50 protein-coding genes and 2 tRNA genes (2 of these 52 only partly in view) are annotated in these 56,183 nt (G+C 66.3%); 30 read left to right on the forward strand and 22 right to left on the reverse strand.

Annotation, left to right across the window (positions count from 1 at the left end; all coding sequences use genetic code 11):
- The 3 genes from fabF to AC1GI4_RS00850 form a co-directional block, all read left to right on the forward strand.
- Positions 1-1,196 carry the 3' portion of a beta-ketoacyl-ACP synthase II gene (gene fabF / locus AC1GI4_RS00840; protein ID WP_219020125.1) on the forward strand. Its footprint begins 61 nt before the window's first position, so the window shows 1,196 of its 1,257 coding nt (coding positions 62-1,257); its start codon lies beyond the left edge, outside the window; the stop codon is at positions 1,194-1,196.
- A gap of 514 nt (positions 1,197-1,710) precedes the next feature.
- A complete protein-coding gene (gene mltG / locus AC1GI4_RS00845; RefSeq protein WP_479628193.1) occupies positions 1,711-2,679 on the forward strand; it encodes an endolytic transglycosylase MltG in 969 nt (322 codons plus the stop codon).
- A 69-nt stretch (positions 2,680-2,748) separates the two neighbouring features.
- Positions 2,749-3,162 (forward strand): hypothetical protein, encoded by a 414-nt coding sequence (locus AC1GI4_RS00850; RefSeq protein WP_294275051.1) that lies wholly within the window; start codon positions 2,749-2,751, stop codon positions 3,160-3,162.
- Between the two features lie 18 nt (positions 3,163-3,180).
- On the opposite strand, the gene bla is transcribed toward AC1GI4_RS00850, so the two are convergent.
- Positions 3,181-4,044 carry a subclass B3 metallo-beta-lactamase gene (bla, locus tag AC1GI4_RS00855; protein ID WP_479628194.1) on the reverse strand — a complete coding sequence of 288 codons (864 nt, stop codon included), beginning with the start codon at positions 4,042-4,044 and terminating at the stop codon, positions 3,181-3,183.
- A gap of 94 nt (positions 4,045-4,138) precedes the next feature.
- On the opposite strand from bla, the gene AC1GI4_RS00860 reads away from it, so the two are divergent.
- Entirely contained in the window at positions 4,139-5,008 is an 870-nt protein-coding gene (locus AC1GI4_RS00860; protein WP_479628195.1) for a LysR family transcriptional regulator, read from the forward strand.
- A gap of 150 nt (positions 5,009-5,158) precedes the next feature.
- Here AC1GI4_RS00860 and eda read toward each other — a convergent pair whose 3' ends face one another.
- The 8 genes from eda to AC1GI4_RS00900 form a co-directional block, all read right to left on the reverse strand.
- Positions 5,159-5,764: a bifunctional 4-hydroxy-2-oxoglutarate aldolase/2-dehydro-3-deoxy-phosphogluconate aldolase gene (eda, locus tag AC1GI4_RS00865; protein WP_058752815.1), complete on the reverse strand. Its 606-nt coding sequence runs from the start codon at positions 5,762-5,764 to the stop codon at positions 5,159-5,161.
- A complete protein-coding gene (gene glk, locus AC1GI4_RS00870; protein ID WP_479628196.1) occupies positions 5,761-6,726 on the reverse strand; it encodes a glucokinase in 966 nt (321 codons plus the stop codon). The genes eda and glk overlap by 4 nt, the downstream gene beginning before the upstream one ends.
- Before the next feature lie 21 nt (positions 6,727-6,747).
- The gene (edd, locus tag AC1GI4_RS00875) at positions 6,748-8,565 is read right to left on the reverse strand and encodes a phosphogluconate dehydratase (RefSeq protein WP_479628197.1); all 1,818 of its coding nucleotides are present in this window, start codon (positions 8,563-8,565) and stop codon (positions 6,748-6,750) included.
- Positions 8,562-9,272, reverse strand: a complete 711-nt coding sequence (gene pgl, locus AC1GI4_RS00880) for a 6-phosphogluconolactonase (protein ID WP_058716759.1) — start codon at positions 9,270-9,272, stop codon at positions 8,562-8,564. Before pgl ends, edd begins: the two co-directional genes overlap by 4 nt.
- Positions 9,273-9,375: 103 nt before the next feature.
- Positions 9,376-10,839: a glucose-6-phosphate dehydrogenase gene (gene zwf / locus AC1GI4_RS00885; protein WP_479628198.1), complete on the reverse strand. Its 1,464-nt coding sequence runs from the start codon at positions 10,837-10,839 to the stop codon at positions 9,376-9,378.
- Positions 10,840-10,848: 9 nt separating this feature from the next.
- The gene (gene argC / locus AC1GI4_RS00890; RefSeq protein WP_479628199.1) at positions 10,849-11,775 is read right to left on the reverse strand and encodes an N-acetyl-gamma-glutamyl-phosphate reductase; all 927 of its coding nucleotides are present in this window, start codon (positions 11,773-11,775) and stop codon (positions 10,849-10,851) included.
- The gene (locus AC1GI4_RS00895; RefSeq protein ID WP_433910449.1) at positions 11,772-12,146 is read right to left on the reverse strand and encodes an SH3 domain-containing protein; all 375 of its coding nucleotides are present in this window, start codon (positions 12,144-12,146) and stop codon (positions 11,772-11,774) included. Before AC1GI4_RS00895 ends, argC begins: the two co-directional genes overlap by 4 nt.
- The gene (locus AC1GI4_RS00900) at positions 12,082-12,402 is read right to left on the reverse strand and encodes a MarR family transcriptional regulator (protein WP_479630320.1); all 321 of its coding nucleotides are present in this window, start codon (positions 12,400-12,402) and stop codon (positions 12,082-12,084) included. Before AC1GI4_RS00900 ends, AC1GI4_RS00895 begins: the two co-directional genes overlap by 65 nt.
- 288 nt (positions 12,403-12,690) lie before the next feature.
- On the opposite strand from AC1GI4_RS00900, the gene secG reads away from it, so the two are divergent.
- Positions 12,691-13,059 carry a preprotein translocase subunit SecG gene (gene secG, locus AC1GI4_RS00905; RefSeq protein ID WP_479628200.1) on the forward strand — a complete coding sequence of 123 codons (369 nt, stop codon included), beginning with the start codon at positions 12,691-12,693 and terminating at the stop codon, positions 13,057-13,059.
- Positions 13,060-13,165: 106 nt separating this feature from the next.
- Positions 13,166-14,815, forward strand: a complete 1,650-nt coding sequence (locus AC1GI4_RS00910) for a CTP synthase (protein WP_433910451.1) — start codon at positions 13,166-13,168, stop codon at positions 14,813-14,815.
- A 329-nt stretch (positions 14,816-15,144) separates the two neighbouring features.
- On the opposite strand, the gene AC1GI4_RS00915 is transcribed toward AC1GI4_RS00910, so the two are convergent.
- Positions 15,145-15,621, reverse strand: coding sequence for an Hsp20 family protein (locus tag AC1GI4_RS00915; protein WP_294274527.1), 477 nt, complete (start codon positions 15,619-15,621; stop codon positions 15,145-15,147).
- Between the two features lie 247 nt (positions 15,622-15,868).
- Here AC1GI4_RS00915 and AC1GI4_RS00920 point away from each other — a divergent pair, with 247 nt between their 5' ends.
- From AC1GI4_RS00920 to AC1GI4_RS00940, 5 genes are all read left to right on the forward strand, one after another.
- Positions 15,869-18,310 carry a TonB-dependent receptor gene (locus AC1GI4_RS00920; RefSeq protein WP_479628201.1) on the forward strand — a complete coding sequence of 814 codons (2,442 nt, stop codon included), beginning with the start codon at positions 15,869-15,871 and terminating at the stop codon, positions 18,308-18,310.
- 545 nt (positions 18,311-18,855) lie between these two features.
- Entirely contained in the window at positions 18,856-20,106 is a 1,251-nt protein-coding gene (locus tag AC1GI4_RS00925; protein WP_479628202.1) for a lipoprotein-releasing ABC transporter permease subunit, read from the forward strand.
- Complete coding sequence (locus tag AC1GI4_RS00930; RefSeq protein WP_479628203.1) at positions 20,099-20,818, forward strand: ABC transporter ATP-binding protein; 720 nt, start codon at positions 20,099-20,101, stop codon at positions 20,816-20,818. The genes AC1GI4_RS00925 and AC1GI4_RS00930 overlap by 8 nt, the downstream gene beginning before the upstream one ends.
- Positions 20,815-21,408 carry a GNAT family N-acetyltransferase gene (locus AC1GI4_RS00935; protein WP_479628204.1) on the forward strand — a complete coding sequence of 198 codons (594 nt, stop codon included), beginning with the start codon at positions 20,815-20,817 and terminating at the stop codon, positions 21,406-21,408. Before AC1GI4_RS00930 ends, AC1GI4_RS00935 begins: the two co-directional genes overlap by 4 nt.
- On the forward strand, positions 21,405-21,884 hold the full coding sequence (locus tag AC1GI4_RS00940; RefSeq protein WP_294274535.1) for a glutathione peroxidase: 480 nt from the start codon (positions 21,405-21,407) through the stop codon (positions 21,882-21,884). Before AC1GI4_RS00935 ends, AC1GI4_RS00940 begins: the two co-directional genes overlap by 4 nt.
- 168 nt (positions 21,885-22,052) lie before the next feature.
- On the opposite strand, the gene AC1GI4_RS00945 is transcribed toward AC1GI4_RS00940, so the two are convergent.
- Entirely contained in the window at positions 22,053-22,616 is a 564-nt protein-coding gene (locus AC1GI4_RS00945; protein WP_479628205.1) for an HdeD family acid-resistance protein, read from the reverse strand.
- A gap of 104 nt (positions 22,617-22,720) precedes the next feature.
- Here AC1GI4_RS00945 and dnaE point away from each other — a divergent pair, with 104 nt between their 5' ends.
- A complete protein-coding gene (gene dnaE / locus AC1GI4_RS00950; protein ID WP_479628206.1) occupies positions 22,721-26,209 on the forward strand; it encodes a DNA polymerase III subunit alpha in 3,489 nt (1,162 codons plus the stop codon).
- Positions 26,210-26,269: 60 nt separating this feature from the next.
- On the opposite strand, the gene AC1GI4_RS00955 is transcribed toward dnaE, so the two are convergent.
- On the reverse strand, positions 26,270-26,404 hold the full coding sequence (locus AC1GI4_RS00955; protein WP_294275518.1) for a hypothetical protein: 135 nt from the start codon (positions 26,402-26,404) through the stop codon (positions 26,270-26,272).
- A 48-nt stretch (positions 26,405-26,452) separates the two neighbouring features.
- Positions 26,453-27,535 carry a PA0069 family radical SAM protein gene (locus AC1GI4_RS00960; protein WP_479628207.1) on the reverse strand — a complete coding sequence of 361 codons (1,083 nt, stop codon included), beginning with the start codon at positions 27,533-27,535 and terminating at the stop codon, positions 26,453-26,455.
- 52 nt (positions 27,536-27,587) lie between these two features.
- On the opposite strand from AC1GI4_RS00960, the gene AC1GI4_RS00965 reads away from it, so the two are divergent.
- Complete coding sequence (locus AC1GI4_RS00965) at positions 27,588-27,920, forward strand: VOC family protein (RefSeq protein ID WP_479628208.1); 333 nt, start codon at positions 27,588-27,590, stop codon at positions 27,918-27,920.
- Here AC1GI4_RS00965 and moaB read toward each other — a convergent pair whose 3' ends face one another.
- From moaB to AC1GI4_RS00980, 3 genes are all read right to left on the reverse strand, one after another.
- A complete protein-coding gene (gene moaB / locus AC1GI4_RS00970) occupies positions 27,921-28,448 on the reverse strand; it encodes a molybdenum cofactor biosynthesis protein B (RefSeq protein WP_479628209.1) in 528 nt (175 codons plus the stop codon). It lies immediately after the preceding gene.
- Between the two features lie 228 nt (positions 28,449-28,676).
- Positions 28,677-30,536, reverse strand: coding sequence for a lytic transglycosylase domain-containing protein (locus tag AC1GI4_RS00975; RefSeq protein ID WP_479628210.1), 1,860 nt, complete (start codon positions 30,534-30,536; stop codon positions 28,677-28,679).
- Positions 30,533-31,291, reverse strand: a complete 759-nt coding sequence (locus AC1GI4_RS00980; protein ID WP_479628211.1) for a uracil-DNA glycosylase — start codon at positions 31,289-31,291, stop codon at positions 30,533-30,535. Before AC1GI4_RS00980 ends, AC1GI4_RS00975 begins: the two co-directional genes overlap by 4 nt.
- A 143-nt stretch (positions 31,292-31,434) precedes the next feature.
- Here AC1GI4_RS00980 and AC1GI4_RS00985 point away from each other — a divergent pair, with 143 nt between their 5' ends.
- The 6 genes from AC1GI4_RS00985 (at position 31,435) to AC1GI4_RS01010 (ending at position 38,825) form a co-directional block, all read left to right on the forward strand.
- A complete protein-coding gene (locus AC1GI4_RS00985) occupies positions 31,435-33,090 on the forward strand; it encodes an electron transfer flavoprotein-ubiquinone oxidoreductase (protein ID WP_479628212.1) in 1,656 nt (551 codons plus the stop codon).
- Between the two features lie 73 nt (positions 33,091-33,163).
- The gene (locus AC1GI4_RS00990; protein WP_479628213.1) at positions 33,164-34,672 is read left to right on the forward strand and encodes a tetratricopeptide repeat protein; all 1,509 of its coding nucleotides are present in this window, start codon (positions 33,164-33,166) and stop codon (positions 34,670-34,672) included.
- 41 nt (positions 34,673-34,713) lie between these two features.
- A complete protein-coding gene (locus AC1GI4_RS00995; protein WP_479628214.1) occupies positions 34,714-35,550 on the forward strand; it encodes a 4-(cytidine 5'-diphospho)-2-C-methyl-D-erythritol kinase in 837 nt (278 codons plus the stop codon).
- A gap of 93 nt (positions 35,551-35,643) precedes the next feature.
- Positions 35,644-36,717 (forward strand): recombinase RecA, encoded by a 1,074-nt coding sequence (recA, locus tag AC1GI4_RS01000; RefSeq protein WP_479628215.1) that lies wholly within the window; start codon positions 35,644-35,646, stop codon positions 36,715-36,717.
- A 67-nt stretch (positions 36,718-36,784) separates the two neighbouring features.
- On the forward strand, positions 36,785-37,615 hold the full coding sequence (locus AC1GI4_RS01005; RefSeq protein WP_479628216.1) for a class I SAM-dependent methyltransferase: 831 nt from the start codon (positions 36,785-36,787) through the stop codon (positions 37,613-37,615).
- Between the two features lie 583 nt (positions 37,616-38,198).
- The gene (locus AC1GI4_RS01010) at positions 38,199-38,825 is read left to right on the forward strand and encodes a glutathione S-transferase family protein (protein WP_219020101.1); all 627 of its coding nucleotides are present in this window, start codon (positions 38,199-38,201) and stop codon (positions 38,823-38,825) included.
- A gap of 17 nt (positions 38,826-38,842) precedes the next feature.
- Here the strand turns inward: AC1GI4_RS01010 and AC1GI4_RS01015 are convergent, their stop codons facing one another.
- Positions 38,843-40,174, reverse strand: coding sequence for a dicarboxylate/amino acid:cation symporter (locus AC1GI4_RS01015; RefSeq protein ID WP_479628217.1), 1,332 nt, complete (start codon positions 40,172-40,174; stop codon positions 38,843-38,845).
- Positions 40,175-40,250: 76 nt separating this feature from the next.
- Between AC1GI4_RS01015 and AC1GI4_RS01020 the strand changes: the two genes are divergently transcribed.
- The 5 genes from AC1GI4_RS01020 (at position 40,251) to AC1GI4_RS01040 (ending at position 47,221) form a co-directional block, all read left to right on the forward strand.
- Complete coding sequence (locus tag AC1GI4_RS01020; protein ID WP_479628218.1) at positions 40,251-41,507, forward strand: M24 family metallopeptidase; 1,257 nt, start codon at positions 40,251-40,253, stop codon at positions 41,505-41,507.
- Positions 41,504-42,190, forward strand: coding sequence for a phytanoyl-CoA dioxygenase family protein (locus AC1GI4_RS01025; protein ID WP_479628219.1), 687 nt, complete (start codon positions 41,504-41,506; stop codon positions 42,188-42,190). Before AC1GI4_RS01020 ends, AC1GI4_RS01025 begins: the two co-directional genes overlap by 4 nt.
- A gap of 33 nt (positions 42,191-42,223) precedes the next feature.
- The gene (gene alaS, locus AC1GI4_RS01030; protein WP_479628220.1) at positions 42,224-44,872 is read left to right on the forward strand and encodes an alanine--tRNA ligase; all 2,649 of its coding nucleotides are present in this window, start codon (positions 42,224-42,226) and stop codon (positions 44,870-44,872) included.
- A 223-nt stretch (positions 44,873-45,095) separates the two neighbouring features.
- Positions 45,096-45,776, forward strand: a complete 681-nt coding sequence (locus AC1GI4_RS01035) for a hypothetical protein (protein WP_479628221.1) — start codon at positions 45,096-45,098, stop codon at positions 45,774-45,776.
- On the forward strand, positions 45,773-47,221 hold the full coding sequence (locus AC1GI4_RS01040; protein WP_479628222.1) for an MATE family efflux transporter: 1,449 nt from the start codon (positions 45,773-45,775) through the stop codon (positions 47,219-47,221). The genes AC1GI4_RS01035 and AC1GI4_RS01040 overlap by 4 nt, the downstream gene beginning before the upstream one ends.
- 69 nt (positions 47,222-47,290) lie before the next feature.
- Here the strand turns inward: AC1GI4_RS01040 and AC1GI4_RS01045 are convergent, their stop codons facing one another.
- Positions 47,291-48,148 carry a diacylglycerol/lipid kinase family protein gene (locus AC1GI4_RS01045; protein ID WP_479630321.1) on the reverse strand — a complete coding sequence of 286 codons (858 nt, stop codon included), beginning with the start codon at positions 48,146-48,148 and terminating at the stop codon, positions 47,291-47,293.
- Positions 48,149-48,251: 103 nt separating this feature from the next.
- Between AC1GI4_RS01045 and hemB the strand changes: the two genes are divergently transcribed.
- Together hemB and AC1GI4_RS01055 are read left to right on the forward strand one after the other, a co-directional pair.
- Complete coding sequence (gene hemB, locus AC1GI4_RS01050; protein ID WP_294275502.1) at positions 48,252-49,244, forward strand: porphobilinogen synthase; 993 nt, start codon at positions 48,252-48,254, stop codon at positions 49,242-49,244.
- An 11-nt stretch (positions 49,245-49,255) separates the two neighbouring features.
- A complete protein-coding gene (locus tag AC1GI4_RS01055) occupies positions 49,256-51,460 on the forward strand; it encodes a spermidine synthase (RefSeq protein WP_479628223.1) in 2,205 nt (734 codons plus the stop codon).
- A gap of 5 nt (positions 51,461-51,465) precedes the next feature.
- On the opposite strand, the gene AC1GI4_RS01060 is transcribed toward AC1GI4_RS01055, so the two are convergent.
- Positions 51,466-52,008, reverse strand: coding sequence for a hypothetical protein (locus AC1GI4_RS01060; protein WP_479628224.1), 543 nt, complete (start codon positions 52,006-52,008; stop codon positions 51,466-51,468).
- A 142-nt stretch (positions 52,009-52,150) separates the two neighbouring features.
- On the opposite strand from AC1GI4_RS01060, the gene AC1GI4_RS01065 reads away from it, so the two are divergent.
- Positions 52,151-52,227, forward strand: a tRNA-Arg gene (locus tag AC1GI4_RS01065).
- 34 nt (positions 52,228-52,261) lie between these two features.
- Positions 52,262-52,338 (forward strand) — tRNA-Arg (locus AC1GI4_RS01070).
- A gap of 65 nt (positions 52,339-52,403) precedes the next feature.
- On the opposite strand, the gene AC1GI4_RS01075 is transcribed toward AC1GI4_RS01070, so the two are convergent.
- The 3 genes from AC1GI4_RS01075 to AC1GI4_RS01085 form a co-directional block, all read right to left on the reverse strand.
- Positions 52,404-53,420 carry an LLM class flavin-dependent oxidoreductase gene (locus AC1GI4_RS01075; protein ID WP_479628225.1) on the reverse strand — a complete coding sequence of 339 codons (1,017 nt, stop codon included), beginning with the start codon at positions 53,418-53,420 and terminating at the stop codon, positions 52,404-52,406.
- 75 nt (positions 53,421-53,495) lie between these two features.
- Positions 53,496-54,194, reverse strand: a complete 699-nt coding sequence (locus AC1GI4_RS01080) for an anti-sigma factor family protein (protein ID WP_479628226.1) — start codon at positions 54,192-54,194, stop codon at positions 53,496-53,498.
- The gene (locus AC1GI4_RS01085) at positions 54,191-54,718 is read right to left on the reverse strand and encodes an RNA polymerase sigma factor (RefSeq protein ID WP_479628227.1); all 528 of its coding nucleotides are present in this window, start codon (positions 54,716-54,718) and stop codon (positions 54,191-54,193) included. The genes AC1GI4_RS01080 and AC1GI4_RS01085 overlap by 4 nt, the downstream gene beginning before the upstream one ends.
- Before the next feature lie 45 nt (positions 54,719-54,763).
- Between AC1GI4_RS01085 and AC1GI4_RS01090 the strand changes: the two genes are divergently transcribed.
- Both AC1GI4_RS01090 and AC1GI4_RS01095 read left to right on the forward strand, forming a co-directional pair.
- The gene (locus AC1GI4_RS01090) at positions 54,764-56,044 is read left to right on the forward strand and encodes a S8 family serine peptidase (protein WP_479628228.1); all 1,281 of its coding nucleotides are present in this window, start codon (positions 54,764-54,766) and stop codon (positions 56,042-56,044) included.
- Between the two features lie 70 nt (positions 56,045-56,114).
- On the forward strand, positions 56,115-56,183 hold the start of the coding sequence (locus tag AC1GI4_RS01095; RefSeq protein WP_479628229.1) for a hypothetical protein. 795 nt of this gene lie beyond the right edge of the window; the window shows 69 of its 864 coding nt (coding positions 1-69); the start codon lies at positions 56,115-56,117; its stop codon lies beyond the right edge, outside the window.

A 56,183-nucleotide genomic window follows, 5' to 3' on the forward strand; every position in this document is an offset into this window, starting at 1 on the left:
CTGCCTGGGCCAATCTGATCGCCGGCAAGTCCGGTGCGGGGACGATCACCCGCTTCGATACCACGGGGCAGAAATGCACCATCGCGTGCGAAGTGAAGCCCAAGGATCATGAATATGGCTTCGATCCCGACAAGCGCGTCGATCATAAGGTCCAGCGTCAGGTCGATCCGTTCATCGTCTATGGCATCGACGCCGCCGGACAGGCGCTGGAAGATGCCGGTCTGACCGAGATGGACGAAGCGACCAAGCTTCGCGCGGGCGTGTCGATCGGCTCGGGCATCGGCGGTCTGCCGGGTATCGAGATCGAATCGGTCAACCTGCACGAGCGCGGCCCCGGCCGGGTCAGCCCGCACTTCGTCCACGGACGCCTCATCAACCTGATCTCGGGTCAGGTCAGCATCAAATACGGCCTGATGGGCCCGAACCATGCGGTCGTCACCGCCTGCTCGACCGGCGCGCATTCGATCGGCGACGCGGCGCGCATGATCCGCGACGACGATGCCGACATCATGCTGGCGGGCGGTGCGGAAAGCACCATCAACCCGCTGGGCGTCGCGGGCTTCGCTCAGGCACGCGCGCTCAACATGAGCATGAACGATCGTCCGACCGAGGCGAGCCGTCCTTACGACAAGGGCCGTGACGGCTTCGTGATGGGCGAAGGCGCGGGCGTCGTGGTGCTCGAGGAATATGAGCACGCCAAGGCACGCGGCGCGAAGATCTATGCCGAGGTCGTCGGCTATGGCCTGTCGGGCGACGCCTATCACGTCACCGCGCCGCACCCCGAGGGCAAGGGCGCCGAGAATGCGATGCGCATGGCGCTGCGCAAGGCGGGCATGGAGCCGTCGGACATCGACTATATCAACGCGCATGGCACCTCGACGATGGCCGATACGATCGAGCTGGCCGCGGCCAAGCGCGTGTTCGGCGACGACCTGTCGGGTGCGTCGATGTCGAGCACCAAGTCGGCGATCGGCCATCTGCTGGGCGGTGCGGGCGCGGTGGAGAGCATCTTCTGCATCCTGGCGCTGCGCGACCAGATCGTGCCGCCGACGCTGAACCTCGATAATCCCGACGAGGGCACCGAGGGCGTCGATCTGGTCCCGCACAAGGCCAAGAAGCGGGAGGTGAAGGCGGTGCTGAACAATTCGTTCGGCTTCGGCGGCACCAATGCCTCGCTGGTGATGAAGGCGATCTGATAGGCAACACCCTGACCGCCGTTCAGCCTGAGCGAAGGCGAAGGCCAAGGGCTTCTGGTTGAGGCTTGCGCGTGCACTTCGACTTCGCTCGGTGCGAACGGAGCGTGGTGCTAGAACCGATCGACATTCAGCTCCTCTCTCTTCCCTCTCCCCTGGATAGGGGAGAGGATTAGCGGAGCTTGCCAGCGTGCTGGCTAGCGCAGCTTGGGTGAGGGGTTGAGCGAGCCTTTGGCTCGCGCTTGCTAACGCGAGCATTCACCCCTCACCCAGCTCCGACTAAGCCTTTGATTTCGCAAAGACCAAGTCTGCGCAACCCTCTCCCCTCCATGAGGGGAGAGGGGGAAGGGCAGGACTTAATGTCTATCAGCTCTAAAATTCCAACCCCGGCGGTGGCCGGGTCCGGTTGCAAAATCATTCGGCTCGCGTCATCGGGCGGAATGGCAAACGGGCCCGGATCACCGCCGGGGTTGTTTTGCATCCGGGCCTCGCGGCCCTCGTCAAAACCGGGTGAGATATGCGCAAGGTCGGCTGTATCGGGTTGCTGCTGGGGCTGATCGGTATCGCCGTATTCGCCTGGGTCGCGCATGACTGGGCGGGGAGCGGCCCGGCGCAAAGGCCGCTCGCGGTGGTCGTGCCCGAGGGGGCAAGCCTCGCCAAGGCCGCCAATGAACTGCAAAAGGCCGGCGCCATCCGCTCCGCCGGGCGCTTCCGCCTCTATGCGCGGCTGTTCGGCACGGGCGGCGCGATCAAGGCGGGCGAATATGCCATTCCCGAACATGCCAGCGCGCATGAGGTCCTGACCCTGCTCCAGGAAGGCAAGGTGCGCCAGCGGCTAGTGCCGGTGCCGGAGGGCTATCCCTCTGTCCTGGTCCATGATGCGTTGATGCGCGCCGACGGGCTGACCGGCGACGTGGCCGTCCCGGCCGAAGGCTCGATCCTGCCCGACAGCTATGCCTATCAGAAGGGTGACACCCGTGCCTCGGTCGTGGCGCGGATGCAGAAGGCGATGAAGGACTACCTTGCCCAGGCCTGGGCCGATCGCAAGCCCGGCATCGCGGTCAAGACGCCGCAGGAGGCGATCATCCTGGCCTCGATCGTCGAGAAGGAGACCGGCAAGCCCTCCGAGCGGCGCATGGTGGCGGCGGTCTATGGCAACCGCCTGCGCATCGGCATGCCGCTTCAGGCCGATCCGACGGTGATCTATCCGATCACCAAGGGGCGTCCACTCGGCCGTCGCATCCTGCGCTCGGAACTACACGCCAAGAACGGCTACAATACCTATGCCAGCCCCGGCCTGCCGGTCGGGCCGATCGCCAATCCCGGTCGCGCCTCGATCGACGCGGTGCTCGACCCGGCGGACAGCAAGGCGCTGTATTTCGTCGCGGACGGATCGGGCGGCCATGTCTTTGCCGAGACGCTCGCCGAGCATAATGCCAATGTGCAGAAATGGTACGCGATCCGCCGCCAGCGCGGCGAGATGTAAGGATTCACCAACCAACTCGCCAGCCAGGCAGGCCTTGGCGGCAGGCTTAACCAAGGGAGATTGCTAAAGATGATGCACCTTTCGATGCTTCTGATTGCTATTGCACCCCAGGTCGCCACCGTCCTCCCGCCGCAACAAGCGATAGCGCGCGTCGACGCATCGCGAGCGAAAGCCGTGAATGGAACCTTTGTGATGAAGGTCGCGGTCGTCGTGCGTACTTCTGACGCATTCTATCTCAATTCCAGCATGGACATCAGGTCATCTGGCAATCTTGTTTTTCATTTGACGCCTGACGCGATCCGCCAACTGAAGGAAAAGCTGGGCCCGCGTGCCGACATGGCGTTGGTCGGGAGGACGGTGCAGGTGAAGGGTACGCTCAAGCGCGTGCCGATCGTGACCACTCGAAAAGGCGACGCTGCTAGCTCGGACGAGGTTCAATATGAGGTCAGGGTCGCCTCGCTTAGCAATTTGAAGGTGATATAGTGGCTCGGGTTTGGCGGGTTAGCGGCTCTCGGTTGACAGTCGTTTCGCCAGTGCGCGGCGGGATGCGTTCGCGTAGGCCCTGCACGCATCCGGCGCAGTCAGGAAGCGGCTGGTCGCGCCGTCCTGATCGGCATGGGCGGTGATAAGGATGTCGCAGGGCAGGGCGCGCATCGCTGCCTGGCCCCGTGCAAAGGCCACGAGCACCGGCGCGTTCGCCGGGGCGGAGAAGCGATAATCGTCGGTCGATACCGGGTTCAGGCTGGACGCGAAGACGATCGCCTTGCACTTCGCTCCGGCACAGGCGCGCCAGCTCCAGCTCAGGCTGCCCATGGTGTGCCCCGGCGTGGCGCGTGCGGTGACGATCGTGTTGCCCAGCGCCAGCCGCTCGCCGTCGCGGACGATCCTGACCGTGCGAACCGGCGGGAAGCGGCTGTCATAGCCGCGCTGCGGATCGTCCGCCGCCAGCCGCCCGCTGCGCAGCCCCTCGGTCCCCCGCGCGCTGGCGACGACGGTCGCGCCGGTGTCGCGGGCCAGCGCGGCGAGGCCGCCCGCATGGTCGAAATGCGGCTCGGTGCTCAGAATATATTTGATGTCGCGTGTTCGGAAGCCGAGGCGGGTGACATTGGCCAGGATCATCGGCGCGGCCTGGGGCAGGGCGCCGTCGATCAGGATCAGCCCCTTGCCGGTGTCGATCAGCGCGACGTTCAGTCCGCCGAAGCCGACCAGATAGGTGTTGCCGAAGACCTTCACCGGCGGGCGCGGAGCGAGCCATTCGGCGGTGTGATCGGTGACGATCGGCCGGGTCAACGGGTCAGGCGTCTGTGGCATGGCGGGCGCGCTTGTGAGGGCGATCAGCGAGAACAGGATCGGTCTGGCGAGCATGGCGGGTCTCCTTGCCCGGCATGATGGGGCGCTCGTACCGATGTCACAATGCATCTTCCCTCGACACAGCCATGAGCGGATTTCATGATGGGCCATGGACCGCGCCCAATTGCCCCTCAACGCGCTGCGTGCCTTTGAAGCCGCGGCGCGGCATCTGAACTTCACGCGCGCCGCGATCGAGCTGTGCGTCAGCCAGGGGGCGGTCAGCCATCAGGTCGCGGGGTTGGAGAAGAGGCTGGGCACGCGGCTGTTCCATCGCCTGCCGCGCGGGCTGGCGCTGACCGATGACGGGCAGGCGCTGGTGCCGGTGCTGGCCGAGACGTTCGACCGGATCGGCGCGACGCTGGACAGGTTTGCGGACGGGCGCTTCCAATATGCGCTGAACATCGGTGTGGTGGGCACCTTCGCGACCGGCTGGCTGCTCGCCCGGCTCGACGATTTTGCCGCCACCCATCCGCACATCGATCTGCGGGTGTCGATCAACAACAACCGGGTCGATCTGGCGGGCGAGGGGCTGGACTACGCGATCCGCTTCGGCGACGGAGCCTGGCATGGCACCCATGCCGAGCCGCTGATGGCGGCACCGCTGACGCCGCTCTGTGCGCCGCTGCTCGCGTCACGGCTGAGCGGCCCCGGCGATCTGGCGCGCGAGCGTCTGCTGCGATCCTACCGTGTCAGCCAGTGGGAAAGCTGGTTCGCGGCGGCGGGCGTTCCCGCCCCGGCGCTGCGTGGGCCGATGTTCGACAGTTCGGCGTTGATGGTGGGGGCGGCGATGGCGGGACTGGGCATCGCGCTCGCGCCGAAGGTGATGTTCGGGCACGAACTCACGACCGAGCGGCTGGTCCAGCCTTTCGCGATCGAGATCGACGCCGGGCGCTACTGGCTGACGCGGTTGCTGTCGCGGAAAGAGGGGCTGGCGATGAAGGCGTTTCGGCAGTGGGTGATGGGGGCGGTTGGCGGGTAAGGCCTTGCCCCTCCACCACCCGGCTTTGCCGGGCGGTCCCCCTCCCCAAGCAAAGCTTGGGGAGGAATAGGGATCATCAAATCCTCCCCATCTTGGATGGGGAGGGGGACCATCGCGTCAGCGATGGTGGAGGGGCATATCCCGGACCTGTTAGCCCCGCAGCGCCGCCGCCGCGCGGGCCTTGGCCTCGACGTCCGCCATCGAGCCGCCGGTCACCCAGCTGCCGCCGACACACAGGACGCGGTCGAAGGCCAGCCAGTCGGGGGCGCTCGCCTCGGTGATGCCGCCGGTGGGACAAAAGCGCGCCTGATAGAAGGGCGCGGCCAGCGCCTTCAGCGCCTTCAGGCCGCCACTCGTCTCGGCCGGGAAGAACTTGAAATGAGTCAGGCCCAGGTCCAGCCCGCGCATGATGTCGCCCGCATTGGCGATGCCGGGAAGATAGGGGATGCCGCTCTCGATTACCGCCGCACCCAGCCGGTCGGTCAGGCCCGGCGAGACGATGAACTCCGCGCCCGCATCGGCGACGTCGCGCAGCTGCGCCTCGTTGACGACGGTGCCCGCACCGACGATCGCGCCCGGGACCTTCTTCATCTCAGCCATGGCCTCCAGCGCGGCGGGGGTGCGCAGCGTCACCTCCAGCACCTTCAGTCCGCCCGCGACCAGCGCCTCGGCCAGCGGCTTGGCGGTGGCGGCGTCGTCGATGACCAGCACGGGGATGACCGCGCTGGTGCGCATGATGGTGGCGATGTCGGTCATGAATGCTCCTGGGCAAAGGCCGCGGCCGCGCCGAACAGGCCGGGCTGGGGATGGGTGATGAGCTTGACGGGGATGCGCGCCATCAGCGACTGGAACCGCCCCTTGGCGACGAAGCGCTGGTCGAAGCCCGAACGCAGCAGCTTGTCCTTGATCCGGTAGCCGAGGCCGCCCGCGATCACGACGGTCTTGGCCCCCTGCGCCAGCGCAAAGTCGCCCGCCACCGCGCCGAGCGCCAGGCAGAAGCGGTCGAGCGCGGCGAGTGCGATCGAATCGGTGCCCTCCAGCGCCTCGGTCCAAATTTCGCGGTCGTCGCGGCTGGGCACCGCGCGGCCCTCCAGCGAAGCGAGCGTCTCGTAGATGGCGACGATGCCGGGGCCCGAGCAGATCCGCTCGCACGACACGCGGGTATAGGTGCGGCGCAGGCGCTTGAGGATCGCATCCTCGATGCCATCGAGCGGGGCATAGTCCATGTGGCCGCCTTCGGTCTCGATGACGTGATAACGGCTGGGCGTCATCAGCACCTGCGCCACGCCCAGGCCCGTGCCGGGGCCGCAGACGGTGACCACGCCCTGTTCGGGCATCGGCTCTTCGGGGCCGCAGATATGGAGGAAGTCCTCCTGCGGTACCTGCGCGACGGCATGGCCGACCGCGCCGAAGTCATTGATGACGGTATAGATGTCGGCGCCCAGCCGCTCGGGGATCAGCGAGGGGCGGATGACCCAGGGATTGTTGGTCATGCGGATCACGTCGCCGGTGATCGGCGAGGCGATGGCGAGCGAGGCGGCCTTGGGCAGCGGGCGGCCCAGATGCGCTTCAAACGCCTGCCACGCGGTCTGGAGCGAGGCGTGCTCGGCGGTCTTCTGCGTGCACGGCTCGCCCAGCTTCACCACCCGGCCATTCTCGACTTCGGCGATCGCGAAGCGGGCGTGGGTGCCACCGATGTCGACGGCTACGATTTCCATGATGTCCTCCCCCTTATTCTTTTACAGGCCAGCGCCCGCAAGGATGGGCGATGCGCCCTTCTCGGCCTCGTCGGCGGCCTGGCGGAACAGCGCGAACAGCTCGCGGCCCATGCCCTGTGCCGGCGCGGGCGTCGCGGCCTGTTCGCGCGAGGCCCATTCGGCCGGGTCGACCAGCGCGTTGAGCGTGCCCTCGACCGCGTCCAGCCGCACGATGTCGCCGTCGCGGATCAGGCCGATCGCCCCGCCGCCGATCGCCTCGGGGCTGAGGTGGATGGCACAGGGCACCTTGCCGCTGGCCCCCGACATGCGGCCGTCGGTGACCAGCGCGACCTTGAAGCCGCGATTCTGGAGCACGCCCAGCGGCGGGGTCAGCTTGTGCAGTTCGGGCATGCCATTGGCCTTGGGGCCCTGGAAACGGACCACGACGACGACATCGCGTTCCAGCTCGCCCGCCTTGAACGCGGCCTGGACCTCGGACTGGTCGGAGAAGACGCGCGCGGGCGCCTCGATGACCCAGCGTTCGCGCTCGACCGCCGACACCTTGATACAGGCGCGGCCGAGATTGCCCGACAGGATGCGCATGCCGCCATCGGCGGAGAAGGGCGCGGCGGCGGGGCGCAGGATCGTCTCGTCGCCGCTGTCGCCGACCGGGGTCCAGGCGAGCTTGTCTTCGGCAATGACCGCCGTCTGGCCGTAATCGGACAGATCCTTGCCCGCCACCGTCAGGATATCGCGGTGGAGCAGCCCGGCGGACAGGAGTTCGCGGATGACATAGGGCATGCCGCCTGCCGCCTCGAACCCGTTCACATCGGCCGAGCCATTGGGATAGACCCGCGCGATCAGGGGCACCGCGGCGGAGAGGCGGTCCATATCCTCCCAGTCGATGATGATCCCCGCCGCGCGCGCGATGGCGGGCAGGTGGATCAGGTGGTTCGTCGAGCCGCCGGTCGCCAGCAGCCCGACCGCCGCGTTGACGATCGCCTTTTCATCGACGCAGCGCCCCAGCGGGCGATAGTCGTCGCCCCGCTGCCCGATCGCGGCCAGCCGGTGGACGGCGGCGCGGCTGAGTTCCTGGCGCAGCTTGGTGCCCGGATTGACGAAGGCGGCGCCCGGCATGTGCAGGCCCATCACCTCCATCATCATCTGGTTGGTGTTGGCGGTACCGTAAAAGGTGCAGGTGCCCTTGCTATGATAGGCTGCGATCTCGGCGTCGAGCAGTTCTTCGCGTCCAGCCTTGCCCTCCGCAAAGGCTTCGCGGACGGCGGCCTTCTGCTTGTTGGGGAGACCCGTCGGCATCGGGCCGCCGGGGACCAGGATCATCGGCAGATGGCCGAAGCGCAGCGCACCCATCAGCAAGCCCGGCACGATCTTGTCGCAGATACCAAGCAGCGCCGCACCCTCGAAGGTGCCGTGGGAAAGGGCGACCGCCGTCGACAGCGCGATGGTGTCGCGGCTGAACAGCGACAGCTCCATGCCCGCATAGCCTTGCGTCACGCCGTCACACATGGCGGGCACGCCGCCCGCGACCTGCGCCGTCGCGCCGACTTCGCGCGCCCAGACCTTCATCAGTTCGGGATAGCGGTAATAGACGGCGTGGGCCGACAGCATGTCGTTATAGGCCGACACGATGCCGATATTCATGCCGCGATCGGCCTTCATGGCGTCGCGGTCTTCCTCGGTCCCGGCATAGGCATGGGCGAGGTTGGCGCAGCCCAGATTGGGGCGGCGCACCGCCGTTTCGGCCTCGTGCGCGATCAGGTCGAGATAGGCCTGACGGCCCGGACGCGAGCGTTCGATGACCCGGTCGGTGACGGCAGAGACGGCGGCGTTCAGGCTCATTGCTCGCTCCAGTGGATGTCGATCGGCAGTTCGACCTCGGCCAGGACGCGGCCGACCGGATAGGGCGAGGATGCGCCTTCCTTGATCGCGTCTTCCAGCACCTTCTTCTTGGCCGGGCCCGAAATGGCGAACATGATCGAGCGGGCCGAGACGATCCCGGCACGGCTGAGCGTCACGCGGGCGACCGGCGCCTCGGGCGGCAGCGGATCGGGCATCAGGCCCAGCGCACGGCGCTCCTTCGGGCCGTTGAGCGCTTCGTCATAGTCGGGGCCGGGGAAGATCGAGGCGGTATGCCCGTCCGCGCCCATGCCCAGCAGGACCAGGTCGAGCGGCCAGTGCAGTTCCTGCATCAGCGCATCGGCCGAACGGCCCGCCGCCTTATAGTCCGACGTCGCCTGCGGCACGATCGGCATGACTCGCGCGCCCTTGGGCAGGAAGATCTTGCCGATCATCGTCACGTTGGACAGCGGATCGCCCAGCGGCACGATCCGTTCGTCGGCGGGAACGATGGTCACACGCTTCCAGTCGAGCTTGGCCTGGGCCAGCTTCTCATAGACCGGGATCGGGGTCTTGCCGCCCGACAGCGCGATCACCGCCGCGCCGCGGGCCTCGATCGCGCTCTCGATGATGAACTGGATATCGCCCGCCAATGCGTTCGCCATTTCGGTGGTGTCTTCATAATCCCACCATTCGATTTCGTCGGTCATGTTGCTCACGTCCTAGATAGTCCGGGCGCAGACATGACCCGCCGCTCGGGGGCGGGCCATGTCTGCGTCAATGTCTGTCGCCTCCACCGGGAAGGCGGAGCGGTCAGTCGTCCTGCCAGTGCACCCCGTCGCGCTCGGTCAGCGCGATGGCGGAGGAGGGGCCCCAGCTGCCGCTCGGATAGGTCTTGGGCTTGACGTCGTTGGCGTCCCAACCCGCGCGGATCGCGTCGATCCAGGTCCACTGCGCCTCCACCTCGTCACGGCGGACGAAGAGCGTCTGGTCGCCCTCGATCAGGTCGAGCAGCAACCGCTCATAGGCGATGCGGCGGCGGGTGCCTGCAAACTCGGCGTCGAGCGACAGGTTCAGCGGCACTTCGCGCAGGCGGATGCCGTCGCGGTCGAGGCCCGGTTCCTTCGCCATCACCAGCAGCTGAATATATTCCTCGGGCTGGAGGCGGATGACCAGCGTGTTGGGCTGGAGCAGGCCACCGCGCCCGGCGAACATCGAGTGCGGCACCGGCTTGAACTGGATCGCGATTTCCGAGCGGCGCGCGGCCATGCGCTTGCCGGTGCGCAGGTAGAAGGGCACGCCCTGCCAGCGCCAATTGTCGACATGCGCCTTGATCGCGACAAAGGTCTCGGTCTTGGACGGCTTGCCCAACTCGTCGGCATAGGAACCGACGATCTTGCCGCCGACCGCTCCATCCGAATATTGCCCGGTCACGGTGTTGTTGGGCACTTCCTCGGGCGACATCAGGCGCAGCGAGCGGAAGACCTTGGCCTTTTCGTCGCGGATCGAATTGCCGTCATAGCGCGCGGGCGGCTCCATCGCGATGAGGGCGAGCAGCTGCAGGATATGGTTCTGCACCATGTCGCGCAGCGCACCAGCACCTTCGTAATAGCCCGCGCGATCCTCCAGCCCGACCGTCTCGGCGATGGTGATCTGCACATTGTCGATGCCGTGCGCGTTCCAGATCGGTTCGAAGAAGAAATTGCCGAAGCGCAGCGCCAGGATGTTCTGGACGGTTTCCTTGCCCAGATAATGGTCGATGCGGAAGGTCCGCTCCTCCGGGAAGCCGAAGGCGACCGCGTCGTTGATTTCCTTCGACGAGGCGAGGTCGTAGCCGAGCGGCTTTTCCAGACCGATCCGCACCGTCTCGCCCGCCAGGCCGACCGATTCGAGGCCCTTGATGGTGGACTCGAACAGGCTGGGCGCGGTCGACAGATAGATGGCGAGGCCGTTCGATACGTCACCGACCTTCTCCGCCAGCGCCGGGAAGCCATCCATCGAGGAGGCGTCGAGCGACTGGTACTGCACCCGCTCCCGGAAGCTGGCGATGGTGTCGGCGTCCTTGCGGTCGTCCGGTAGGAAGGTGTCGAGCGCCTTGGCCGCGAATTCGCGGAAGCTGGCATCGTCATGATCCGACCGCGCGGTGCCGGTGATCGTCAGCCCCTCGGGCAGCAGCCCGTCCGAATGGAGGTTGAACAGCGAGGGAAGCAGCATCCGCTGCGACAAATCGCCGGTCGCGCCGAACAGCAGCAGCTTGCCAACGGGATTGCGCGTCATGACGTCTCCTTAGAGGACGAGGCCTGCGGCCGGATCGAGCCCGGCCATGATGTTCAAATTCTGGACCGCCGCACCCCCGGCACCCTTGCCCAGATTGTCGAGCGTGGCGATCAGTCGTACCTGACCCGTGGCCGGATTGCCGCACACGCGCAAGGTCATCCGGTCGGTTCCGGCATTTTCCTCGATATTCACCGCCGTTACGGCATCCGCCGAAAAACGCACGATGCGGCTGTCGGCATAGGCGTCGGCCAGCACCTGTGTCACGCGGTCGAGCGAGGGCGCGCCGGGCAGGGCGTAAAGGGGCAGGGGCACCTCGACGACCATGCCGCGATAGGTGTCGACCACGGCGGGCGCGAAGATCGGCGCATGGGTCAGGCCCGAATGGCGCTGCATCTCGGGCGCATGCTTGTGCGCGAGCGTAAGGCCATAGGGGCGGAAGGCGCGATGGGTGGCGGTTTCATATTCGGCGATCATCGCCTTGCCGCCGCCCGAATAGCCGGACGCGGCATTCACCGTCACCGGGAAGTTGGCAGGGATAATCCCGGCGCGCACCAGCGGGCGGACGAGCGCCAGAAAGCCGGTCGGGTAGCAACCGGGATTGGACACGAACCGTGCCGAAGCGATCCGGTCCTGCTGCTCGGGTTCCAGCTCGGCGAAACCATAGACCCAGCCCGGCGCGGTGCGATGCGCGGTAGAGGCGTCGACCACCCGCGTCCGGTCGTTGGCGATCAGCGAGACGGCTTCGCGCGCGGCATCGTCTGGTAGGCAGAGGATGACGAAATCGGCATCGTTGATCGCCTCCCGGCGTGCCTCGGCATCCTTGCGACGATCATCGGGCAGGGTCAGGATCGACAGGTCGGGACGCTCCGCCAGCCGGTCGGCGATCTCCAGCCCGGTCGTGCCCGCGCCGCCATCGATGAAAACCGTCTTCGTCACTGCACCCGCTCCAACAGCCGCGCGTCGCAATAGCCGACCAGCCCCAGGTCGGCTGCGATACCCCATGCATGGCCGCCCGCTAGCTCGAGCACCTCGAACGTTTCGCCCGAGCGCAACTCGGCCAGCACCGCGCTGCTCGTGGCACGTCCTTCGCGCAGGGTCACCGGCGCATTGGTCCTATAGGGCAGGGGCGCGGCATAATGGGGCGCGAATACGTATTCAGCGAGGCGGACATCGGCGAGATCGGGGCGAACCGCATGGGTGCGCGGGTCGAGACCGACGGTGCGCCCCTGCAGGGCAAAGCTCTTACGCGTTGGCCCGCTGGAGGGTTGGGGCGTCCCCGGCGCCGATGAAATGTCCGAATTCTTCAAGAAAGTCCGCCCCTTCAGGTGTCCTGGCGACAAAGATGTTACGCTTGTCGCTATCATCGCGTTGGCGGCGCAGATAGCCCAGCGTTCCCAGTCTATTCAAGGCGCGGGTAACGACAGGTTTCGAGACGTTCAAGGCGCGCGCCAGACCGCGCACCGTATGGGGGCCGGGACGCAGATAGACGACGAGCAGCAAAGCCATCTGCCGGTTGGTCAGATCGGGCTCGCCCGACCGGACATAATCGACAAGGGCGCTCATCCAGGCGAACAGCGACTGCGGGTCGTGTGGATTGGACACGGGTGGCGGTTCCAATGGCTGGGCCGGGCTTTGCCGGGCGTTGTTTCGAAGTCATAACGCCCTTTATCCGTGGTGGTTTCACTCTTGTTCCGATCAGATGAACAACTTGGTTCGGTGATTTTGCGGAACCTTTTCAGCGGGCGTCAGGGCGCGGCGTCGCGCTCTGCCCCGGCGCAAGGTTGATCCCGCCACGCACGTCGCCTATGTGCGCGGTTTCGCACACCCCTTGTTCGGGATCATACGCGCCTCATGTTCGCATTTCTGCTCGTCATCCACGCCATCATCGCCGCGACTCTGGTCACGGTGATCCTCATGCAGCGGTCGGAAGGCGGCGGTCTGGGCATGGGGGGCAGCCCGTCGGGGCTGATGTCGGCACGCGGCGCGGCGGACTTCCTCAGCCGCGCGACGGCGGTGCTGGCGACGGCGTTCGTCGGCTTCTCGATCCTGCTCGCCGTGCTGGCCGCGACGCGCGGGGCACCCGCCATCGACACCTCGCTGGCCCGCACGCCCGCGACCCAGGCGCCGATCACCCAGCCCGCGCCTGCCCCGGTCCCGACCGGCGCCGCTCCGGCCCAGCAGGCGCCTGCGGACAATTCGGCGGTTCCGCTCGCCCGCTAAGTCTCGTTTCCATCGCAGCATAGGCCAACGCGCCGCCGATATTTTCCGGCGGCGCGCATCTTTGCTGTTGTCGTATCCCCCCCATCCAAGCTAGGCGATTCTTCCCATGGCGCGGTATATCTTCATCACCGGCGGCGTGGTTTCGTCGCTCGGCAAGGGCCTCATGGCGGCCTCTCTCGCAGCTCTCTTGCAGGCACGCGGCTACAGCGTGCGCATCCGCAAGTTTGATCCCTATCTCAATGTCGATCCGGGCACGATGAGCCCGTACCAGCACGGCGAAGTCTATGTGACCGACGACGGGGCCGAGACCGATCTCGACCTGGGTCACTATGAGCGTTTTACCGGCGTGTCCTCGCGCCAGTCGGACAATGTGACCTCGGGCCGCATCTACAAGACGATCATCGAGCGCGAGCGGCGCGGCGACTATCTGGGCGCGACCGTCCAGGTTATCCCGCACGTCACCGACGCGATCAAGGCGTTCGCGAAGGCGGATACGCTCGACGAGAACGGCAACGAGATCGACTTCATCCTCTGTGAGATCGGCGGAACGGTCGGCGACATCGAATCGCTGCCCTTCATCGAGGCGATCCGCCAGCTCAAGAACGAGCTGGGTCGTGGCAAGTCGATCAGCATCCATGTCACGCTGGTGCCGTACATCGCGGCGGCGGGCGAGTTGAAGACCAAGCCGACCCAGCATTCGGTGCGCGAGATCGCGGCGCTGGGCGTTGCCCCCGACGTGCTGGTCTGCCGCTGCGAGCATCCGCTGCCCGCCTCGGATCGCGCCAAGATCGGCCTGTTCTGCAACGTGCCGCCCTCGGCCGTGATCCCGGCGCTGGACGCCAAGAGCATCTATGCGGTGCCCTTGCAGTACCACGCCGAGGGTCTCGACTCGGAGGTGCTGCGCGCCTTCGGCATCGAGCCCCAGGGTGCACCCGACCTGTCGCGCTGGACCGAGATCGTCGACCGCCTGGTCAATCCGGAAGGCGAAGTGACGATCGGCGTGGTCGGCAAATATGTCGGCCTGCAGGACGCCTATAAGTCGCTCAACGAAGCGCTGGTCCATGGCGGTATCGCCAACAAGGTGAAGGTCCATATCCGCTGGATCGACGCCGAGCTGTTCGAAGGCGACGAGAGCGAGATCGCGCAGCAACTCGAACCCTGCCATGCCATCCTGGTCCCCGGTGCCTTCGGCGAGCGTGGTGCGCAGGGCAAAATCGAGGCGGTTCGCTTCGCCCGCGAACGTCGGGTGCCCTATTTCGGCATCTGCTTCGGCATGCAGATGGCGTGCGTCGAGGGCGCGCGAAACCTGGCGGGCATCGCCGACGCCTCCTCGACCGAGTTCGGCCCCACCTCCGAGCCGATCGTCGGCCTCATCACCGAATGGATGGGTCGCGATGGTCTCGAAAAGCGCGAGGCCAGCGGCGACATGGGCGGCACGATGCGGCTGGGCGCCTATCAGGCCAAGCTGACGGGCAACAGCGTCGTCGCCTCCATCTATGGCAGCGAGGATATTTCCGAGCGCCACCGTCACCGTTACGAGGTAAATACCACCTATAAGGAAGCGCTGGAAAAGGGCGGCCTGGTGTTCAGCGGCATGTCGCCCGACGGCACGCTTCCCGAAATCGTCGAGCGGCCCGACCATCCCTGGTTCGTTGGTGTCCAGTTCCACCCGGAACTGAAGTCGAAGCCCTTCGACCCACACCCGCTCTTCGCCAGCTTCGTCGAAGCGGCGGTGAAGCAGAGCCGGCTGGTTTGATTTTTGACCCCGCCTCCCCACGGAGGCGGGGTTTTCTTTTGCGGTTGCTCAGTCTCCACTTCCGTTCAGCCTGAGCGCAGTCGAAGGCCACGGGAAAGTCTGTCCTCTTGGCGGGGGGCAGGGCGTAGGCTTCGACTTCGCTCAGCCTGAACGGCGGCTTTGTCCTGGGGTGGATCGACATTGATCCCGCTTCCTTCCCTCTCCCCTCGATGAGGGGCGAGGGGAGACGGGTATGGCGGAAAGTTGATCCGTCCCAAAGAAAAAGGCGCCCGGGCCCGTCAGCCCGGACGCCCCGCGACGTCTTTAGGGAGAATAAGACGTCGAGCTGGTTACGCCGCCTTGGCCTCGTCGGCCTCACCGGCGTGATGTTCCACCGCGGCGAGCGGCTGGCCCGTCTTGATCGCGATCGTCTTGGGCTTCATCGCCTCGGGCACCTCACGTACGAGGTCGATGACGAGCAGGCCGTCGTTCAGGCGCGCATCCTCGACGAACACGAAGTCGGCGAGTTCGAAGCGCCGCTCGAACGAGCGATTGGCGATGCCGACATGCAGGAAATTGGGCGAGCCCGCCTTGTCATCCTTCTTGCCGGTGACGAGCAGCATGTTCTGCTGCGCGGTGATCTCGATCTCGTCACGGGCGAAACCGGCCACCGCCAGGGTGATGCGGTAACGGTCCTCGGCCAGACGCTCGAGGTTGAAGGGGGGATAGTTTTCCGCCGAGTTGGCCCGCGAATTGGCCTCCAGCAGATCGAACAGCCGATCGAAGCCGATGGTCGAGCGGCGGTACGGGGTCAGATCGATACGCATGTCAAAACCTCCATCAGAAGCGAATTGAAACGGGATCGGCCGCTCCATCCCGGCGCGGGATGACGCATGGCCCATCCGTGCGACCCGATATCGGCGTCGCACGCGAACCTATGTGGTTCGCTGTCAGCGTACTTCAAGGGCGTTTCTGGATCGAGTAGCAAATCTTCGCCCGCGCCAAGTCATCGCTGGCTTGAATACCTACTAAAACGATGTGTGAATAGGAGGTGAAATCGAAAGGGGAGCTTCCATGTCCTTCACCCTGGCCCTGATCCTGGCCGCCCAGACGGCGGCCACCGCCAATCCGCAAGTCGATGTCACCGCCGAGCCGAACGCCGGACAGAACCGTCGCGATGAGGGGAGGCTGGGTACCGCGCAGCAGGGCGGGGGCGATGTCGTTGTCACCGCGCGCAGGCGTACCGAGACGATCCAGAGCGTGCCCATCGCTATGTCGGTGATCGGCGGCACCGCGCTGGCCGAGACCGGCACCTACAATGTCAACCGGCTGACCCAAATCCAGCCGACGCTGCAATTCTATTCCACCAACCCGCGCAACTCGGCGGCCAATATCCGCGGGCTGGGCGCGCCGTTTGGCCTCACCAATGACGGGATCGAGCAGGGCGTCGGCATCTATGTCGACCAGGTCTATTACAGCCGCATCGCCTCGGCGACGTTCGACTTCACCGATACCGAGCGGATCGAGGTGCTGCGCGGGCCGCAGGGCACGCTCTATGGCAAGAACACGACGGCGGGCGCGATCAACATCATCACCCGCGCGCCCAGCTTCTCGCCCGAGGCGCGGGTCGAGCTGAGTGCGGGCAATTACGACTTCTTCCAGGCCAAGGCGTCGGTGTCCGGCCCGCTGGTCGACGACAAGGTGGCGGTGCGGCTGTCGACCTCGATTACGTCGCGGCGTGGTACCATCTACAATACCCGCCAGCAGGAATGGCAGAATGCCCAAGACAATCTGTCGCTGCGCAGCCAGTTTCTATGGCACGCGACGCCCACGTTCGACCTGACCCTGTCCGGTGATTATGCGCGACAGAACCCCAATTGCTGCGTCCAATATTATGCGCGGGTGGGGGCGACGCAGCGGCCGCTCAACCGGCAATATGCCGCGCTGGCGGCTGCCCAAGGGTATAATGTGCCCTCGACCAATGCCTTCGACCGGCTGACCGATGTCGATACCGATCTGCGCGCCAGGCAGGAACTGGGCGGGCTGTCGCTGGTGGCGAACTGGGACGTCGGCGAGGCGACGCTGACCAGCGTGTCGGCCTGGCGCTTCTGGCATTGGGACCCGTCGAACGACCGCGACTTCATCGGCCTGCCGATCACCACCGTGTCGGCCAATCCGTCGCAGCAGAGCCAGGTCACGCAGGAATTGCGCATTGCGTCGAACGGCAAGCGGACGCTCGATTACGTTCTGGGCGCGTTCTACTTCTGGCAGTCGATCGACACCCAGGGACTACAGGTCCAGGGCCCGGCGGCGAGCGCCTTCCTGCTCAACCCGACGAGTGCGGGCGGGCGCAACCCGGCGACGCTGAACGGCCTGACATCGCGTAACACGATCGGTTTCACCAACACCTCGGCCGCGCTGTTCGGCAAGCTGACCTGGCACATTGACGATCGTTTGTCGGTGTCGCCGGGGTTGCGCCTGAATTACGACCGCAAGGACGGCTCCTATGTCTCGGTCGTGACCAACGGAGCGGGCTCGACCACCCTGACCAGCGACCAGCGCGGGGTATTGGCGCCGCAGAATTATACGCCGTCCTTCACCAACTGGAACGTGTCGGGCGACCTGACCGTCGCGTACGAATTCAATCCGAACGTCCATTATTATGCGACCTATGCTCGCAGCTATAAGTCTGGCGGCATCAACCTGTCCGGCCTGCCGCTAGACGCGCAGAACAACCCGATCCTTGCGACGCAGACCGTCCGGCCCGAAAAGGTCAACCATTTCGAGCTGGGCCTGAAGACCCAGTTCGCCGACCGCCGCGCTACGGTGAACATCGCGGGCTTCTGGACCGAGATCGGCGATTATCAGGCGACGGTGAACAACCTGCAGGTCAATGTCCTGCGCGGCTACCTCGCCAATGCGGGCCGGGTACGGACGCGCGGGATCGAGATCGACTCGGCTTTCCGGCCGACCGAGCGCTTCAACGTCTATGCCAACGGAGCCTTTACCGATGCGCGCTACACCCGCTTCACCAACGCGCCATGCCCGCCCGAGCTGTCCGGCGGGACCGCGCTGCCGGTGGTGAACGGCCAGATCGTCGGGACCCCGGCGGCGGCGGGGACGCCGGGTGCATCGCTGCCCTATTGCAACATCTCGGGCCAGTGGCTGCCGGGGGTGTCGCGCTGGGCCTTTTCCTACGGTGCGGAGTATGACCTGCCCGCGACCGTGGCGGGGGCCGAGGGACAATTCTATCTGGGCTATGACGGCAGCTATCGGTCGAAATTCTCGTCCAACCCGTCGCGCTCGGCCTATACCGACATCAATGGGTACAGCCTGTCCAACGTCCGCGCCGGTTTCAAGGCGCCGGGCAACCTGAACGCCTTTGTCTGGGTGCGGAACCTGTTCGACCATGATTATTACGAGCTGCTCGCGACCCAGTCGGGGTCGACCGGGCTGATCGTTGGCCAGCCGGGCGATCCCCGGACCTATGGCTTCACGATTTCCAAGTCTTTCTGATCCAATTCCTCGCCAAGCTCGCTTGGGGGGGATTGAAGCGCGAATCACAGGATTCGTCCACCTTCGGTTCATCTTGATCTGGTATAGCGACAGTCCCGTGAACGGGCGCCGGGCCGGCATCTGGAAACGGAGTTTGGAAGCTCCCCGTTTCTCAGCCGGTTCCGGCGGCTTTTCGAAGGAGCGAAGCGCGAGGCCCAATGACAAACGCCCGGACCGTTTCCGATCCGGGCGCCTGCGTGACGATCGCTCGTCAGCCCCCTTTTCCCGCTCCCGCATCAACCTCTTTGGGTGAGCGTTGGAGCAATCCCCGAACCACGGCCGTTGCTGCCTGTGTCTCAGTAAGAGTGTGTTACGGTACGGCAGGGCCGCTTGTCATCCCTCTTGCGGCATCCTTGCTACGATTGGCGGGCATGTGTGTCGTCGGAGCAACAACGTGGCGAGTCGTCCGTTGGGGTGCACGAACCGGACGCGGCATTGCCAGCACCGGACGCCGCCCGTACAGCCCTTGGGGCTAGTCAGTTTCTCTACGGATCGATCGGACATCAATGATCCTGTCACGCTATGAACGGATGATCGCCCGGCGCTATCTGCTGCCGGGCAAGGGAGAGGCGTTCATCTTCCTCGTCGCCTCGATCAGCCTGGTCGCGGTGATGCTGGGCGTCGCGGCGCTGGTCATCGTCATGAGCGTGATGAACGGCTTCCGGGCCGAGCTGTTCGACAAGATCGTCGGCCTCAACGGCCATGCGGTGGTGCAGGGGGTGGGCGGGCGCCTGCCCGACTGGCGCGATATCGTTCGCGAGGCCAAGGCGACGCCGGGTGTCACCAGCGCGGTGCCGATGATCGAACAGCCGCTGATGTCCAGCTATAACGGCCGGGTCGAGGCGGTGCTGGTACGCGGCATGCGGGTGCAGGATATCCGGGGCAACTCGGCCATTCGCTCCAAAATCATCATGGGCAATCTGAACAGCATCACGCCGGGCAGCGACCGCATCGCGATCGGCAGTCGCCTGGCCGAGGCGCTGGGCGCGCAGGTCGGCTCGGAGATTTCGCTTATCAGCCCGCAGGGACAGACCACGCCCTTCGGCACCGTGCCGCGCATCGTCAGCTACAAGGTCGGGGCGATCTTCGAAATCGGGGTGTACGATTACGACAAGGCCTATGTCATCATGCCGATCGAGGATGCGCAGACGCTGCTCCTGATGGGCGATACGGTCGGCATGGTCGAGATTCAGACGGTCGATGCCGACAGGGTCGGGCAGATCCTGGCCCCGCTCGCCGACAAGCTCGGCGGCCGCGCCGTCATCGCCGACTGGCGCACGATGAACGCCCAGCTTTTCGAGGCGCTGGCGGTCGAGCGGGTGGCGATGTTCACCGTGCTGTCGATCATCATCCTGGTTGCGGTATTCAACATTCTGTCCTCGCTCATCATGCTGGTCCGCGCCAAGACCCGCGACATCGCGATCCTGCGCACCATGGGTGCGACTCGCGGCGGCCTCATGCGCATCTTCATTACGGTCGGCACCACCATCGGCGCGCTGGGGACGCTGGCCGGTTTGGTGCTGGGCGCGATCTTCCTGTTCTATCGCCAGGGGGTGGTGAACTTCGTCCAGTTCGTGACGGGGCAGAATCTGTGGGACCCATCGATCCGCTATCTTACCGAGCTGCCGTCCAAGACCGATCCGGTCGAGATCGTCGTGATCGCGTCGATGGCGCTCGTCTTCTCTTTCCTCGCCACGCTCTACCCCGCCTGGAAGGCGGCGAGCACGGACCCGGTTCAGGTGCTGCGCTATGAATGATCCGATCATCCGCATGGGAATTGCCGCCGAGCCCCGCGCCGCCGAGCCGGTGCTGGCGACCCGCGAATTGTCGCGCAGCTTCACGCAAGGCGGGCAGACGATCGAGGTGCTGCGCGGTGTCGACCTGGCGATCGCGCCGGGTGAGATCGTGGCGCTCCTCGGGCCGTCCGGTTCGGGCAAATCGACGCTGCTTCAGGCCGTGGGCCTGCTGGAGGGCGGTTTCTCCGGCTCGATCCGTATCGCAGGCGAGGAGGTGTCGAAGCTCGACTCGCATGGTCGCACCATCGCGCGGCGCGATCATCTGGGCTTCGTCTATCAGTTCCACCACCTGCTGCCCGACTTCAACGCGATTGAGAATGTCGTCCTGCCGCAGCTCGTCCAGGGCAAGCTGCCCGCCGATGCCGAGGCGCGCGCCAAGGGATTGCTGACCGCGCTGGGGCTGGGCCACCGCCTGACCCACCGGCCCAGCCAGCTGTCCGGCGGCGAGCAGCAGCGCGTGGCGGTCGCCCGCGCGCTCTCCAACCAGCCGCCGCTGGTGCTGGCGGACGAACCGACCGGCAATCTGGACGAGCATACCTCCGAAATCGTGCTGGCCGAGTTCCTGCGGCTGGTGCGCGGCGAGGGCTCGGCAGCACTGGTCGCGACGCATAACGAGCGGCTGGCATTGAAGATGGACCGGGTGGTCCGTCTGCACGAGGGGCGCCTGCAATGAGCGTCTGGACCGAGACGCCGACGCTGACCGGGCGGCATGTGACGCTGCGTCCCTTTGTCGAGGCAGACCTGCCCGCTTTGGTCGAGGTGGCGCGTGAGGGGGATCTCTGGAACATCTTTTATGCCAATGTCTCGATGATGAAGACACCCGAGCGTTGGCTGGCGGCGGCGTTGAAGGAGCGCGACGCGGGCCGTGCGCTGCTCTTCACGGTCGAGACGCCGGGTGGCGAGGTGGTCGGCACGACCCGCTATATGAGGATCGCGCCCCAGCATCGGCGGCTGGAGATCGGTGGCACCTTCTACGCCACCCGCGTCCAGCGGACGGGCGTGAATACCGAGGCCAAACGGATGCTGCTCGCCCATGCCTTTGAGGTAATGGAGGCGCAGGCCGTCCAGATCCGCACCGATGCGCTGAACAAGCGCAGCCAGGCAGCGATCGAGCGGCTGGGCGCGAAAAAGGACGGCGTGCTGCGCGGGCATCAGGTGATGGCTGACGGGCGTATCCGCGACAGCGTCGTCTATTCGATCATCGACCGCGAATGGCCGGGCGTCCGCGCCAATCTGGATTATCTGCTGGGGAAGCACGCATGAGTGGTATCGCGGATTTCACCGTCAAGGCGGCGGACGGCTCGCCGGTCGATATGGGCCGTTATGCGGGACGCGTCCTGTTGATCGTCAACACCGCGTCCAAATGCGGCTTCACCCCGCAATATGAGGGGCTGGAGGCGCTCCACCGCCGTTTCGAGGGGCAGGGGCTGACCGTTCTGGGCTTTCCCTGCAACCAGTTCGGCGCGCAGGAGCCGGGCGATGCGGCGGAGATCGCGAACTTCTGCTCGCTGACATACGACGTCAACTTCCCCGTCATGGCGAAGATCGACGTCAATGGCGATGACGCCGATCCGCTGTTCCAGTGGCTGAAGGCGCAGGCGCCGGGCGTGCTGGGTACCAAGGCGATCAAGTGGAACTTCACCAAGTTTCTGGTGGATCGCTCGGGGAAAGTGGTCGGACGCTACGCCCCGACGACCAAGCCCGAGGAACTGGTCCAGGATATTGAGGGTCTAATCTAACCTCATCACCCGTTCAGCCTGAGCGAAGTCGAAGGCCGAGAGAAAACCGCTGTTCTTGGCGGATGTTCGACGTGCGCTTCGACTTCGCTCAGCACGAACGGGCCGGGGGTATTTCATGCCCCCGGCCGCCGTCCGTTTCCGAGAATGCGGCCGAAGGCTACACGCTCCTTACATTGAAAACGCGCTCGCCCCCTTCTTGTGGTCCAGCGCCGACGCGATCGCAGTGATCCCGCCGAACAGGAAGCTCAGCCCCAGGATGTAACCCGGCAGCGTCATCGCACTCCACGGCAGGGTTGCGAGCACGAACAACGCCAGCAGGATGTTCAGCACGCCCAGCGCGATCATCAGCCCGCGCCGCCGCATCCGGGCGCCCAGGCCGATTTCCAGCGCGCCGCGAAGCCCTAGCCACACCGCGACCAGTAGGGTGATCGAGATCGCGCCCGTCGCTGGCTCGAACGCCATGATGAGGCCGATGATGAGCGAAACCAAGCCGAAGCCGATTGCATAGCCGCGCCCTTCATGCCCCTTGCCGAATATCCCGGCCGCGATCGACACGATGCCCGCCGCGATGAAGAAGGCCCCGATCACCAGCGTGACCGCCAGGGTCGCGGGCACCGGAAACAGGAATGCCGCCAGCCCGAGCAGCGCCGACAGGATGCCATAGGCCAGGATCCAGCCCCAGCCCGCGCCGGGGCGTAGTGCGGTGGCAAAGGAACGGTCGGTATCGGTCATCGTCTGTCGCCCCAATCCATGATAGTCCTTCTGCCAGCGTAACGGCTTGTGTCGGGCGGGGTTCCGTGCTGGTCGAATCACGCGCGGTCGGATAGGGATGGGACATGCATTCCGGATATGTGCCGCTCCGTATTTTCTCCTCTTTCACGATGCTGGACGGGGCGATCGACCCCAAGGCGATTGCAGCGCAGGCCAAGGTGAACGCCTTTCCCGCCGCCGGGCTGACCGACCGCAACGGCCTTTATGCCGCTATGGCCTTTTCGGACGCCGCGAAAAAGGCGGGGGTGCAGCCGATCATCGGCACGATGCTGGGCGTCGCGCGGCCCGACATGCCCGAAAACGTTGCGCCGATGGTCGACTGGATTGCGCTCTATGCGCAGGACATGGAGGGGTATGACAATCTATGTGCGCTGGTATCGGCGGCGCATCTGGATCGCCCGATCGAGCTGGCCGCCCATGTCGGCTTCGATACGCTGGCGAGGTTCAGCAAGGGCCTGATCGCACTGACCGCGGGGGGCGAGGGCGGCATTGCCCGCCTGTTTGCCGAAGGCCAGCCGGATCGGGCCAGGGCCTATGCCGACCGGCTTCAGGCAATCTATGGTGACCGCCTCTATGTCGAATTGGCGCGGCGCGACGATGCCGTCGAGATGGCGGCCGAGCAGGAGCTGATCGACCTGGCCTATGACCGCGACCTGCCTTTGGTCGCGACCAATCCCTGCTGCTTCACCGACAGCGGTTTCCGCGACGCGCACGACGCCATGCTGTGCATCGCCAATTCGACCTATGTCGAAATGGAAGACCGCCCCAAAAGCTGTCCCGAGGCGTGGCTGAAGCCCGCCGAGGTGATGAAGCAGCTCTTCGCCGACCTGCCCGAGGCAATCGAGAACACGCTGGTCGTCGCGCAGCGCTGTGCGGTCATGGCTCCGTGGCGCAAGCCCATCCTGCCCAGCCTGGCGGGCGACCGCGAGGGCGAGGCGGCGATGCTCCGCCAGGACGCGACGGCGGGTCTGAACGCCCGGCTCGACCGCATCGCCGAGCTGGAGGGAGAGGGCGAACCCGGCTGGCGCGAGGCCTATCACGAACGATTGAAGTTCGAGGTCGACATCATCATTCAGATGGGCTTCCCCGGCTACTTCCTGATCGTGGCCGACTTCATCAAATGGGCCAAGGATCACGACATTCCCGTGGGGCCGGGCCGTGGTTCGGGCGCGGGCTCGGTCGTCGCCTGGGCGCTGACCATCACCGACCTCGATCCCTTGAAGCTGGGCCTGCTGTTCGAGCGCTTCCTGAACCCGGAACGCGTGTCGATGCCCGACTTCGACATCGACTTTTGCGAAACCCGGCGTGGCGAGGTCATCCGCTACGTCCAGGAGAAATATGGCCGCGATCAGGTGGCGCAGATCATCACCTTCGGTAAGCTGAAGGCGCGCGCGGTGTTGAAGGACACCGGCCGCGTGCTCCAGATGAGCTATGGCCAGGTCGATCGCCTCGCCAAGCTGGTGCCCAACCACCCGACCGACCCCTGGGACCTGAAGCGTGCGCTGAACGGCGTGCCCGAGTTGGCGAAGGAATATGCCAACGACAATCAGGTCCGCCGGCTGCTCGACCTCGCCACCAAGCTGGAGGGCTTGCCGCGCCACAGCTCGACCCACGCCGCCGGTGTGGTGATCGGTGACCGGCCGCTGGCGCAGCTGGTGCCGCTCTACCGCGATCCGCGCTCGGACATGCCGGTGACGCAGTTCGACATGAAGTTCGTCGAGGGCGCAGGCCTGGTGAAGTTCGACTTCCTTGGCCTGAAAACTCTGTCGGTCCTGCAAAAGGCGGTGCAGCTGCTCGCCAAGCGCGGGGTCGAGGTCGATCTCGGGGCCTTGGCCTGGGATGACGAGGCGACCTATGCGCTGCTCCAGAAGGGCGACACGGTCGGCGTGTTCCAGCTGGAATCGGAAGGCATGCGGCGCACCCTGTCCGCCGTGCGCCCGACCAATTTCGGCGACATCATCGCGCTCGTGTCGCTGTACCGGCCGGGTCCGATGGACAATATCCCCAGCTTCGGTCGCCGCAAGCAGGGGACCGAAGAGATCATCTACCCGCATCCCCTGCTCGAACAGATATTGTCCGAGACGTACGGCATCTTCGTCTATCAGGAACAGGTGATGCAGGCCGCCCAGATCCTGGCGGGCTATTCGCTGGGCGGCGCCGACTTGCTGCGTCGCGCGATGGGCAAGAAGGTCAAGGCGGAAATGGACGCGCAGCGCGCCATCTTCGTGAAGGGCTGCGCGGAGGTGAACAACATCCCCGCGCAAAAGGCCAATGAGCTGTTCGACTTGATCGACAAGTTCGCCGGATACGGCTTCAACAAGAGCCACGCGGCCGCTTACGCGCTGCTCGCCTATCAGACGGCGTGGCTGAAGGCGCATCATCCGCACGAATTCTATGCCGCGTCGATGTGCTACGACATGGCGCTGACCGACAAGCTGGCGATCTTCGTCGACGATGCGCGGCGCATGGGCGTGACGATGCTGCCGCCCTGCATCAACGCCAGCCAGGCCGAGTTCGATGTCGAGGCGCATGAGGATGGCCTGGCCGTCCGCTATGCGCTCGGCGCGCTGAAGTCGGTGGGCGAGGGCGCAATGGAGAAGCTGGTCGTCGAGCGTCAGGCTGGTGGTGCCTTCGCCTCGCTTGATGCACTCGCCAAGCGTGTCGATCCGCGCCTGATGAACAAGCGCCAGCTGGAAACGCTGGCCTCGGCCGGAGCCTTTGACGGGATCGAGCCGAACCGGGCGGGCGTCCATGCGGTCGCCGAAACCGTCCTCGCCATCGCCGCGCGCACCCATGAAGGGCGGACGAGCGGGCAGGGCGGGCTGTTCGGCGAGACCGAAGTGGCGGGCGATGCGATCAAGCTGCCGACCGGCACCCGCTGGACCCTGTCGCAGCGGATGGAGCAGGAGAAGGAGGCGTTCGGCTTCTATTTCTCGGCGCACCCCGTGGATCGCCATGCGCATATCGCCAAGATGCACGGTGCGCGGACCTATACCTCGCTGACCGACCTCGTCATTCCCGACGACGGCGCGCGGATCGGCGCGACCATGGCGGCCTTGGTCGAGGATGCGCGCTGGCGCACCTCGGCGCGGGGCAAGCGTTACATGATGGCGCAGCTGTCGGATGCGACGGGCCAGTTCCTGGCGACCTGTTTCGACGATTCGGTCGCCGCCGATCTGGAAAAGGCCGCCAAGGAGGGCGACTGCGCGCTCATCACCGTCGAGCTGGACCGTCGACCGGGCGAAGAGGCACCGCGCGTGAGCATCAAGCGGGTGCAGCTGTTCGACGGGCTTGCCAGCACCGCCAAGTTCGTGGTCGAGGTGACGATCACCGACAAGGTGGCGTTCAAGGCGCTGCACGCGATGCTCGACCCGTTGCGCAACGGCCGGGGCGAAGTGCGGGCGCGGATCGAGGGGGCGGACGGCGATACGCTGCTGACGCTGGGCCGCAACTTCCTGCTGGACGCCGAACTGGCCAGCCATATCGAGGACCTGCCTGGCGTGAAGGCCGTGGCGATGAAGTCGTCCGAGGCGCGGCTGGCGCTGGTGGGGTAATGCGCCGCGTCCATCGCCTCCCACCCGGCCCGGTGCCGAGGTGGGAGGTGTGGCTGAGCGTCATTCGCCCGTCGTGCGTCCGTCCTGTTCCTCGTCACCGGCCTCGCCATGATTGCCATAGCCGCCGCCCGAATGGTCGGCATCATTCTCGTTCGGGGTCTCGGCTGGCGTGGTCTGTTCGGGATCGTGGATCATCGCATCTCTCCTTCGGATCCCTAACGCACCGACCGACAGGGACGATCCTCAGAACAATTCGCCCTGTGCCCCACGGGGCGGACGAAACAGGCTGGTGTCGAGCGGCGGCCGGTCGCGGTTGAGGCCGTGAAGTCGACAGGCGCGGTGAAAGCGCACGCGCAACAGCTCCGCCCATGGCCCCTGTCCCTTCATCCGGGTGAAGAAATCCGGGTCGTTGTCGCGCCCCCCGCGCAGGGACTGGATGATCGCCATCACCTTGCCCGCCCAATCCGGGAAATGCTCGGCCAGCCAGGCGCGGAACAGCGGCGCGACCTCATGCGGCAAGCGGACGGGGATGAAGAAGGCATGGCGCGCACCCGCCATCGCCGCGCGTTCGACCAGATGTTCGATCTCGTGATCGGTGATCGCGGGGATCACCGGCGCGATCGAGACATAGGTGGGGACGCCCGCCGCGGCCAGCTTCGCCACCGCCGCCAGCCGCCGTTCGGGCGTCGGCGCGCGCGGCTCGAGCGTCCGGGCGATCCTGGCATCGAGCGAGGTCACCGACACGCAGACCGTCGCCAGCCCCTTCGCGGCCATCGGTGCCAGGATGTCGAGGTCGCGTAGCACCCGGTCCGATTTGGTGGTGATCGCGACGGGATGATCCGTCTCGGCCAGCACCTCCAGGATCGCCCGCGTGATCCGCCAATCGCCCTCGATCGGCTGATAGGGATCGGTGTTGGTCCCGAGCGCGATCGGTGCGACGCGGTAGCCCGGCTTGGCGAGTTCGGCCCGCAACAGCGCGGCGGCATCGGGCTTGGCGAACAACCGGCTCTCGAAATCCAGCCCCGGCGACAGGTCGTGATAGGCATGGCTCGGCCGCGCGAAGCAGTAAATGCAGCCATGCTCGCAGCCGCGATAGGGGTTGATCGAGCGGTCGAAAGGCACATCGGGGGAGCTGTTGCGGCTTAGGATCGTCCGGGCTCGCTCCACGGTCACGCTGGTGCGGAGCGGCGGTGGCGTGCCGTCGATCAGTGTCTCGGCATCCAGCCAGTCGCCGTCGGCGATATGTTCCGCAAGCGCGAAGCGGCGGCTGGCCGCGTTGGTCGTCGCGCCTCGCTGTGCCCGCTTATCTTGTCCCGGCTTGCGCATGGCTGGAAACTAAGGCAAGTTATGGAACATAGCAAGAACAATGGAGGGTGAGATGGCGCGCCTGGAGTATCTCGAACTGCCGGTCGGCGATCGGGCGGCGGCGAAGCGTTTCTATGCGCGGGCGTTCGGCTGGAGCTTCACCGACTTCGGGCCGGATTATGCCGCGACGATGAGCGGGGATACCGACCTCGGCCTCGACGCCGCGCAGGACAAGGTGAAAGCGCCGCTGCCGGTCATCCGCGTCGATGACCTCGAAGCGACGTTGGCGGCGGTCGAGGCGGCGGGCGGGACGGTCGTGGTGCCGATCTTCGCCTTTCCCGGTGGGCGGCGCTTTCACTTCCACGATGTCGACGGGCACGAATTGGCGGCGATGCAGGCCGACTGATTATCGCTCCAAAAGGCGGGGCATCAGCTCGACGAAGTTGCAGGGGCGGTGGCGGCTGTCGAGCTGGTCGCGCAATATGCCGTTCCAGGCATCCTTGACCGCCCCGGTCGAGCCGGGGAGCGCGAAGATATAGGTGCCGCGGGCAACGCAGGCGCAGGCGCGGGACTGGATGGTCGAGGTGCCGATAGTCTGATAGCTCAGCCAGCGGAACAGTTCGCCGAAGCCGGGGATCATCTTGCTCGCGACACGCTCGACTGCCTCGGGCGTGACGTCGCGGCCGGTCACGCCGGTGCCGCCGGTGGTCAGGATGCAGTCGATGCTGGCGTCCTCGATCCAGCGGTTGAGCTGGTCAACGATCTCGTCGGCGTCGTCGCGCAGGAGAATACGATCGGCCAGTTCGTGCCCTGCCTCGGTGAGCAGGCCGACCAGCGTGTCGCCGGAACGATCCTCGGCCAGTGAGCGGGTGTCGGAAACGGTCAGTACCGCGATGCGGACGGGCGTGAAGCTGCGGGTGGTATCGATGGGCATGGCTGGCGGAACGTCCGATCGCGGGTTTTGGGGGCGGATTGTCTGGTGGTGAGGCGTGGCCTTCGACTTCGCTTAGGCTGAACGGAGGATGGTATGACTCTTGCGCGCAACCACTGTGTCACGGTCGCGTCGACCTGGCTCAGCAGGAATTGAGGCAGGAGCGGACCCCAACCCCCGTTCAGCCTGAGCGAAGTCGAAGGCCAAGGGCATCCCCGGCCTCAAACCCCGTCAGTTCGCCTGCACCACCGACGTGCTCGATTGCGGGCTGACCGTCGCGTTCAGGGCGATCGTCGTCTTCGGCGTTACACTCGCCTGCGCAACGTTCGGTCGCTGCAGGCGGATCGCAGACGCGCCGGGCAAGCCGGGGAAGCGCGGCCACATGCCCTGTGCCAGCGCGGCGCGGCTGGGCGACTTGGCCTTGCCGGTCTGGCTTTCGTACATCCAGTAGTTGCGCAGGACCATGGTGACGTAGCCGCGCGTCTCCCAATAGGGGATGCTTTCGATATAGAGCAGCGGGTCGCCGCCGTCGCGGACCAGACTGTTCCACTCACCGACCGGCTTCGGCCCGGCATTATAGGCGGCGATCACCTTGGGCAGCAGGCCGCCGGTGATGCCGGTCATGTCGCGTAGCCGTTCCAGATGGCGCTGGCCGATGTCCATGTTGGTCGACGGCTTGGTTAGCGCGCTGCGGTCGATCGATACGCCGCGTTCGCGCGCGAAATCGGTCGCGGCGGCGGGCATGATCTGCATCAGGCCGTACGCACCCGCAGGGCTGACCACCTTGTTGCGAAAGCCGCTTTCCTGAAGCGTATGCGCATAGACCAGCGCCTTGTCGACGCGCCAACCACTGTCGGGCTTCCAGCTAGGCGTCGGATAGCGCGCCTCGGCGGTGGCGGTGACACCCGCCGGGCAGTTGTGCGCCAGCCAGACGGTGGTCGCGGGCAGGTCGAGCGATTCGGCGAGGCGAACGAGGCTGCGGAACTCGGTCGGCTGGCCGATCCGTGCCTGCTGGCGGATCACCTGATCGGCGAGGTCGGTTTCGCCGACTTCGACCAGCGCTGCGGCGACGAGGATGTTGGGGCGGCGATCGAGCGCGGCCCAGTCGGTCGCGACCAACTGCCCGCGCGGTTCGCGGTCGCCGCGCATGCCCAGCGCCTGACGCGCCAGCTGGCCGTAGAAGCTCTCGCGGAACTGCGAGGCGGAGCGCAGGCGGCCCTCGATCTTGTCGGGGCGACCGCAGACCATATCGGCGCGGGCGGCCCAATAGAGCGCCGCGGCGCGGAGGTCGACATCGGTGGCGCGTGCCGCCGTCCCCTCGAACGCGGCGGCGGCGGCCTGGCAGTCATTCTGGCGCCATGCCGACAGCGCGACGGTCCAGCGACCCTGCACCGCCCAATCGCCATAGCCCTCGGCAGCCTGCGAAGCCAAAGCACGGGCATTGGTGTCGTCGCCGCTGAGGAAATAGATCCAGGCGACCTTTTGCTGCCACTCGGTCAGCGCCTCGGGCGACAGGCCTTGCGTGGATTCGAGCAGCGCACGGGCAGAGGGGCCGTCATCCGCCTTCACGAAGGGCTGCATCCTGATGGCCAGATCGGCGGCGATCTGATCGCTGCGCACACTCTTGGCGCGGGTGCGACGGGGCGCGCCGTCCTGCCAGATCAGCGTGTGCGTCTCGGGCAACGGGGGCAGGTCACGCGCGCCGCGCGACCGGGCAAGGCGGGCCAGTTGCTCGGCCTGCGGCAGCTCGGGCGCTTCGTTGAGCAGGGCGACCAGTCGCTCGACATCGACCTTGGGCGAACCCTTAGCGGTGTAGAGTTCGGCGCGTGCGATAGCATGGAGCGGGCCGGGCTTGAGCGAGTCCAGTTCCAGCTGCGCGTCGGTCCAGCGGCTGTCCCGGATCGCCGCAAAGACGCGCATATAACCAGCCTTCTGATCGGCATCGAGCAGGGCGGGGATGGCGGGCGGGGCCTTGAGCGCGGTGGGGCTGCGGGCGTCCGTGGTGGGTTCGGCGGCGAGCGCGGCGCCGCTCCAGGCCCCGAGCAAAGCCCCGATGGTCGCTCCCTTCGCGATCGCCCGGCCCAGCTTCATGCGCGCAAATCCCCCATGACCCTTTGCAAGTCTTTCCAGCTTTCCGCCTTCGCCATCGGCTTCTCGATCAGGAAGCGCGGATGGAAAGTGGCGACGACGTTCGTTTTTCCGCTTTTATGGTCAATGACATGTGAATGTCCGCGCGCGTCGGTCAATTCGGTCCCGAGCACGGCACGGCTCGCCGCATTGCCCAGCAGCAACAGCCCGCGCGGGGCGACTAGGCCGACATGATGCAGCGCGATTTCGGCCAGTCGCCCCTCCAGTCCGGCGGGTGTGCGCCCCGCGATCGGCCGCCGCGCGCAGACCGAGGCGATATGCACCGTCTCGCGCGACAGGCCCATGGCGGCGAGCATCCGGTCGAACAGCCGCCCCGGCGCGCCCGACAGGATCTGGCCCGCATCGCCGTCATCGCGGTCGGGACAATCGACCAGCACCATCAGGGCGGCCTTGGCGGGCCCGGTGGCGGTCAGCGAAATGCCGTCCCATGTCGCCTCCGGCGCGGCATCGGACAGCCGCCAGGCCAGAAATGCCTCCAGCGTATCGGGAAGCGCGGTCGCGGTGGGCGCGACCGGCAGGGCGGCGGCGGGCGCCTGGCCCGGCATGACGCGCGGCGCCCGTACGGGCTCGGGCGCGCTCCAGTCGCGGGGCTCGTCCTCGACCAGCAGGTCGACACCCGCATCATGCCACCAGTCGAGAATGCTGGCGGCCAGGGCACCATCGAGCGGTGCGGTGTCGAACGTTGAAATAGCCCCCATATCGCACAGGTCCATGCTGCAAGGTTGACGTGCGCGTCAATCTGTCGGATCGGCTGTCGGGACAAGATGTTTACCGTCCGCGCCCGGACGAGCCCGCCCAACGGGACGCTACGGCAGCGGCGCGGTCACAAAGCGAGGATGCCATGAGCGAACGCGAATCGATGCCCTATGACGTGGTGATCGTCGGCGCTGGCCCGGCGGGGCTGTCGGCTGCGATCCGGCTGAAACAGCTTGCGGCCGAAACCGGCGGCGAGCTGGCGGTCTGCGTCCTGGAAAAGGGGTCCGAGGTCGGCGCGCATATCCTGTCAGGTGCGGTGATCGACCCGATCGCGCTCGACGAGCTGCTGCCCGACTGGCGCGAGGATGGCTGTCCGCTGGCCGAGGTGCCGGTGACCGAGAACCTCCACTGGATCCTGAGCGCGACCAAGCAGCGCAACCTGCCGCACGCGCTGACCCCGCCCTTCATGCACAATAAGGGCACCTATACCGGCAGCTTGGGCAACCTCTGCCGCTGGCTGGCGGGCAAGGCCGAGGAACTGGGCGTCGAGATTTTTCCCGGTTTCGCCGCCGCCGAGATCCTGTTCCACGAGGATGGCCGGGTAAAGGGCGTCGCGACCGGCGACATGGGCGTCGCGCGCGACGGCACGCACAAGTCCGATTACCAACCGGGGCTGGAGCTGCACGCCAAATACACCTTCTTCGCCGAGGGTGTTCGCGGTCACCTGTCCAAGGAGATCATCCGCCAGTTCGACCTCGCTCGCGACAGCCAGCCGCAGGTCTATGGCCTGGGCATCAAGGAATTGTGGGATATCGACCCCGCCAAGCATGTGCCGGGGCGGGTGATCCACACGCAAGGCTGGCCGCTGGGCCATGACGCCAATGGCGGCGGCTTCATCTATCACCAGGCGGGCGGGCAGGTCGCGCTCGGCTTCGTGACGTGGCTGAACTACACCAATCCGTACATCTCCCCCTTCCAGGAGATGCAGAAGTGGAAGACCCATCCCGCCATCGCCGAGCTGCTGAAGGGCGGCAAGCGCGTCTCCTACGGCGCGCGCGCGATCAATGACGGCGGGTTGCAGGCGATCCCGAAGCTGACCTTCCCCGGCGGCGTGCTGGTCGGTTGTTCGGCGGGCTTCCTGAACGTGCCGCGCATCAAGGGCACGCACGGCGCGATGAAGTCGGCGATGCTGGCGGCCGAGGCGGCGTTCGCGGCGGTGCAGGCGGGGCGCGAGGGCGATGAGCTGACCGATTACCCCGAGGCGTTCCGTGCGTCCTGGCTCTACAAGGAGCTGTCGACGGTTCGCAACGTCGTGCCGCTGGTCAAGAAGTATGGCGACACGCTGGGCTCCGGCTTGGCGGGCGTGACCATGTGGGCCGAGCATTTCGGCCTGAAGATGCCCTTCACCATGAAGCACAAGCCCGATCACGAAAGCCTGTGGCGCAAGGATCAGGTGAAGAAGCCCGATTATCCGAAGCCCGATGGCGTGCTGACCTTCGATCGCCTGTCCTCGGTGTTCCTGTCGAACACCAATCACGAGGAGGACCAGCCGGTCCATCTGACGCTCAAGAACGCGGATGTGCCGATCGCGCACAACCTGCCCTTGTTCGACGAGCCTGCGCAACGCTACTGTCCCGCCGGTGTTTACGAGGTGGTGGGCGTGGAAGAGGGCGATCCGAAGTTCGTGATTAACGCCCAGAACTGCGTCCACTGCAAGACGTGCGACATCAAGGATCCGACCCAGAACATCAACTGGGTCGTGCCGGAAGGTGGCGGAGGACCCAATTATCCCAATATGTAAGTGCGCCGTTTCCCGTGCCCTGACCGGATTGCTTTTGGTCGGGGCGTGCTGGTCCGCTCCCGTATTGGCGGCGGTGGAGATACCCCGCTCGCCGCTCTCGGCCTATCTGGCGGCGCGGGTTGCGGCGTCGGAGGGGCGTTCGGCGGCGGCCACCGACGATTATGCCGTCGCGCTGACCGGCTGGCCCGACGATCCGGCGATCGCGGTGCGCGCCTATCGCGAGGCGATGATTAGTGGCGATGTGCCGCTGGCATTGAAGGCCGCACGCGTCATGGAGTCCGAGAATGTCGCGCCCATCGACGTGGCGTTGCTCGATCTGGCGATCGCGGCGCGCAAGGGCGACCGGGCGAGCTATGACGCGGCGTTGACCCGGATCGACGGCGGAGCCCTGCGCATCCTGTCGCCAACCTTGCGGGCCTGGGCGGCCTGGGCCCGCAGGCAGCCGGTCGAGCCCGGCCTCGACAGCGCGGGCAAGGAGCCGGTCGCGAGACGGCTGGCCGACGAGCATCGCATATTGCTGGCGCTGGCGAGTAAGCGGATCGACCCGGCTTCGGCCCGTGTTCTGCTCGAGACAATGCGCGCGGCCCCCGACACCCGTATCGCCGCGGCCGAGATCATCGCCGGGCGCGGCGACGAAGCCAATGCCCGTGCGCTGCTCAGCGATCCGCTGGTATCATCCGACCGCAAGGCGCTGGGCGCCAAACCCGATCTCGGCTTCGGCGTCTCGCAATTGCTGGTGCGGATCGGCGGCGAATTGGCGAGCGAGGGGCCGCGTCCGCTGGTCATCGCACTGACCCGCACCGCCCTGATCGCCGACCCGGACAATGACCGTGCGCGGCTTATCATGGCCGAGGCCCTGTCCAAGGATGAGGCCTGGGACGCCGCCATCGCCGCCATCAAGGACGTGCGCCCGCGTGGCGCCTTTGCGCATCGCGCCGCGATCGTTCGTATCGGCCTGCTCGCCGCGGCCGATCGTGGCGGTGAGGCGCTGATGCTGGCACAAGGCCTGGCGACTGCGAAGGACTCCGGCATCGATGATTGGCAGGTCTATGCGGACCAGTTGATCGCGGCGAAGCGTCCGGCGGACGCCGTGCCCTGGTATGAACGCGTGACGCGCGCCGACCCCGCAATCCCCTGGGCGGCGTGGCTGCAATATGGCGGCGCGCTGGATCAGGCGGGGCGCAAAGACGAAGCGGACGCGGCACTGGCCAAGGCCGTCGAGCTTGGCCCCGACGAGCCGCTTGCCCTCAACTATCTGGGCTATGCGCGGATCGAACGCGGCCAGGACGTGCCCGGCTCGCTCGCGCTGCTCGAAAAGGCAAGCAAGCTGGCGCCCGACGATGCTTCGATCACCGATTCGCTGGGTTGGGCCTATTTCAAGGCCGGGCAGACCAAGCGCGGCCTGCCGCTGGTCGAACGCGCCGCCATGACCGAACCTGCCAATGCCGAGATCAACGACCATCTCGGCGACATCTATTGGGCGCTGGGGCGACGTTACGAGGCGCGCTATGCCTGGCGTGCGGCGGCGCTGACGGCGGACGATGGCGAACAGGCCCGGCTGGCTGCGAAGATCGCGGGCTGACCGGCCTTGCCGTGCGGGCGCGTGCGACGCATGGGATGGGCATGACCGTTATCGTCGAGACCGCCCCGGCCAAGATCAATCTGGCACTCCATGTCCGTCGTCGCCGCGACGATGGCTATCACGAATTGGAGACGCTGTTCGCCTTTTGCCGCGACGGCGATGTCGTGACGGTCGAGCGTGCCGACAGCAATAGCCTGACACTGACCGGCCCGTTTGCGGGCATATTGGCTGGCGAAGCGCAGGACGACAATCTGGTGATGCGCGCCGCGCGCGGGTTCTGCGCGCGGTTCGGGGTGAGCGATGCGCATGCGATTACCCTCGACAAGCATCTGCCGGTCGCCTCGGGCATCGGTGGGGGCTCGGCGGATGCGGCGGCGACGCTGCGCGCGCTGGCGAGGCTGCATGGCGTTGCGACCGATGATCCTGCGCTCTTCTCACTGGCGGCCGCGCTGGGCGCGGACGTTCCCGCCTGCCTGCTGGGGCAGACCGCACGCGGCGAGGGCAAGGGCGATGCACTGCAACCGCTGGAGTCGCTGGGGGATCGGCCGGTCCTGCTCGTCAATCCTGGGGTCGGCGTTTCGACGGCGGCGGTGTTCGCGCGCTGGGACGGCGTGGATCGGGGTGCGCTGGGGGAGGGCGAGGTGATGGACGTCGCGGCGGCGGGGCGCAACGACCTGGAACCGCCCGCGCGCGCCATCGCGCCGCAGATCGATGCGGTACTCGCCCTGCTCACCCGGGCGCCGGGCGTCGAACTGGCACGCATGTCGGGATCGGGCGCGACCTGCTTCGCGATTTTCGACGAAACGGAGGCGCGTGATGCGGCTGCGACGACGGCGCGGGAACGGGGCTGGTGGGCCCTGACAAGTTTTTTACGATAGGCTTTGTTCGCATCTTGTTCTCATAGAACAAAGTGCATACATTGCAGATGCGTTGAATGGACCACGCGCTTGGTCTAGCGAGGGAAGCATCTGATGGCCGCCAATCTGAAAGTGATCGAAACAGGCATGGCAACCGCAAACGCAGACCGGCAAAAGGCGCTCGACGCCGCACTCGCCCAGATCGACCGGGCATTCGGCAAGGGCTCGGCGATGAAGCTGGGGCAGAAGGAGGCGATGCAGGTTGAGGCGATCTCGACCGGCTCGCTCGGCCTCGACATCGCGCTGGGCGTAGGCGGCTTGCCGCGCGGCCGCGTGATCGAGGTCTATGGCCCTGAATCCTCGGGCAAGACCACGTTGGCGCTGCACGTCATCGCCGAGGCGCAGAAGATGGGCGGCACCGCTGCCTTCGTCGACGCCGAACACGCGCTCGACCCCGTCTATGCCAGGAAGCTGGGCGTCAATATCGACGAACTGATCGTGTCGCAGCCGGACACCGGCGAACAGGCGCTGGAAATCACCGACACGCTCGTCCGCTCGAACGCGATCGACGTGCTGGTGGTCGACTCGGTCGCCGCCCTCGTGCCGCGTGCCGAAATCGAGGGCGAGATGGGCGACAGCCATGTCGGGCTCCAGGCCCGCCTGATGTCGCAGTCGCTTCGCAAGCTAACCGGCTCCATCAGCCGTTCGCGCTGCATGGTGATCTTCATCAACCAGCTGCGCATGAAGATCGGCGTGATGTACGGCAACCCGGAGACGACGACGGGCGGCAATGCGCTGAAATTCTATGCATCCGTCCGCCTCGACATCCGCCGTACCGGCGCGATCAAGGATCGTGAGGAAGTGACCGGCAACGCGACCCGTGTGAAGGTCGTGAAGAACAAGGTCGCGCCGCCGTTCAAGCAGGTCGAATTCGACATCATGTATGGCGAAGGCATCTCGAAGATCGGCGAGATCCTCGACCTGGGCGTCAAGGCGGGTCTGGTCGAGAAGTCGGGCAGCTGGTTCTCCTACGACTCGGTGCGGATCGGGCAGGGGCGTGAGAACGCCAAGAATTACCTGCGCGACAATCCCGACATGGCCGACCGCCTCGAACGGGCGATCCGCCAGCGCACGGAGAAGGTCGCAGAGGAAATGATGACCGGCCCCGACGCCGAGGACGACATCTGATGACATACGGCTCGCCAGCGATGGCGGGCCGTTTTGTTGTGGGATGCGTGAAGGTACGGGGCGGGCGATGACGAGCGGGATGGATTGGTGCGGTCGCGTCGGCGATGTCTGGGCGGCGGAGTGGCGTCGCACCGACCGCAGCCTGGCGGACCTGTCACGCCATCTCGATGCCGCGATCGCTTCTGTCGCACCTGAAACCGGCCACGCACTCGATATCGGCAGCGGTGCCGGTGCGACCAGTCTGGCGTTGCGGGCGGCACGGCCGGGACTTTGCGTGACGGGGGTCGACCTGTCGGCGGAGCTGGTCGCGGTGGCGCGGAGCCGGGCGGGAGAGGTGGCGGGCGACCGTCTGCACTTCCGATGCGGCGATGCGCTGACCGTTTCGGCGGACGAAGGCCCGTTCGACCTGATGTGTTCGCGCCACGGCGTCATGTTCTTTCCCGATCCGGTGGCGGCGCTCACGAGCCTGCGGGGGGCAGCGCGTGATGGCGCGCGGCTGGTCTTCTCCTGCTTTGCGGAGAGAGCGGCCAACGGCTTCGCGACGCTCGCCGATGCGGCGATCGGTGTCGCGCCACCGGAGGAGCAGGGATACGTGCCAGGCCCCTTCGCCTTTGCCGACATGAACCAGGTAAGTGACTGGCTGACGGAAAGCGGGTGGCAGCCTGACAGCACCGCGCGCGTCTCCTTCGACTATGTGGTGGGAGAAGGCCGCGATCCGCTCGAGGATGCGCTGTCCTTCCTGTCGAAGATCGGTCCCGCCGCGCGCGCCTTGGCGCAGGCCGCGCCGCCGGAGCGTGAACGCATCCTGAACGCTCTTGGCGCCCGGCTCGCGGAATATCGGGTCGGCGATCGGATCGCGCTGCCAGCAACGGCCTGGATCTGGCAGGCGACGGCTTAGACCGGATCGACATTCACGCTATTCCTCCCCTTCTAGAGCATGATGACATGAGATGAACGCACCCCTCCCCTTCAGGGGAGGGGCCGGGGGTGGGGCGCTTCCGCAAGCGTGAGGCCTATGGCGAGGCCCCACCCCAACCCCTCCCCTGAAGGGGAGGGGCTCTCCTTGGTTCAACGCAACGTCATCACGGTCTAGCGGAGGTGGCGGGCCGGAGGCCTGACGGAGGGGTGTTCCGGTTGGAGAGGCTGGACTTTCCCCACCACCGGCGACACCCCTCCACCATCCTTTGGGTGGTCCCCCTTCCCCTTGCAGGGGAAGAATGTGTGGCATCTTGCCTGAATGTCGATCGGCCCTGGTGCAATCGCCATTCGGCCCATTCTTCTCTTGTCACGAAGGCAATGGGTCGCAGGCTTACAGAAGGGGCTTCCGATAGGGTCTATCCCTGACCACCATCCTTGGGATCAAGCCTTTTTGCGCCGCTCCGGTCATGGCTGATGCATCGCTCGCCAATTGTCCGGTTCGCACCGCGTTGCACCCCGACCCGTTCCTGACGCGTTGTCGCGCGCGACTATGGGGAACAGCCATGACGATCATCGTCCATCATCTCGAAAACAGCCGCTCGCAACGCATTCTCTGGATGCTGGAGGAACTCGGTCTTCCTTATGAGGTCAAACGCTACAAGCGCGACCCCAAGACGATGCTGGCCCCCCGCGAGTTGCGCGCTGTGCATCCGCTCGGCAAGTCGCCGGTGATCGAGGATGACGGGCTGGTGATCGCCGAGACGGGCGCGATCATCGAATATCTGGTTGGCAAAGGGGACGGCCGTCTGGGGCCGCCCGCCCACCGGGAGGCGATGCAGCGCTGGCGTTTCTGGCTGCATTATGCCGAAGGTTCGCTGATGCCGCCGCTGTTCGTGACGCTGGTGCTCAGCCGTATCCCGGTCATGGGCAAGGTGGCGATGAAGCGGTTCCAGCCCATGGTCGACCGGCATCTGGATTATGTCGAAAGCGAACTGGCGCGTTCGCCTTGGTTCGCGGGCGAGCAGATGACCGCCGCCGACATCATCATGAGCTTCCCGCTGGAGGCCGCCCGGTCGCGCGCCGGGCTGGACGAGCGCCGCCCCGCCACCATCGCGTGGCTAGAGCGGATTCATGCCCGCCCGGCCTATCAGGCGGCGCTCGCCAAGGGCGGACCCTATGCCTATGCGTGAGGCATAGGGTCTGGCGGTCAATGCCCCCCGATCTGGCGGAAGCTGTCGGGGGCGTCCTTCGCGGGCGTGCCCGAGGGGGCGTGGAGCGACGCCAAATCGACCGGCTCGGGCGGATCGAGCGGACCTTCCCACTTGGCGATGACCGCGCTCGCCACCGCATTACCGATTACGTTCGTCGCCGAGCGGCCCATGTCGAGGAAATGGTCGACCGCCAGGATGAGCAGTAACCCGGCCTCGGGAATGTTGAACATCGGCATGGTCGCGGCGATCACGACCAGCGAGGCACGGGGCACGCCCGCAATCCCCTTCGACGTGACCATCAGGACCAGCAGCATGGTGATCTGCTGCCCGATCGACAGGTCGATGCCATAAGCCTGCGCGATGAACAGCGACGCAAAGGTCATGTACATCATCGAGCCGTCGAGATTGAACGAATAGCCCAGCGGCAGCACGAAGCTGGCGATGCGCGGCGGCACGCCGAACCGATCCAGCCCCTCCAGGATGCGGGGATAGGCGGCTTCGGATGAGGCGGTTGAGAAGGCGAGGATCAGCGGTGCGCGGATATGCGCGATCAGGTCGCGGATGCGCGGCCCGATGAACAACGTGGCGACGCCGAGCAGCACGCACCACAGCAGGAGGAGCCCCAGATAGAAACTGCCCATGAAAATGGCGAGCTTGCCGATGACCGACGGCCCCTGCTCGGTCAGCGTGCCCGCGACGGCGGCGAATACGGCGACCGGCGCGACGCGCATGACGTAATCCGTCACCTGCAGCATCACTGCGACCAGCGCGTCGACCGCACGGACGAGCGGTGCGGCCCGCTCGCCGACCGCCGTGATCGCGACGCCCAGGAAGAGCGATCCGATGACGATCTGGAGGACTTCGTTCGTCGCCATCGCCTCGATCAGCGAGGCGGGGACGAGGTGGGTGACGAACTTCTGCAAGTCGAACCCAGCTTTCACCACCCCGCTATCGGCGGTGACGGCGGGTAGCGGCAGGTTCAGGCCGACGCCGGGTTGGAGCAGGTTGACCAGCAACATGCCCAGGCTGAGCGACACGAGGCTGGCCGAGATGAACCAGGCGAGCGATCGGATCCCGATTCGACCCAGTGCCCTGGTGTCGCCCATCTGCGCGATGCCCGACACCAGGGTCGCGAAGACCAGCGGCGCGATAATCATCTTTATCAGCCGCAGGAACACGCCGGTGACGAGTGCGAAATAGCTGGCGATCGTCTTGAGTTGCGCGGCCGCCGCCGCGCTGCCGTCGTTCAGCGACAGGTTGAGCGAAAGCCCTACGACCAGCCCCAGGACGAGGCCGATGAAGATGTACAAGGTCAGCCGCTTGGCCATGCATACCCCAAATTAAAATCCACGGGCGAGCCAAGGGCATTGCGGCGCTCAGGTCAAGAATTCTATCGTTACCGTCATGCAGACCCTGTTGTCCCGCCGCGCGATGATCGCGGCCGCCGCCCTGCCGTTTCTCGTCCGGCCGGGCCTGCTTCGCGCCGCAGAGCCCGATCTGGCGGGGCTCTCCGACATGACCGGCGGGGCGGTGCCGATCGGGCGGCAGGAACGCCAACGGCGGTTGGCACGGGCGCAAGCGCTGATGAAGGCGAACGGCATCGGCGCGATCCTGATCGAGCCGGGGTCGAGCATGGTCTATTTCACCGGCGTCCGCTGGGGGCGCAGCGAACGGCTGACCGCCGCGATCCTCCCGGCCGAGGGCGAGCCGTGCATCGTCACGCCCTTTTTCGAGGAACCCTCCGTTCGTGAGACGCTGGCCGTGCCCGCCGAAGTCCGGGTGTGGCAGGAGGATCAGAATCCGCTGGCCATCGTCGCGGGGTTCCTGCGCGACCGCAAGCTGGTCGGGCGGCCGGTCGGGATCGAGGAGACCGCGCGCTTCTTCGCTTTCGACGGGCTGCAGAAGGCGCTGCCGGGGGTGCGGCTGGTCTCGGCCAATCCGGTAGTGCGTGGATGCCGGATGGTGAAGACCCCGGCCGAGATCGCGCTGATGCAGCTGGCGACCGACGTGACGATGGCCGCCTATCGCTGGGTCTATCCCCGTGTCGAGACAGGCATGACCGGCGCGGAGGTGGGCGCTCTGATGAGTGCGGCCACCCGCAAGCTGGGCGGCGCGCCGGAGTTCAGCATGGCGCTGATCGGCGAGGCCTCGGCCTATCCGCACGGCAGCAAGCAGGTGCACCGGGTCGCGGACGGCCAGGTCGTGCTGATGGATTGCGGCTGCACGGTCCACGGCTATCAGTCCGACGTCTCGCGCACTTGGGTCCATGGCCGGGCGAGCGCGGAGCAGCGCAAGGTCTGGGACATTGTGGCGAAAGGCCAGCAGGTCGCGCTTGCCGCCGCCAAGATCGGGGCACCGGCGGGCAGCATCGACGATGCGGTGCGGCGCTTTTACGAAGCCCAGGGCTATGGGCCCGGCTATCGCCTGCCCGGCCTGTCGCACCGCACCGGGCACGGGATCGGCATGGACGGGCATGAGCCGGTCAACCTGGTGCACGGCGAGGCGACGCCGCTGGCACCGGGCATGTGCTTTTCCGACGAGCCGGGGCTGTATCTGCCCGGCAAATTCGGGATTCGGATCGAGGATTGCTTCCACATGACCGAGGCGGGGCCCGCCTGGTTCTCGACGCCACCACAGTCAATCGAGACGCCCATCGGATGAACGACGCACTCGACGAACGAGGCTATGCACTCTGGCCGATGTCGCTAGACGCGGATGAGCGGCTGGAACTGGCCGGATTGTTCGAGGACTGGCCTGCCCGGTGCCCCGGCCGACGTATCGACCCCGCAAGGGCCGCCGCGCTCTCCGGCGTCCGGCGGCTGATTGCGGATCGGGCGTCGACGATGCGCCCGGTACGGGCCCTGCTCTTTGACAAGACAGACGGGGCCAATTGGGCGCTGGCTTGGCATCAGGATCGTACGATCGAAGTCGCCGAGCGGTGCGAGGTGGATGGCTTTGGGCCTTGGACCGTCAAGCGCGGACGGCTGCATGTCGCTCCGCCCGTCCAACTGCTCGAGCGCATGGTGACGGTGCGTTTTCATCTTGATCCGGTTGATGTCTACAACGCGCCGCTGCTTGTCGCCCCAGGGTCGCATCGCTTCGGCCTCATTCCCGAGGCGTCGATCGAGGACATGGTCGCCCGCTGCGGCGAAGCCCCATGTCTTGCGGAGCCGGGATCAGTCTGGCTCTATCGTACTCTCATCCTGCATGGGTCCGCCCGGGCGAGCCCAGGGCGGCATCGACGGGTTTTGCAGATCGATCTGTCGGCGGACGAACTGCCCGGTAGGCTGCGGTGGGCGACCGATTGCGATGCGACGGACCGCCCCGAACGCGCGGGCGCTTGAGCGCGCGCGAAACCTCGCCTAAGCCCCGTGTCCATGACCTCGACCAACGACATCCGCCGCGGCTTTCTCGACTATTTCGGCAGCGAAGGGCACCAAATCGTGCCCTCCGCGCCGCTCGTGCCGCAGAACGACCCGACGCTGATGTTCGTGAATGCGGGCATGGTGCCGTTCAAGAACGTGTTCACCGGCCTGGAGTCGCGGCCCTATTTCACCGCGACCAGCTCGCAGAAGTGCGTGCGCGCAGGCGGCAAGCATAACGATCTCGACAATGTCGGCTATACTGCGCGGCACCATACCTTCTTTGAAATGCTAGGCAATTTCTCGTTCGGCGACTATTTCAAGGAACAGGCGATCACCCACGCCTGGACTCTGCTGACCAAGGTCTGGGGCATTCCCGCTGAAAAGCTGACCGCCACCGTCTATCATACCGACGACGAGGCATTCGACCTGTGGAAGAAGATCGCGGGGCTGCCCGATCACAAGATCATCCGCATCCCGACCAAGGACAATTTCTGGGCGATGGGCGAGAATGGGCCGTGCGGTCCGTGCTCCGAAATCTTCTACGACCACGGCGAGCATATCTATGGTGGCCCTCCCGGTAGCCCGGAGGAGGATGGCGACCGATTCGTCGAGATCTGGAACCTGGTGTTCATGCAGTTCGAGCAGGAAGCCAATGAGATTGTCGGCGAGCTGCCCAAGAAGTCGATCGACACCGGCATGGGGCTGGAGCGGATCGCCGCCGTCCTGCAGGGCGTGCACGACAATTACGATACCGACACCTTCAAGGCGCTGATCGCCGCCTCGTGCGAGCTGACGCACACCAAAGCCGAAGACGGCCAGAAGGCGTCGCACCGCGTCATCGCCGACCATCTGCGCTCGGCGGGCTTCCTGGTCGCGGACGGCGTGCTGCCCGCCAATGAAGGGCGTGGCTATGTGCTCCGTCGCATCATGCGCCGCGCGATGCGTCACGCGCATCTGCTGGGCGCCAAGGAGCCGTTGATGCACCGTTTGGTCCCGGCGCTGGTCGCCGAGATGGGCGCGGCCTATCCCGAACTGGTCCGCGCGCAGCCGCTGATCGAAGCGACGTTACGCCAAGAGGAGACCCGCTTCCGCCAGACGCTCGACAAGGGGCTGAAGCTGCTCGACGAAGCGACGGCGGGCATGGCGCCCGGCGCGACGCTGGCGGGTGAGACGGCGTTCAAGCTCTATGATACCTATGGCTTCCCCTATGACCTGACCGAGGATGCGCTGCGGGCGCAGAACCTGTCGGTCGATCGCGCGGGCTTCGACGCCGCCATGGCCGAGCAGAAGCGCGCCGCGCGCGCCGCCTGGAAGGGCTCGGGCGCCAAGGCGTCGGACGATGTCTGGTTCGACATCGCCGAAGAGACCGGCTCGACCGAATTTCTGGGCTATGCCTCCGACACCGGCGAGGGCGAGGTCCTGGCGCTGGTCAAGGACGGCGCGCGGGTGGACAGCGCCGCGGCCGGCGAAAGCGTGGCGATCATCGTCAACCAGACGCCCTTCTACGGCGAGAGCGGCGGCCAGGTCGGCGACAGCGGCACGATCTCCAGCGACACCGGGCTGAAGGCGGTGGTCACCGACACCTCCAAGCAGCTTGGCCGCGTGTTCGTGCACAATGCCGAAATCCAGGAAGGCGGCATCAAGGTCGGCGACAGCGTGAAGCTGGCGATCGACACCAGCCGCCGCGCCGCGATCCGCGCGAACCATTCGGCGACGCACCTGCTGCACGAGGCGCTGCGTCAGCGGCTGGGCACCCATGTCGCGCAGAAGGGCTCGATGGTCGCCCCCGAGCGCCTGCGCTTCGACTTCTCGCAGCCGGTCGGCATGACCGCCGACGATATCGCCGAGGTCGAGGCTAAGGTGAACGAGCAGGTGCGTGGTAACGGCCCGGTCGTTACCCGGCTGATGACGCCCGACGAGGCGATCGAAATGGGCGCGATGGCGCTGTTCGGCGAAAAGTACGGCGACGAGGTTCGCGTCGTCTCGATGGGTGAGGATGCCGACGGCACCTACAGCCTCGAACTCTGCGGTGGCACGCATGTGAATGCGCTGGGTGAGATCGGCGTGTTCAAGATCGTGTCCGAAGGCGCGGTGTCGAGCGGCGTGCGCCGCGTCGAGGCGCTGACCGGGGAGGGCGCGCGCGCCTATCTGTCGCACCGTGACGACATGCTGAAGGCCGCCGCCGCGACGCTGAAGACAACACCCGACGAAGTGCCCGCGCGCATCGCCGCGCTGGTCGAGGATCGCCGCCGTCTGGAGCGCGAACTGGCCGAGGCCAAGAAGGCGCTGGCGATGGGTGGCGGCGCGGGCGGTGCCGTGGCCGGGCCGGAGCAGATCGGTGACGTGGCGTTCATCGGCCAGGTGCTCGACGGCTTCGAGGCCAAGGGGCTGCGCGGAGCCGTCGACGATGCCAAGCAGCGGCTCGGCGGATCGGGTGTCGCGGTCATGGTCGCGGTGAATGACGGCCGGGCCTCGGTCGCGGTCGGCGTCACTGACGACCTGACGGCCAAGCACAATGCCGTCGACCTGCTGCGCAAGGCGGTGGCGGCGCTGGGCGGGCAGGGCGGCGGCGGCCGTCCCGACATGGCCCAGGGCGGCGGCCCTGACGGCGCCAAGGGCGCCGACGCGCTCCAGGCGGTACGGGACGCTCTGGCAGGCTGATACTTGCCGACATAGGGGGCGGGCGATGCGGGCGACGGTTATGACGGCTTTGGCATGGCTCGCTTCCTTCGGCACCGTTCAGGCCGTATCGGCGCAGGCGGGAACGTCCTCTCCGTTGGACCCGATCGTGGTCACGGCTCGCCCGCTACCCGCCAAGCGCGAAACGCTGCGATGGTTTCGGATGATTGCGGGCCATCCAAACGGTAGTGAACCGCTGTCGCGCATGACTCAGCCGCTATGCATCGGTGGCGTCGGTCTGCGCCGGGACATGGTGCTGGGGATCGCCGACCGGATCATGGGCAATGCGATGCGCCTGGGTATCGAGCTGGGCGGCGAGAAATGCAGCCCCAATGTCTTGGTCCTGTTCGTCGAAAACGGAGCCGATCAGGTAAAGTGGCTCGCCGATCATCGGCCCGGCATTTTTGGCCGCCTACAAGCTTCAGAAGTCAGTGCGATGATCCGGGACAAGGGGCCGGTCCATGTCTGGCACATAACCGCGATCACCAGCCGTGACGGCGATCGGATCATGCAATTCGGCAACGAACTGCCGACGCTGACCATCCCCAGCGCCAGCCGCATCGACCTGCCCATCAAGTCGCGAATCGCGGCGGCCGTCATGCTGATCGATCGCAACGCCGTGTATGGCAAGTCGATCAACCAGATCGGCGATTACGCCTCGATGCGCCTGCTGGCCGAGGTCCGCCCGCGTAATAGCGAGGCGGTGCCCAGCATCTTGTCGCTGTTCGACACTGGCAGCAGTGCGCCCGAAGCCATGACACCGTTCGACTGGGGCTACCTACGTGGTCTTTACGCGGGGCAGGGTAACAAGCCGCCCGCGTTTCAATTTGCGGACATGGCGCGTTTCGTCGACGAGGAAATCAAGAACGGAGCGGCCAAGCCATGAAACCACCAAGCGGACGCCGTGACCTGACCGCCGGGCCGATCGGTCGGACGCTGTTGCTGTTCGCGCTGCCGACCCTGGGATCGAGCGTGCTGCAATCGCTCAACGGGTCGATCAATGCGATCTGGATCGGGCATTTTCTGGGCGAGCGGGCGCTGGCGGCGACGACCAACGCCAATATCATCATGTTCCTGCTGGTCGCGGCGACCTTCGGCTTTGGTATGGCGGCGACCATCCTGATCGGTCAGGCGATGGGGCGGCGAGACGTCGAGGCGGTGCGTCGGGTCCTTGGCTCGGCGCTAGGGCTGTTCGCGGTGATCTCGGTCGTGACGGTGGGTGTCGGATGGCTGGCCGCACCGGCCATCTTGCGTGCGCTGGCGACTCCGGCCGAGGTGTTTCCGCTGGCGCTCGCATATCTGCGGGTGATCTTCGTCGCGATGCCGCCGGGATTCCTTTCGGTATTGCTGACCATGGCGTTGCGCGGGGTCGGCGATTCGATCACGCCGCTGAAGTTCATGGCGCTGGGCTCGGTCCTCGACGTCGCGCTGAACCCCGTCTTCATCCTGGGGCTGGGCCCGGTGCCTGCGCTGGGGATCGAAGGGTCGGCGATCGCGACGCTGATCGCCAATACCGGATCGCTGCTGGCGCTCGTGACCTATGTCTATGCCAAGGATCTGGTCATCCGCCTGCGCGGGGCGGAATGGCGCTATCTGCTCCCCACCGCGGAGTTGCTGAAGACCATCGTGGTCAAGGGGTTCCCGATGGGCCTCCAGATGCTGGTCGTATCCACCTCGGCGCTGGCGATGATGGGGCTGGTCAACCGGCATGGGACGTCGACCACGGCGGCCTATGGCGCGGCGAACCAGCTTTGGACCTATATCCAGATGCCCGCCATGGCGGTGGGCGCCGCGGTCAGCGCGATGGCGGCGCAGAATATCGGGGCGGGGCAGTGGGACCGGGTCGACCGGATCACCCGCGCTGGTTTGCGCATGAACCTGCTGCTGACGGGCGTGCTGGTCGTCGCGGTGACGCTGCTCGACCGGCATGTGCTGTGGCTGTTCCTGGGTAATGAGCAGAATGCGATCGGCATTGCGGCCAAGATCAACCTGATCGGCGGATGGAGCTTTATCCTGTTCGGCGTGTCGATGGTGCTGGCCGCGACGGTGCGGGCCAATGGCGCGGTGGTGGGGCCGCTGGTCATCCTGGCGATTGCGATGTTCCCGGTGCGCTTCGGCCTCGCCAACCTGCTGGAGCCGAGCCTGGGCGCGGATGCGATCTGGTGGAGCTTTCCGGCGGGTTCGCTCGCCTCGATGCTGATGACCATCGGCTATTACCGGCATGGTGGTTGGCGCAAGGGGCGGATGGCGCCCACCGCAGGCAAGGAGGAATGCGAGGAACAGGCGCTGGCCGAGGGGCAGCCGACGAACAAGGCGATGCCGGTGGGGTAGTCGCCGGCGGCGTGCCCCTCCACCATGCTTCGCATGGTCCCCCTCCCCATCGGAGATGGGGAGGAATGACTACTCTGCGGGCGCGATCACCTCTATGATGCCCGGCGCGATCTTTGCCGTCACCGGCGTGCGGGCCAGCACCTCGCCATCGATCGAGATGGGTAGCGGAGGGATGGTGGTCAGTTTGATCTCGCGACCCCGGAAATCGCGAACCTTTTCCTTGCGATAGTCGCTGCGCAGGATGCTCGCCGCCCAGTTGACGATCAGGCGGCGCTTCACATGGCCGCACACCGCTTGCACGACGATCTCTCCCGAATCGACGGCGGCGGCGTCCACCAACTCGGTGCCGCCATGATAGGGACCGTTGGAGATGCGCACCTCGACCACGCGCAATCGCTCGCGCGTGCCATTCTGCTCGACGATCAGGGTGAAAGGGCGAAAGCGCAGGAACTGATAGGCGGCCCAGGCGAGATAGCCGAGACGTCCGCCCACCCGCTTCAGGCCGTGCGGGACCGTTTCGGCGATCTTGGGGCTGATCCCCATCGCGGCGCAATTGGCGTAATAATCATTGTCGATCATGCCCAGGTCGATGCGACGCGGGCGGCCATTGCGGATCACGTCGACCGCGCCTTCGATGGTCAGCGGAATGCCGAGCGAGCGGGCGAAGCTGTTCGCCGTGCCGAGCGGCAGCACGCCCAGCATCACGTCATGCCCGACCATCAGGTCGACCAGCCCGCTGATCGTGCCGTCACCACCGCCCAGGATCAATAGGTCGGGCTTGGCCGCCAGCAATTCGCGCACGGTGGGCTCCAGATCCTTCGGGTCCTCGACCGCGCGGGCGTCAACCGGAAAGGAAAGCTCGGACATCGCCGCGCAGGCCTGCTGAAACAAAGCCTGTCCGCGCCGCGACTTGGCGTTCACCACCATCGCTGCCGATCGAATTTCTCGCACGCGTCAATTCCTTTCGCCCCCGGAACGCTTTGCACGCAACGCTTGGCAAGCGCGGTACGATCCCGCAAAAGCCCTTTTGATGACCGCATCTTATCCCGCGCTTCGCCTTCGTCGTACCCGCGCCTCGCAGTGGAGCCGCAGGCTCCACGCCGAAACGGTGCTGACCCCGGCCGATCTGATCTGGCCGCTGTTCGTGACGGAGGGGCAGGGGGTTGAGGAGCCGATCGCCAGCCTGCCCGGCGTGTCGCGCTGGTCGCTGGACGGGATCGTTGCGCGCGCGAGGGAAGCCGCCGATCTGGGCATTCCTTGCCTGGCGCTGTTTCCCAACACGCCCTCGCACCTGCGCACCGACGACGGGCGCGAGGCGATGAACCCCGACAACCTGATGTGCCGGGCGATCCGCGCGATCAAGGATGCGGTGCCTGACATCGGCGTGCTGACCGATGTCGCGCTCGATCCCTATACGACGCATGGCCATGACGGGCTGGTCGATGCGGCGGGCTATGTCGTGAACGACGACACCGCCAATGCGTTGGTCGAGCAGGCGCTGACCCAGGCGCGCGCCGGGTCGGACGTGATCGCGCCGTCGGACATGATGGACGGGCGGATCGGCATGATCCGTGGTGCACTGGAGGCCGAGGGCTTCGTCAACGTCCAGATCATGGCCTATGCGGCGAAATATGCCAGCGCCTTTTACGGGCCGTTCCGCGACGCGGTGAACACGCGCGGGCTGTTGAAGGGTGACAAGCGCACCTATCAGATGGACCATGCCAATGCCGAGGAAGCGCTGCGCGAGGTCGCGCTGGACCTGGCGGAGGGTGCGGACAGCGTGATGGTGAAGCCGGGCCTGCCCTATCTCGACATCATCCGCCGGGTGAAGGACGAGTTCCGGGTGCCGACCTTCGCCTATCAGGTGTCCGGTGAATATGCGATGATCGAGACGGCCGTGGCGGCAGGGGCTGCGGATCGTGATGCGATGGTTCTAGAGACACTGATGGCGTTCAAGCGCGCCGGTTGCTCGGGCGTGCTGACCTATCACGCCGCCCATGCCGCGCGGTTGCTGAACGCCTGATCCTGCACCCGGTGACACGCCGTATCCCGGACCTGGCGGCGCGCGCGCTGTTCGTCGCGACGATCCTGACCGGATCGTTTCTGCTGTTCCTGGTCCAGCCGATGGTTGCGCGGATGGCGCTGCCCAAACTGGGCGGTGCGCCCGCCGTCTGGAACTCGGCGATGTTCGTCTATCAGGCGCTGCTGCTGGGCGGCTATGCCTATGCCCATGCACTTGGGCGGTGGCGGCCCAGGGTGCAGGCCGGAGTGCATAGTCTGGTGTTGGCGACGGCGGCCTTGTGGCTGCCGATCGGGTTGATGGCGGTGAACCTGCCCCCCGATGCCGAACCGGCGCTGTGGGTGCCGTGGCTGCTGGGGCTGTCGATCGGGCCGCTCTTCTTTGCGGTGTCGGCGCAGGCGCCGCTGATCCAGCGCTGGTTCGCGCTCGCCCAGCCGGGACGTAACCCCTATGCGCTGTACGCGGCCTCCAATCTGGGGAGTTTTGCCGGGCTGGTGGCCTATCCCTTGCTGGTAGAGCCTTCGATGACGCTTCATGGCCAGAGCCGGTTGTGGAGCCTGGGATACGGCGTGCTCGCGCTGCTGGTCGTGGCCTGTGCGACGCGGCTGCCAGCGTCGAGTGACCCGACCGCCGACCCTGCGCCGATCTCGGCGGCGCCGGGGTGGCGGCGCATCGGTTACTGGGTGGCGTTGGCGGCGGTGCCGTCGGGGCTGGTGCTGGCGACCTCCACCTATATCACGACCGATATCGTTGCGATGCCGCTGCTCTGGGTTCTGCCGCTGGGGCTGTATTTGGCGAGCTTCATCATCGCCTTCGCTACCCGGCGGGCTGCGGCCGATACGCTGACCCGGATCGCGCCGGTGACGCTGCTGCTGTTCGGCGGGGTCATCATGGGCGGCTATCCCGAGCGGCCCTATTCCAACGTCGTGGTTGCGCTGCTGCTGCTGTTCATGGTGTCGGTCGCGCTGCACACCGCCATGTACCGGGCCCGGCCCGCGGTCGATCGGCTTACCGGCTTCTATCTGTGGATGGCGGTCGGCGGGGCACTGGGCGGGGTGTTCGCGGGCATATTGGCGCCGGTGCTGTTCGACTGGACCTACGAATACCCGCTGCTGATCCTGGCGGCGGGTGTGCTGATCCCGCAGCAATTCATTCTGCCGGTGATCCGCGACCTGTGGTGGCGACATCCGCGCGCAATGCTGGTCGCGTTGGCGGTGGTGATCGGGCTGGTTCTCGACCTGCGCCTCGTGGGCCCGGCGGCGTGGTTCGGCGAGGAGCGGCAGGGGACGGTGTTCCTGGTTATCGCCGCACTGGGTTTCCTGACCATCGGGGCGCGGACGGGCTTTGTACTGCTGCTCGGCGGAGCGCTGGTCCTGTTCGGCGGTTATCGCGCGCTGTCGCTGTCGATGGAGCGCGACGCCCGGATGCGCAGCTATTTCGGCGTCTATACCGTGCGCGACGGGCCGGGTTATCGCGAGCTGGATCATGGCTCGACCGTGCACGGCATCCAGCTTCGAGGATCGGAGACGCGCGAACGCACGCCGACCACCTATTATGCGCCCTATTCCGGAGTCGGCCGGGCGATGCGCGCCGCACCGATGCTCTATGGTCCGGCGGCGCGGATCGGTGTGGTCGGGCTGGGGACGGGGACGCTCGCCTGCTACGCCCGGCCGGGCCAGAGCTGGCGTTTCTACGAGATCGATCCGGTCATCGTCCATATCGCGCGCGATACCGGGCAGTTCAGCTATCTGCGCCGTTGCCAGCCCGATCCCGTCATCCGCATCGGTGACGCCCGCCTCCGCCTGGCCACCGAAGCACCGGCCAGCCTCGACCTGCTGGCACTCGATGCCTTTTCGTCGGACGCGGTTCCGGCCCATCTGCTCACCCGCGAGGCCTTCGCGACGTATGCCCGCGTCCTGTCGCCGCGCGGGCTGCTGCTGGTCCATATCTCCAACCGCTTCGTCGATCTGGAGCCGCTGGTCGCCGCCGCCGCGCGTGATGGAGGCTGGGTGATCGCAAGGATGAGCTATGTGCCGACCGATCTGGACCGCGAGGCGCAGGCGACCGCGTCGGTCTGGCTGGCGCTGTCGCGCGATGCGCAGGTGCTGAAGACGCTGGAGGCACAGGGCGGCGACTGGGTCCCGGCGGTGGCACCGCCGGGCCTCGCCGCCTGGACCGATGATTATTCGAGCATCCTGCCCTTTATCCGCAAGTTTTGACCAGGTCAGGCGGCGGGCAGGCTGTCGCTGATCGCCTTGATCTGTGCGGCCTGACTCGTGACCGCCGTCGCGGCGCGCTCACGCAGGGTGTCGAGGCTGAGGTAATCCGGTTCCAGCGCGGCGGCCCGCTGGATCGCGCGATCATCGGCCTCGGTCAGGAGCGAGGAGGTCCGTGCACGGATTTCGTCCAGCGTGGCCAGTTCGGTCTGGGCGGTCAGCCAGGCATCGCTGCCGACCACCGCTCCCCGCGCCTTGGCGGCGCTGGCACGCGCCTGGTCGTGCGCCTTGGCGAATTCCTGCTCCACGGCGCTCAAGCGGCGGGTCAAGTCGGCAATCTGCGCATCGAGCGCTGGATCGGGGCGAAGCACGACCGGCTTGGCGGCGGGTTCGGCAAAGCCCTGTTTCTCCACCGGCCGCACCGCCAGCGACGGATAGGGCGTCGTGTCGCGATCCCGCGCACATCCGGCCAGGGCCAAGCCGACAAGAAGGGCACAGGCGCGCCATGGATGGGCAGGCCGGGCGGACGGGGCAGGGCGATAAGGCGTCATTGCGATCCTCCTAACCGCATTCGGCGTGAGGGACCAAATGCCGCAAAGCGCGGCAAAGGTCCGTCCGCAGAAAAAATGTGGATAACCTTTGCAAAGGGGTTGCCAAGATTCCGAAGCGCTTCTATCAGCCCACCTCCACAGCGCGCCCGTAGCTCAGCTGGATAGAGCATCAGACTACGAATCTGAGGGTCGGACGTTCGAATCGTTCCGGGCGCGCCAGTGGATCAAAATCAGGTCGTCATCGACCTCATGCGCGCCCGTAGCTCAGCTGGATAGAGCATCAGACTACGAATCTGAGGGTCGGACGTTCGAATCGTTCCGGGCGCGCCATTTCTTGCCATATCATTGGTACCATGGGCTTCGGCCCCGACCTTAAGCCGGGGCCTGTCCCTTCGTCAGCGCCAGCCAAGTGCGGGCGCGATGTGGCGCAGGATGTTTTCGATCACATGCGCGTTGTAATCGACGCCCAGCTGGTTGGGCACGGTCAGCAGCAGCGTGTCGGCCTCGGCGATCGCTTCATCGGCGCGAAGCTGTTCGATCAGCCGCTCGGGCTCATCGGCATAGGAACGGCCGAAGACCGCGCGCATATTGTCGATGATGCCGACCTGATCCCGGCTGTCGTCGCGGCCGAAATAGGCGCGGTCCTGATCGGTGGTCAGCGCGAAGATCGACCGTGAGACGGACACGCGCGGCGCCCGGTCATGCCCGGCCGCCGCCCAGGCCTCGCGATAGGCGCGAATCTGTCTGGCCTGCTGGACATGGAAGGGCTCGCCGCTTTCGTCGGCCTTCAGGGTCGAGCTTTGCAGGTTCATGCCCTGCTTGGCCGCCCAGATCGCGGTCGCATTCGAGGCGGAGCCCCACCAGATACGGTCACGCAGTCCCGCCGAATGCGGCTCTAGCCGCAACAGCCCCGGCGGGTTGGGGAACATCGGGCGGGGATTGGGCTTGGCGAAGCCGTGCCCCTTCAACAGGTGCAGGAAAACCTCGGCATGGCGGCGACCCATATCGGCGTCGGTCTCGCCTTGTGCCGGGCCATAGCCGAAGTGGCGCCAGCCGTCGATCACCTGCTCGGGTGAGCCGCGGCTGATCCCCAGTTGCAGGCGCCCGCCGCTGATGAGGTCTGCCGATCCCGCGTCCTCGACCATGTAGAACGGGTTTTCGTAGCGCATGTCGATCACGCCGGTGCCGATCTCGATCCGGCTGGTCCGCGCACCGACGGCGGCGAGCAGCGGGAAGGGGGAGGCGAGTTGCTGCGCGAAGTGATGGACCCGGTAATAGGCCCCGTCCGCGCCCAGCTCCTCGGCAGCTACCGCGAGGTCGATCGACTGGAGCAGCACGTCCTGCGCCGAACGCGTGGCGGACTGGGGCGAGGGCGACCAATGGCCGAAGGAGAGGAAACCGATCTTTTTCATGTGCCCAAGATAGGGCGGTGGCGCGATCGGTCCACCGGCACGGTGGAAACGATCGCTTTCCGAAAAGGTGTGTCGTCAGCGCGCGCGCCAGTCGCTGGCGATCGCCTTTTTCTCGCCCGCCGCATCCAGCGGCATGTCGGCCATCATGTCCTGCGCCGCCGCCATCAACTCGGCATCGGACGACCCCGCCTGGACATAACCGCCGCCTGCGCCGGGTGCACTGCCCGGCATGGTCCGTCGCAACGCCCATCCCCTAGGATCGCGGCAGGCGATGCCGTCCGCCCCGGCCGACTGGAACACGCGGCAAAAGCCATTGTCCTGCGCGCGGAAGCTGACCGCGATCCGCACCGGGCCTTTCGTGCCGCTCGGTTGATCGTCGAGCGCCTTTGCGAGCGAACCGGCGGCATAAAGGCCCTGATCGGTCGCCCTGACCGGCCCTTCCTGATGCACGCCGCGCCCGACCACGAGACCGACGACCAGGCACGCCGCCATCGCGGCCGCCGATCGCCAGGCGGCTGAAACGCGTGGCGGGCGGCCCTGGCGTTGGGGCATCTGCACCACATTGGTCTTCAGCATTGCGGCGAGGTGGTCGGGCACGGGATCGTCGGCGATCGGGGCATAGGCCGCACCCAATCTTGCCCTAAGACGCCGATGGCGCGCGACCTCCTCGGCCAAGGACGGATCAGCGGCGATGGCACGCTCCACGCGCTTGGCCGTCAACGGATCGAGCGCTTCGTCGGCATAGGCCATCAGCAGTTCGGGTTCGATCGTCATGCCGCTTCTCCCAGCCGCGCCATCAGCGCCTGCCTGCCCCGTACCAGTCGCGAGGTCAGGGTGCCCATAGGAATGTCGAGTATCTCGGCGGCCTCCTTATAGGCCATCCCTTCGACCAGGACGAGTGCCACCGCCTCGCGTTGTTCGTCGGGCAGGGTGTGCATCGCCGCGTCCACCTCGTTCAGTGCGACTCGCGCCTCGGCATTGCCAGCACCGCCGACGCCCAAGCCCGCCTCCTCGGCGACGAAGGTCTCCGCCGCGCGCGACCGGGCGCGGGCGGTGTCGATCCAGGCGTTGCGCATGATCCGGTACATCCAGCTATCCAATCGTGTCCCCGCCTGCCACGAGCCGCGCGCCATCAGCGCCTTTTCGATCGTGACCTGGCACAGATCGTCCGCATCCGCCCCGTCATGGGTGAGCGATCGCGCGAACCGCCTCAGTCGCGGAAGCAGCGCCAACAACTCGGTTTCGAAAGCGGCCAAACCTGTTTTCCTTGTTGCAGGGATGAAACGGATGAGGTTCATCGTTTAATCCATGTCAGCATGAATTTTGACAATGGGTGAACGGCGATGAAGCGGACGACCCGCTATCTGGCGATATCGATGGCGGCGGCGGGGCTTGCGCTGGGCGTGACGGCGGGGCGGGCGCAGCTGGTGCCGTCGTTGCCGGCAATGCCGTCGCTCCCCGGTGGATTGCCCTCGATAGGTCGGGGGATTTCGTCGTTGGCCGATCCGGTGATCGAGCGGATGGATGCCGCCTCGCGCGCGACCGTGCGACAGCTGGAGCAGGTCCGCCGCGCGACCTTCACGCAACTGGTCCGCGACCATCCGGACGCGATCGCGCTGGACCCGATGGGCTTCCCGGCGCGCGCGGGCGAGGTGGTGCTCGATGCCCCCAGCGATGCGCTGCTCGCGGCGGTCGGGCGGCTGGGCTTCTCCGTGATCGAGCGTGACGATGTTCTCGGGGTCGGCTTCGTCCGGCTGCGCGTGCCGCCGGGCCAATCGCTCAAGGCCGCGCTGAAGGTTCTGGAGAGGCTGGGTGGAGAGGTGAGCGCCGATCAGCTCCATCTGCCGAGCGGGAGCGGAGCACCGATCGCGGTGTCGGCGTCCGAAGGGAGCGCAGGGCGTGGGACAATTGTCGGGGTAATCGATGGCGGGGCCGAGGGGGCCACGCTGACAAAGGGCTTCGCGACAGGCGCGCCGCGCGCCAATGACCACGGCACGGCGGTCGCTTCGCTGATCGCAGGGGGCAGCGGCATCCGGGGTTCGCTGCCCGGCGCGCGGATCGCGTCGGCCGACGTCTATGGCAGCGATCCGGCGGGCGGCAACGCGACCGCCATTGCCAAGGCCTTGGGCTGGCTGGTCGAGCAGCGCGTGCCCGTCGCGACGATCAGCCTGGTCGGTCCCGCCAACCCATTGCTGGCCCGCGTCGTCGCGGCGGCGCAGCAGCGCGGCCTTATCATCGTGGCGGCGGTCGGCAACAACGGCCCCGCCGCGCCGCCCGCCTATCCGGCCTCTTATCCTGGCGTCATCGCCGTGACCGCCGTCGACGGACGCGGGCGACCGCTGATCGAAGCGGGGCGCGCGAGTCATGTCGACTATGCCGCGCCCGGGGCGGACATGCTGGCGGCCGGGGTCGGCGGTCGTCGTTTCAAGGTTCGGGGTACCTCCTTCGCCGCGCCACTGGTCGCCGGGCGGGTGGTGGCGGCCTATCCGTCGCTCGACCCCGCTCGCATCCGGGTCGCGCTGGCCGAAATCGATGCCGAAGCCAAAAAAATCGGGCGTAAAGGCGAAGAAAAATTCCTAGGTCGTGGAATAGTTTGCGCCGATTGCCGGACCACGGCGCAGTAAATCGCGCATTTTTTCGGGATTAAACCGGAAGCCCCTCTCGTTGTCTCTCCAGAAGTTAAGGAGAACGATGATGAAGAACCTTCTTTCCGGCACCGCGATCCTTGCTGCGGCGCTCGTCGCGATGCCCGCTTCGGCGCAG

The organism is Sphingomonas sp. 77B (assembly GCF_056497825.1).

Excerpts from the sequence above, each read along its gene's own strand:
- bla (WP_479628194.1), bottom strand. The coding sequence starts at position 4,044 with ATGCTCGCCAGACCGATCCTGTTCTCGCTGATCGCCCTCACAAGCGCG.
- moaB (WP_479628209.1), bottom strand. The coding sequence starts at position 28,448 with ATGCCCATCGATACCACCCGCAGCTTCACGCCCGTCCGCATCGCGGTA.
- AC1GI4_RS00960 (WP_479628207.1), bottom strand. The coding sequence starts at position 27,535 with ATGCGCAAGCCGGGACAAGATAAGCGGGCACAGCGAGGCGCGACGACC.
- mltG (WP_479628193.1), top strand. The coding sequence starts at position 1,711 with ATGCGCAAGGTCGGCTGTATCGGGTTGCTGCTGGGGCTGATCGGTATC.
- glk (WP_479628196.1), bottom strand. The coding sequence starts at position 6,726 with ATGGAAATCGTAGCCGTCGACATCGGTGGCACCCACGCCCGCTTCGCG.
- AC1GI4_RS01010 (WP_219020101.1), top strand. The coding sequence starts at position 38,199 with ATGACGATCATCGTCCATCATCTCGAAAACAGCCGCTCGCAACGCATT.
- pgl (WP_058716759.1), bottom strand. The coding sequence starts at position 9,272 with ATGACCGACGAAATCGAATGGTGGGATTATGAAGACACCACCGAAATG.
- AC1GI4_RS00915 (WP_294274527.1), bottom strand. The coding sequence starts at position 15,621 with ATGCGTATCGATCTGACCCCGTACCGCCGCTCGACCATCGGCTTCGAT.
- AC1GI4_RS00910 (WP_433910451.1), top strand. The coding sequence starts at position 13,166 with ATGGCGCGGTATATCTTCATCACCGGCGGCGTGGTTTCGTCGCTCGGC.
- hemB (WP_294275502.1), top strand. The coding sequence starts at position 48,252 with ATGACCGCATCTTATCCCGCGCTTCGCCTTCGTCGTACCCGCGCCTCG.
- AC1GI4_RS01040 (WP_479628222.1), top strand. The coding sequence starts at position 45,773 with ATGAAACCACCAAGCGGACGCCGTGACCTGACCGCCGGGCCGATCGGT.
- AC1GI4_RS00930 (WP_479628203.1), top strand. The coding sequence starts at position 20,099 with ATGAATGATCCGATCATCCGCATGGGAATTGCCGCCGAGCCCCGCGCC.
- AC1GI4_RS00935 (WP_479628204.1), top strand. The coding sequence starts at position 20,815 with ATGAGCGTCTGGACCGAGACGCCGACGCTGACCGGGCGGCATGTGACG.
- AC1GI4_RS00955 (WP_294275518.1), bottom strand. The coding sequence starts at position 26,404 with ATGATCCACGATCCCGAACAGACCACGCCAGCCGAGACCCCGAACGAG.
- zwf (WP_479628198.1), bottom strand. The coding sequence starts at position 10,839 with ATGACGCGCAATCCCGTTGGCAAGCTGCTGCTGTTCGGCGCGACCGGC.
- AC1GI4_RS01005 (WP_479628216.1), top strand. The coding sequence starts at position 36,785 with ATGACGAGCGGGATGGATTGGTGCGGTCGCGTCGGCGATGTCTGGGCG.
- AC1GI4_RS00925 (WP_479628202.1), top strand. The coding sequence starts at position 18,856 with ATGATCCTGTCACGCTATGAACGGATGATCGCCCGGCGCTATCTGCTG.
- dnaE (WP_479628206.1), top strand. The coding sequence starts at position 22,721 with ATGCATTCCGGATATGTGCCGCTCCGTATTTTCTCCTCTTTCACGATG.
- AC1GI4_RS01045 (WP_479630321.1), bottom strand. The coding sequence starts at position 48,148 with ATGGTGGTGAACGCCAAGTCGCGGCGCGGACAGGCTTTGTTTCAGCAG.
- AC1GI4_RS00965 (WP_479628208.1), top strand. The coding sequence starts at position 27,588 with ATGGCGCGCCTGGAGTATCTCGAACTGCCGGTCGGCGATCGGGCGGCG.
- AC1GI4_RS01035 (WP_479628221.1), top strand. The coding sequence starts at position 45,096 with ATGACTCAGCCGCTATGCATCGGTGGCGTCGGTCTGCGCCGGGACATG.
- AC1GI4_RS01075 (WP_479628225.1), bottom strand. The coding sequence starts at position 53,420 with ATGAAAAAGATCGGTTTCCTCTCCTTCGGCCATTGGTCGCCCTCGCCC.
- AC1GI4_RS01060 (WP_479628224.1), bottom strand. The coding sequence starts at position 52,008 with ATGACGCCTTATCGCCCTGCCCCGTCCGCCCGGCCTGCCCATCCATGG.
- AC1GI4_RS01020 (WP_479628218.1), top strand. The coding sequence starts at position 40,251 with ATGCAGACCCTGTTGTCCCGCCGCGCGATGATCGCGGCCGCCGCCCTG.
- recA (WP_479628215.1), top strand. The coding sequence starts at position 35,644 with ATGGCCGCCAATCTGAAAGTGATCGAAACAGGCATGGCAACCGCAAAC.
- AC1GI4_RS01080 (WP_479628226.1), bottom strand. The coding sequence starts at position 54,194 with ATGACGATCGAACCCGAACTGCTGATGGCCTATGCCGACGAAGCGCTC.
- AC1GI4_RS00940 (WP_294274535.1), top strand. The coding sequence starts at position 21,405 with ATGAGTGGTATCGCGGATTTCACCGTCAAGGCGGCGGACGGCTCGCCG.
- AC1GI4_RS01090 (WP_479628228.1), top strand. The coding sequence starts at position 54,764 with ATGAAGCGGACGACCCGCTATCTGGCGATATCGATGGCGGCGGCGGGG.
- AC1GI4_RS00975 (WP_479628210.1), bottom strand. The coding sequence starts at position 30,536 with ATGAAGCTGGGCCGGGCGATCGCGAAGGGAGCGACCATCGGGGCTTTG.
- AC1GI4_RS01015 (WP_479628217.1), bottom strand. The coding sequence starts at position 40,174 with ATGGCCAAGCGGCTGACCTTGTACATCTTCATCGGCCTCGTCCTGGGG.
- AC1GI4_RS00945 (WP_479628205.1), bottom strand. The coding sequence starts at position 22,616 with ATGACCGATACCGACCGTTCCTTTGCCACCGCACTACGCCCCGGCGCG.
- AC1GI4_RS01085 (WP_479628227.1), bottom strand. The coding sequence starts at position 54,718 with ATGAACCTCATCCGTTTCATCCCTGCAACAAGGAAAACAGGTTTGGCC.
- AC1GI4_RS00900 (WP_479630320.1), bottom strand. The coding sequence starts at position 12,402 with ATGAGCGCCCTTGTCGATTATGTCCGGTCGGGCGAGCCCGATCTGACC.
- AC1GI4_RS00850 (WP_294275051.1), top strand. The coding sequence starts at position 2,749 with ATGATGCACCTTTCGATGCTTCTGATTGCTATTGCACCCCAGGTCGCC.
- AC1GI4_RS00860 (WP_479628195.1), top strand. The coding sequence starts at position 4,139 with ATGGACCGCGCCCAATTGCCCCTCAACGCGCTGCGTGCCTTTGAAGCC.
- secG (WP_479628200.1), top strand. The coding sequence starts at position 12,691 with ATGTTCGCATTTCTGCTCGTCATCCACGCCATCATCGCCGCGACTCTG.
- AC1GI4_RS00980 (WP_479628211.1), bottom strand. The coding sequence starts at position 31,291 with ATGGGGGCTATTTCAACGTTCGACACCGCACCGCTCGATGGTGCCCTG.
- eda (WP_058752815.1), bottom strand. The coding sequence starts at position 5,764 with ATGACCGACATCGCCACCATCATGCGCACCAGCGCGGTCATCCCCGTG.
- alaS (WP_479628220.1), top strand. The coding sequence starts at position 42,224 with ATGACCTCGACCAACGACATCCGCCGCGGCTTTCTCGACTATTTCGGC.
- AC1GI4_RS00985 (WP_479628212.1), top strand. The coding sequence starts at position 31,435 with ATGAGCGAACGCGAATCGATGCCCTATGACGTGGTGATCGTCGGCGCT.
- AC1GI4_RS00920 (WP_479628201.1), top strand. The coding sequence starts at position 15,869 with ATGTCCTTCACCCTGGCCCTGATCCTGGCCGCCCAGACGGCGGCCACC.
- edd (WP_479628197.1), bottom strand. The coding sequence starts at position 8,565 with ATGAGCCTGAACGCCGCCGTCTCTGCCGTCACCGACCGGGTCATCGAA.
- AC1GI4_RS01025 (WP_479628219.1), top strand. The coding sequence starts at position 41,504 with ATGAACGACGCACTCGACGAACGAGGCTATGCACTCTGGCCGATGTCG.
- AC1GI4_RS00995 (WP_479628214.1), top strand. The coding sequence starts at position 34,714 with ATGACCGTTATCGTCGAGACCGCCCCGGCCAAGATCAATCTGGCACTC.